At 63.0% G+C, this 44487-nt stretch carries 45 protein-coding genes and 1 tRNA gene; 16 read left to right on the top strand and 30 right to left on the bottom strand.

Annotated features, from left to right (window positions below):
- Positions 1-59 precede the first annotated feature (59 nt).
- From M3P27_07305 to gcvT, 16 genes are all read right to left on the bottom strand, one after another.
- A complete protein-coding gene (locus M3P27_07305; GenBank protein MDP9268120.1) occupies positions 60-1295 on the bottom strand; it encodes a DnaJ domain-containing protein in 1236 nt (411 codons plus the stop codon).
- A 24-nt stretch (positions 1296-1319) separates the two neighbouring features.
- A complete protein-coding gene (locus M3P27_07300; protein MDP9268119.1) occupies positions 1320-1799 on the bottom strand; it encodes a nuclear transport factor 2 family protein in 480 nt (159 codons plus the stop codon).
- Positions 1800-1902: 103 nt separating this feature from the next.
- Positions 1903-2073, bottom strand: coding sequence for a hypothetical protein (locus M3P27_07295; GenBank protein MDP9268118.1), 171 nt, complete (start codon positions 2071-2073; stop codon positions 1903-1905).
- A gap of 144 nt (positions 2074-2217) precedes the next feature.
- On the bottom strand, positions 2218-4161 hold the full coding sequence (dnaK, locus tag M3P27_07290) for a molecular chaperone DnaK (protein ID MDP9268117.1): 1944 nt from the start codon (positions 4159-4161) through the stop codon (positions 2218-2220).
- 348 nt (positions 4162-4509) lie between these two features.
- Positions 4510-5253 (bottom strand): FAD-dependent oxidoreductase, encoded by a 744-nt coding sequence (locus M3P27_07285; GenBank protein ID MDP9268116.1) that lies wholly within the window; start codon positions 5251-5253, stop codon positions 4510-4512.
- Positions 5254-5288: 35 nt separating this feature from the next.
- A complete protein-coding gene (locus tag M3P27_07280; protein ID MDP9268115.1) occupies positions 5289-5741 on the bottom strand; it encodes a hypothetical protein in 453 nt (150 codons plus the stop codon).
- 72 nt (positions 5742-5813) lie between these two features.
- Positions 5814-7688, bottom strand: coding sequence for a glutamine--fructose-6-phosphate transaminase (isomerizing) (glmS, locus tag M3P27_07275; protein ID MDP9268114.1), 1875 nt, complete (start codon positions 7686-7688; stop codon positions 5814-5816).
- An 85-nt stretch (positions 7689-7773) separates the two neighbouring features.
- Positions 7774-8019 carry a phosphoribosylformylglycinamidine synthase subunit PurS gene (purS, locus tag M3P27_07270; protein ID MDP9268113.1) on the bottom strand — a complete coding sequence of 82 codons (246 nt, stop codon included), beginning with the start codon at positions 8017-8019 and terminating at the stop codon, positions 7774-7776.
- A gap of 99 nt (positions 8020-8118) precedes the next feature.
- Positions 8119-8391, bottom strand: a complete 273-nt coding sequence (locus tag M3P27_07265) for a hypothetical protein (GenBank protein MDP9268112.1) — start codon at positions 8389-8391, stop codon at positions 8119-8121.
- Positions 8392-8484: 93 nt separating this feature from the next.
- Entirely contained in the window at positions 8485-9411 is a 927-nt protein-coding gene (locus tag M3P27_07260; protein MDP9268111.1) for a VCBS repeat-containing protein, read from the bottom strand.
- The gene (locus M3P27_07255; GenBank protein ID MDP9268110.1) at positions 9408-10202 is read right to left on the bottom strand and encodes a LytTR family DNA-binding domain-containing protein; all 795 of its coding nucleotides are present in this window, start codon (positions 10200-10202) and stop codon (positions 9408-9410) included. Before M3P27_07255 ends, M3P27_07260 begins: the two co-directional genes overlap by 4 nt.
- Before the next feature lie 177 nt (positions 10203-10379).
- Positions 10380-12065 carry a hypothetical protein gene (locus tag M3P27_07250; GenBank protein ID MDP9268109.1) on the bottom strand — a complete coding sequence of 562 codons (1686 nt, stop codon included), beginning with the start codon at positions 12063-12065 and terminating at the stop codon, positions 10380-10382.
- Positions 12066-12234: 169 nt separating this feature from the next.
- Entirely contained in the window at positions 12235-13764 is a 1530-nt protein-coding gene (gcvPB, locus tag M3P27_07245; protein MDP9268108.1) for an aminomethyl-transferring glycine dehydrogenase subunit GcvPB, read from the bottom strand.
- A complete protein-coding gene (gene gcvPA, locus M3P27_07240; protein ID MDP9268107.1) occupies positions 13761-15086 on the bottom strand; it encodes an aminomethyl-transferring glycine dehydrogenase subunit GcvPA in 1326 nt (441 codons plus the stop codon). The genes gcvPB and gcvPA overlap by 4 nt, the downstream gene beginning before the upstream one ends.
- A gap of 2 nt (positions 15087-15088) precedes the next feature.
- On the bottom strand, positions 15089-15484 hold the full coding sequence (gene gcvH / locus M3P27_07235) for a glycine cleavage system protein GcvH (protein ID MDP9268106.1): 396 nt from the start codon (positions 15482-15484) through the stop codon (positions 15089-15091).
- A gap of 36 nt (positions 15485-15520) precedes the next feature.
- The gene (gene gcvT / locus M3P27_07230) at positions 15521-16678 is read right to left on the bottom strand and encodes a glycine cleavage system aminomethyltransferase GcvT (protein MDP9268105.1); all 1158 of its coding nucleotides are present in this window, start codon (positions 16676-16678) and stop codon (positions 15521-15523) included.
- 289 nt (positions 16679-16967) lie between these two features.
- Here gcvT and M3P27_07225 point away from each other — a divergent pair, with 289 nt between their 5' ends.
- Both M3P27_07225 and trpD read left to right on the top strand, forming a co-directional pair.
- A complete protein-coding gene (locus tag M3P27_07225) occupies positions 16968-17150 on the top strand; it encodes a glypican family protein (GenBank protein MDP9268104.1) in 183 nt (60 codons plus the stop codon).
- A gap of 34 nt (positions 17151-17184) precedes the next feature.
- Complete coding sequence (gene trpD, locus M3P27_07220) at positions 17185-18273, top strand: anthranilate phosphoribosyltransferase (protein MDP9268103.1); 1089 nt, start codon at positions 17185-17187, stop codon at positions 18271-18273.
- A 45-nt stretch (positions 18274-18318) separates the two neighbouring features.
- On the opposite strand, the gene M3P27_07215 is transcribed toward trpD, so the two are convergent.
- The 4 genes from M3P27_07215 to M3P27_07200 all read right to left on the bottom strand — a co-directional run bounded on the left by M3P27_07215 (position 18319) and on the right by M3P27_07200 (position 22784).
- Positions 18319-19731: an MBL fold metallo-hydrolase gene (locus M3P27_07215; protein ID MDP9268102.1), complete on the bottom strand. Its 1413-nt coding sequence runs from the start codon at positions 19729-19731 to the stop codon at positions 18319-18321.
- A 108-nt stretch (positions 19732-19839) separates the two neighbouring features.
- Positions 19840-21537, bottom strand: a complete 1698-nt coding sequence (locus M3P27_07210) for a hypothetical protein (protein MDP9268101.1) — start codon at positions 21535-21537, stop codon at positions 19840-19842.
- A 136-nt stretch (positions 21538-21673) separates the two neighbouring features.
- Positions 21674-22462 (bottom strand): 23S rRNA (guanosine(2251)-2'-O)-methyltransferase RlmB, encoded by a 789-nt coding sequence (gene rlmB, locus M3P27_07205; protein ID MDP9268100.1) that lies wholly within the window; start codon positions 22460-22462, stop codon positions 21674-21676.
- A gap of 70 nt (positions 22463-22532) precedes the next feature.
- Positions 22533-22784: a hypothetical protein gene (locus tag M3P27_07200; protein ID MDP9268099.1), complete on the bottom strand. Its 252-nt coding sequence runs from the start codon at positions 22782-22784 to the stop codon at positions 22533-22535.
- Between the two features lie 14 nt (positions 22785-22798).
- Between M3P27_07200 and M3P27_07195 the strand changes: the two genes are divergently transcribed.
- Positions 22799-23977, top strand: a complete 1179-nt coding sequence (locus tag M3P27_07195) for an acetyl-CoA C-acetyltransferase (protein ID MDP9268098.1) — start codon at positions 22799-22801, stop codon at positions 23975-23977.
- A gap of 26 nt (positions 23978-24003) precedes the next feature.
- Here the strand turns inward: M3P27_07195 and M3P27_07190 are convergent, their stop codons facing one another.
- Positions 24004-24699 (bottom strand): VIT1/CCC1 transporter family protein, encoded by a 696-nt coding sequence (locus M3P27_07190; protein ID MDP9268097.1) that lies wholly within the window; start codon positions 24697-24699, stop codon positions 24004-24006.
- A 13-nt stretch (positions 24700-24712) separates the two neighbouring features.
- Entirely contained in the window at positions 24713-25243 is a 531-nt protein-coding gene (locus tag M3P27_07185) for an NUDIX domain-containing protein (protein MDP9268096.1), read from the bottom strand.
- 288 nt (positions 25244-25531) lie between these two features.
- Between M3P27_07185 and M3P27_07180 the strand changes: the two genes are divergently transcribed.
- Complete coding sequence (locus M3P27_07180; GenBank protein MDP9268095.1) at positions 25532-26470, top strand: patatin-like phospholipase family protein; 939 nt, start codon at positions 25532-25534, stop codon at positions 26468-26470.
- Positions 26471-26594: 124 nt separating this feature from the next.
- A complete protein-coding gene (locus tag M3P27_07175; GenBank protein ID MDP9268094.1) occupies positions 26595-27371 on the top strand; it encodes an SDR family oxidoreductase in 777 nt (258 codons plus the stop codon).
- 5 nt (positions 27372-27376) lie between these two features.
- Here M3P27_07175 and M3P27_07170 read toward each other — a convergent pair whose 3' ends face one another.
- Positions 27377-28117 carry a hypothetical protein gene (locus M3P27_07170; protein MDP9268093.1) on the bottom strand — a complete coding sequence of 247 codons (741 nt, stop codon included), beginning with the start codon at positions 28115-28117 and terminating at the stop codon, positions 27377-27379.
- Positions 28118-28383: 266 nt separating this feature from the next.
- On the opposite strand from M3P27_07170, the gene M3P27_07165 reads away from it, so the two are divergent.
- The 4 genes from M3P27_07165 to M3P27_07150 all read left to right on the top strand — a co-directional run bounded on the left by M3P27_07165 (position 28384) and on the right by M3P27_07150 (position 31193).
- Entirely contained in the window at positions 28384-29061 is a 678-nt protein-coding gene (locus M3P27_07165; protein MDP9268092.1) for a hypothetical protein, read from the top strand.
- Between the two features lie 5 nt (positions 29062-29066).
- A complete protein-coding gene (locus M3P27_07160) occupies positions 29067-29906 on the top strand; it encodes a transketolase (GenBank protein MDP9268091.1) in 840 nt (279 codons plus the stop codon).
- 111 nt (positions 29907-30017) lie between these two features.
- Positions 30018-30983, top strand: coding sequence for a transketolase family protein (locus tag M3P27_07155; protein MDP9268090.1), 966 nt, complete (start codon positions 30018-30020; stop codon positions 30981-30983).
- Positions 30984-31118: 135 nt separating this feature from the next.
- Positions 31119-31193: transfer RNA gene (locus M3P27_07150), tRNA-Glu, on the top strand.
- Positions 31194-31212: 19 nt separating this feature from the next.
- On the opposite strand, the gene M3P27_07145 is transcribed toward M3P27_07150, so the two are convergent.
- The 3 genes from M3P27_07145 to M3P27_07135 all read right to left on the bottom strand — a co-directional run bounded on the left by M3P27_07145 (position 31213) and on the right by M3P27_07135 (position 34296).
- Entirely contained in the window at positions 31213-32772 is a 1560-nt protein-coding gene (locus M3P27_07145) for a serine/threonine-protein kinase (protein MDP9268089.1), read from the bottom strand.
- Positions 32773-32866: 94 nt separating this feature from the next.
- A complete protein-coding gene (locus M3P27_07140) occupies positions 32867-33256 on the bottom strand; it encodes a hypothetical protein (GenBank protein ID MDP9268088.1) in 390 nt (129 codons plus the stop codon).
- Between the two features lie 878 nt (positions 33257-34134).
- On the bottom strand, positions 34135-34296 hold the full coding sequence (locus tag M3P27_07135; GenBank protein ID MDP9268087.1) for a hypothetical protein: 162 nt from the start codon (positions 34294-34296) through the stop codon (positions 34135-34137).
- Between the two features lie 279 nt (positions 34297-34575).
- Here M3P27_07135 and M3P27_07130 point away from each other — a divergent pair, with 279 nt between their 5' ends.
- From M3P27_07130 to M3P27_07120, 3 genes are all read left to right on the top strand, one after another.
- Positions 34576-34896 (top strand): hypothetical protein, encoded by a 321-nt coding sequence (locus M3P27_07130; protein MDP9268086.1) that lies wholly within the window; start codon positions 34576-34578, stop codon positions 34894-34896.
- A gap of 123 nt (positions 34897-35019) precedes the next feature.
- Positions 35020-35391: a PilZ domain-containing protein gene (locus tag M3P27_07125; GenBank protein ID MDP9268085.1), complete on the top strand. Its 372-nt coding sequence runs from the start codon at positions 35020-35022 to the stop codon at positions 35389-35391.
- An 85-nt stretch (positions 35392-35476) separates the two neighbouring features.
- Positions 35477-36208 carry a M15 family metallopeptidase gene (locus M3P27_07120; protein MDP9268084.1) on the top strand — a complete coding sequence of 244 codons (732 nt, stop codon included), beginning with the start codon at positions 35477-35479 and terminating at the stop codon, positions 36206-36208.
- A gap of 108 nt (positions 36209-36316) precedes the next feature.
- Here the strand turns inward: M3P27_07120 and M3P27_07115 are convergent, their stop codons facing one another.
- Entirely contained in the window at positions 36317-38113 is a 1797-nt protein-coding gene (locus M3P27_07115; GenBank protein MDP9268083.1) for a DUF885 domain-containing protein, read from the bottom strand.
- Between the two features lie 240 nt (positions 38114-38353).
- Here M3P27_07115 and M3P27_07110 point away from each other — a divergent pair, with 240 nt between their 5' ends.
- The 3 genes from M3P27_07110 to M3P27_07100 are packed head-to-tail and all read left to right on the top strand — an operon-like array spanning position 38354 to position 41401.
- Positions 38354-39073 carry an ABC transporter ATP-binding protein gene (locus tag M3P27_07110; protein MDP9268082.1) on the top strand — a complete coding sequence of 240 codons (720 nt, stop codon included), beginning with the start codon at positions 38354-38356 and terminating at the stop codon, positions 39071-39073.
- A 22-nt stretch (positions 39074-39095) separates the two neighbouring features.
- Positions 39096-40487 carry an ABC transporter permease gene (locus M3P27_07105; protein MDP9268081.1) on the top strand — a complete coding sequence of 464 codons (1392 nt, stop codon included), beginning with the start codon at positions 39096-39098 and terminating at the stop codon, positions 40485-40487.
- Positions 40484-41401 carry an esterase family protein gene (locus M3P27_07100; GenBank protein ID MDP9268080.1) on the top strand — a complete coding sequence of 306 codons (918 nt, stop codon included), beginning with the start codon at positions 40484-40486 and terminating at the stop codon, positions 41399-41401. Before M3P27_07105 ends, M3P27_07100 begins: the two co-directional genes overlap by 4 nt.
- Positions 41402-41408: 7 nt before the next feature.
- On the opposite strand, the gene M3P27_07095 is transcribed toward M3P27_07100, so the two are convergent.
- A complete protein-coding gene (locus M3P27_07095; GenBank protein MDP9268079.1) occupies positions 41409-41837 on the bottom strand; it encodes a hypothetical protein in 429 nt (142 codons plus the stop codon).
- 278 nt (positions 41838-42115) lie between these two features.
- On the opposite strand from M3P27_07095, the gene M3P27_07090 reads away from it, so the two are divergent.
- The gene (locus M3P27_07090) at positions 42116-43738 is read left to right on the top strand and encodes a CBS domain-containing protein (GenBank protein MDP9268078.1); all 1623 of its coding nucleotides are present in this window, start codon (positions 42116-42118) and stop codon (positions 43736-43738) included.
- A gap of 188 nt (positions 43739-43926) precedes the next feature.
- On the opposite strand, the gene M3P27_07085 is transcribed toward M3P27_07090, so the two are convergent.
- Complete coding sequence (locus M3P27_07085; protein MDP9268077.1) at positions 43927-44073, bottom strand: hypothetical protein; 147 nt, start codon at positions 44071-44073, stop codon at positions 43927-43929.
- Positions 44074-44093: 20 nt separating this feature from the next.
- Positions 44094-44487 (bottom strand): glycosyl transferase family 2 (locus M3P27_07080; protein ID MDP9268076.1); only part of this gene is annotated, 394 nt, incomplete at its 5' end.

The following is a 44487-nucleotide window of genomic DNA, read 5'->3' as shown; positions in this document are numbered from 1 at the left end:
CTCCCGCTCCGCTCACGCCCGCAAATCGGCTCAACATGTACGCGCCGGCTTTCTTCTTCTTAGCTACCGCCGACCTCTCTCCACAATTCCTTCCGCGGATCGTCGGGTTCAACCTTTTGTAATTCTTGCCACAGCTCGCGCGCTTTCAAGTCCCGCGGTGGTGGCACCACGATCCTTACTTCCACGATCTGGTCGCCGCGCTTGCCTTCATTCGCGGCCGAGGGCACGCCCTTCTCGCGCAGGCGAAGTTTTTGCCCCGAGGCGGTGCCGGGCGGGATGCGGAGCTGCGCGCGTCCGTCGATCGTAGGGACCTCGACCTTGGCGCCGAGCGCGGCTTCGGGCGCGGTGATGGGCAGGACGACGCGGATGTCGTCCCCCTCGCGCTGGAATACGGGATGCTCGCCCGTGCGCACGATGATGTAGAGGTCGCCCGCGGGGCCGCCGTGCGTTCCGGCGTTGCCCTTGCCGGCGAGGCGGATGCGCTGGCCATCGCGCGTGCCCGGCTTGATGCGGACTTCGATCGGCTCGACGCGGTTGACGATGCCTTGTCCGCCGCAGGCGGGGCAAACCGTCTGCGCCTTGCCGGTGCCGCCGCAGGCGGGGCACTGCATGTTGAACTTCATGCGTCCGCCCATCTGCTGCACCTGGCCGGTGCCTTTACACTGCGGGCACGGGCCGGAGCCTTCGAGGCGTCCGGCCCCGTGGCAGTTGGCGCAACTCTCGTTGCGCGTGACGTTGAGCTTGATGACGCCGCCGCGGATGGCCGTCCAGAACGGCACGGTGACCTGGTACTCGAGATCCGAGCCCGGCTCAGGACCGGAGCGTTGCGTGCCCCCGCCGCGTCCGCCGAATATCCCGGAGAAGACGTCGCGGAATCCACCCGATCCTCCTCCGCGCGCGCCGCCCTCGGCGAAGTCGGAAAAATCGAAGCCGGAGAAATCGAAGGGGACTTCCTGACCGCCGCGCCCGCCCGCGCCGCCTGGGCGGAAGCCGCCGCCACTTCCCGGGAATCCGCCGCCCGGCTGGCCGGCGCGCGCGTAAGCGTCGGCGGTGGCGGGATCGATCTGGTCGGAGTAGTACCCGAGCTGGTCGTAGATCTTGCGCTTCTTCGGGTCAGAGAGGACGTCGTTGGCCTCGGAGATCTCCTTGAATCTCTCCTCAGCCTTCTTGTCGTTGGGATTTACGTCGGGATGGTACTTGCGCGCAAGTTTGCGGAAGGCCTTGCGGATCTCTTCCGCCGACGCAGTCTTCTTTACGCCGAGTAGGCCGTAGTAATCCTTGGACTGGGTTGCCATTTACGTTGCCATTTATGTCGCCATCTATTTCGGCTGGTCCTTCGCCGGGATCTTCGTTGCCTGCCACGCGATCGCCTGCCACTTTCCCTTACGGCGCTGGAACGTTCCAGTGTTGCGGAACTCGTTGCTGGTGCCGTCACTGACCTTCTGCACCAGTCTGAACGCCACGATGGCGATGTTCCCGTATTGATGTACGGTGACGTCTTCCGCGCTGAAGGTGGCGGTGGGGGCTTTGGGATCGGCAGCCTCGTAGAGCGACTTCATGATCTCGGTCTTCGTGGTGGTGGCGCCGGCGGAGCGCGTGTAGAGGACGTCGTCGGCAAAGAAGCGGTCGAACATCTCCCGGTCGGCGCTGGTCGAGGGCGAATGCGAAGCGGCGGCGAGAAAATGGGCGAGCAGCTTCCTGAGCTCGGGCTCCGCGGGGGCGTGCGTCGTTTGCGAGAAGGCTGTCTGCGCGAAGGCCGACGCGAGCAATAGGACGATGATGGTGGTTAGTCGTCGCATATGAGTAAGGGGCGCTTGCGCGCCCCTTTGACTCCGAGGCTAAAGCCCCTCAGTTATATCAGTCCGGTCACGGTGCGACTCAAGTCGCACGCTTACGAAAACGTTATGCGAGGCCGACTTCCTGGATAAGGAAGACGGCTTCGGGTTCGGCTAGTGCCAGGCGGGCGTGCAGCTCCTGTGCCGTCTCGAGCGGCATGAGGCCGCCGAGCGGGACCATGCTCATTGCGGCGCCGAGCACGCCGACGACGACTTTCAACACCATGAATTGCTTCACCTGATTTCCTCTGTCTGTCATCCTTCGCGCGCGTCCGCGTGCGGAGGATCTGGCGAGCCAGCTGACGCAACCAGTCTCGTTGCGCCGGCCATCTGCCCAGATCCTCCCGGCCCTTGCGGGCCGGAAGGATGACCGCTCAAAAAGTTACTTCTTGTCTTCGACGTCAACGTACTCGGCGTCGATCACGCCTTCGTCTTTCTTCTTCTCGCCGCCCGATGCTGACCCAGACGCCGCGCCATTGGCGCCCGGGTGTGGGCCGCCGGACTGGCTATCGCCACCCGCCGGCTGCGCGGCCTTGTACATGGCTTCGGCCAACTTGTGCGACGCTGCGGTCAGCTTCTCGCGGGCGGAGTTCATCGCCGCAGGGTCAGTGCCATCGAGCGACTTCTTCGCGTCTGCAAGAGCGTTCTCCACATCGCCGCGTTCAGCCTGCGAGATCTTGTCGCCCTGTTCGCGCAGCATCTTCTCGACCGAGTAGACCAATGCGTCGAGCTGGTTGCGGGCTTCGATCTCTTCACGCCGCTTCTTGTCTTCGTCGGCGTGCGCCTCTGCGTCCTTCGCCATGCGCTCCACTTCTTCCTTGGAAAGGCCGGAAGAAGAGGTGATGGTGATCTTCTGGTCCTTGCCCGTCGCGGTGTCCTTCGCCGTGACGTTGAGGATGCCGTTGGCGTCGATGTCGAAAGTCACCTGGATCTGCGGCACGCCACGCGGAGCCGGCGGGAGGCCGGTGAGGTGGAACTTGCCGAGAGTGCGGTTATCGCGCGCCAGCGGCCGTTCCCCCTGCAACACGTGGACCTCGACCGACGTCTGATTGTCGGCCGCGGTGGAGAAGGTCTCCGTCTTGCGCGTGGGGATGGTCGTGTTGCGCGGGATCATCGCCGTAGCCACGCCGCCCAGCGTCTCGATGGAGAGCGTGAGCGGAGTGACGTCGAGCAAGAGCAGGTCTTTCACGTCGCCCTGGAGCACGCCACCCTGGATGGCCGCGCCGATGGCGACGACCTCGTCGGGATTCACGCCCTTGTGCGGCTCTTTGCCAAAGAGTTCCTTGACCAGCTGCTGGATGCGCGGCATGCGGGTCTGTCCGCCGACGAGCACGACTTCGTCGATCTTGCTGGCTTCGACGCCGGCATCCTTCATCGCCTGCTTGCACGGCGGGATGCTGCGGTCGATGATGTCGCGCACCATCTCTTCGAGCTTGCCGCGGGTGAGTTTCTTCACCAGGTGCTTCGGCCCGGAGGCGTCCGCGGTGATGAAGGGAAGATTGATCTCGGTCTCCATGGTGGTGGAGAGCTCGATCTTGGCGCGCTCGGCCGCGTCACGCAGCCGCTGCAGCGCCATCTCGTTGCCCTTGGCGCGCAGGTCAAGGCCTTCGTTCTTGCGGAACTCGTCGATGAGCCAGTCCACGATGCGCTGGTCGATGTTGTCGCCGCCGAGGTGGGTGTCGCCGTTGGTGGACTTCACCTCGATGATGCCTTCGCCGACTTCGAGGATGGAGATATCGAAAGTGCCGCCGCCGAAGTCGTAGACCGCGATGGTCTCGTTCTTTTTCTTGTCGAGGCCGTAGGCGAGCGCCGCCGCCGTAGGCTCGTTGATGATGCGCTTCACCTCGAGACCGGCGATCTTGCCGGCGTCTTTCGTTGCCTGGCGCTGCGCGTCGTTGAAGTATGCCGGCACGGTGATCACGGCTTCGGTGACCTTCTCGCCGAGATAGTCTTCGGCCGCCTTCTTCAGTTTCATCAGGATGTACGCGGAGATCTCCGGCGGGGTGTACTTCTTGCCCGCGGCTTCGACCGCGACGTGGTCGCCATCCTGCACGACCTTGTAGGGCACCATCTTCAGCTCTTCACTGACTTCGTCGTAACGACGTCCCATGAAGCGCTTGATCGAGTAGATCGTGTTCTCCGGGTTGGTGATGGCCTGGCGCTTTGCCACTTGGCCCACCAAACGCTCGCCGGATTTAGTGAATGCCACGATGGAAGGCGTGGTGCGTCCGCCTTCTTCGTTGGGAATCACCTTCGGTTCGCCGCCTTCCATGACGGCGACGCACGAATTCGTTGTGCCCAAATCAATACCAATGATCTTTGCCATTACAATCTCTCCTGCCGATAAGGGGCGGCCATCCTGGCCCTGACAGCCGGACCAGAATAGAAGTTGAGTGCGTTACTGTCAAGTCATTGGATGTGGCATGGAATCAGTAGGATGCAAGGAGTTTGTTTTGGCTTTAGTCGGGCTAAGTGATTGAGGGAAAAGGGGAAAACGGCCAGCATGTTAGGAATTGCAGATTTATGATTGCGGATTGCAGAATGGAGGTCAAGGGCGGGAAGTTGTCGTCCTTCGCGCCAGGGTTCTGCAGCGGAGGATCTATGAAGAATGCCACTCCTGCCTAAGCCCCGGCCGACTCAGATCGGCGATCGCCAATCACCGATTGGCACTCGTTCAGTCGTAACGCTCAAAGATGATCTGCTGCTTTTCAAAGCCCGCTTCGGTGAGCAGCAAGCGGACATCGGCGACCATGTTGTTCAGCCCGCAGATGTATGCATCGGTCGCGTTGCGTTGGTCGGGAGACATCGTGCCGACGATCTCTTTCAATATCCCCTGCACGTAGCCGACGCGTCCCTTCCAAGCTTCCGTTGGCCGCGAGACAGTGACCTCGTAGCGAAACTCGGGATAGGCGGCGGCGTAGGCCTCGAACTCCTCGTGGTAATAGGTGTCCTTGTCGTAGCGGGTGCCGAAGACGAGCCAGAAACGCTGGCCTTGGCGACGCGCCGCGCCGGCCGCGGCATTGCCGAAAAGGTGCTGCACAAAGCCGCGCATGGGTGCGATGCCGGTGCCGGTGGCGACGAAGATGGCGTCGCGCAGCGGCTCGCGCAAGGTGAAGTGTCCGTGGGGACCATGGAACTTGACCTCGCTGCCATCTTTCAGGTCGCAGAGAAAATTCGAGAAGTACCCGTGCGGCACGCGGTTGAGGCAGAGATCGAACTCGCGTCCGCGGGCGGCGGAGGCGATGGAGTAAGCGCGCGTGATGTGCTTGCCATCCTCTTTGGTCTCGAGCATGGAGACGAACTGCCCGGCTTTGAACTCGAAGCGGTCGAGCTCCTCGACCTGCCACTCGAAGTGCCGTGTCTGATCGCTGAGCCAACGGCTGCGCGCGAGTTTGGCGGTGTAAATGGGGCGAGCCAATTACCGGTCTCGTCAGGGAGATGAGAGCGAACCGGTCATTGTAAATGCAATCGGCTGTTCGAGGCGGGGGTTGATCCGGGTTCTGGTTCGATGCCGCCATAACGGGGCAGCACTTCTCGCAGCGTCCACTCGATGCGCTCGATGGACTCGCGCATGAGCGTGACCGCCTCACGGTCCTGCTGTTGCGCGCCGAAATGGCTGAGTACCTGGAGCGCGTTGCGCACGTGATGGTTCATGTCAGCGATCGTCTGGATGCGGTCGCGCACCGCGTCCCGCTCGGCCTGGCGATTGCGCGCGTACTGATAGAACAACGCCGCGGCGATCATGCCGGTCAGCGCATTCGTGAGCACGAGAGCCGCTGCGCGGCTGGTGCCCTCGAACACCAGGAAACGATCGAAGACGAAACCCAGCAGAGTGACAACTACAAAGAAAGCCAGGGCGAGCAGACGCGGATCGCGATCGCTCCTGGAAGCAGGATAAGAGTGCATGGAGGAGACCTCACACGTTAGACGCGGGTGCCAGCCAGGAAGAACCAAGGGCAGAGAAAAAAGTTGCGAGGCTTATTCCACGGTGACGGATTTTGCCAGGTTGCGCGGCTGATCCACATCGCAGCCGCGGCGAACGGCGATGTGATACGCGAGCAGTTGCAGCGGCACGATCTCCAGGATGGGCGCGAGCAGTTCGGGCGCGGGCGGCACGTAGATGACGTGATCGGCGGCCTCCTTGATCTCCTCGTCCCCTTCGGTGGCGACGGCGATCACGGTGCCGGAGCGGGCTTTTACCTCGCGGACGTTTGACATCGTCTTCTCGTAGCGCTGTACCGAAGCGGGGTCGTTACGGTCGCAGGTGGCGATGATGACGACGGGAAGGTTCTCGTCGATGAGCGCGTTGGGACCGTGCTTCATCTCGCCAGCGGGATATCCCTCGGCGTGGATGTAGGAGATCTCCTTCAACTTGAGCGCGCCTTCGAGCGCGATGGGATAGTGGATGCCGCGGCCGAGGAAGAGGAAATCCTGCGAGCGCTGGAAGATCTTCGCGAGGTCTTCGATCTCTTCGTCGCGCGCGAAGATGGATTCCAGTTTGCCGGGCAGGCGGTTCAGTTCCGCGATGAGCACCTTCGCCTGCTCCGGCGTGATGGCGCCGCGGATCTCGCCGAGATAGAGCGCAAACAGAAAGAGCGCGGTGAGCTGCGCGGTGAAGGCTTTCGTCGACGCCACGCCGATCTCCGGACCGGCGTGGGTGTAGATGGTCCCGGCCGCTTCGCGCGTGATCATCGAGCCCACGACGTTGCAGATGGCCAGCGTCTTCGTGCCTTTGGCTTTCGATTCACGCTGTGCGGCGATGGTGTCCGCCGTCTCGCCCGACTGCGAGATTAGCAGCGTGACCGACTTTTCTTCGACGATGGGGTCGCGATAGCGGTATTCGCTGGCGTAATCCACTTCCACTGGGATACGCGCGAGGCGCTCGATCATGAATTTTCCGGCCAGGGCGGCATGCCAGCTGGTGCCGCAGGCGGCGATCACGACCTTCCGCAGTTCCTTGAATTCCTTTTCGGTGATCTCCATCTCGTCGAGGAAGACCTTGCCGCTATCGAGCGAGACGCGGCCCAGGGTGGTATCGCGGACGGCGCGCGGCTGCTCATAGATCTCCTTGAGCATGAAGTGCTTGAAGCCGCCCTTTTCCGCCATGATCGGATCCCAGGTGATGTGCTGCACCTGGCGCTGGATGGGTTTGCCGTCGAAGTCGGTGAGCTGCACGCCGGTGGGCGTGATGACGGCGAGGTCGCCATCGGCCAAAAAGAACAGGTCGCGTGTGTGATAGAGGATGGCGGGAACGTCGCTCGCGACAAAGTATTCGTCCTTGCCCAGGCCGATGACGGCAGGCGGACCGTTGCGCGCGACGACGATCTTGTTGGGCTCATCCTCCGAGATGACGGCGATAGCGAAGACGCCGGTGAGCTCTTTCACCGTCTTGCGGACGGCTTCTTCGAGCGACGGACGCGAGCCGTTGGCCTTGGCGAAAAGGTACTTCTCCACCAGGTGCGCGATGACCTCCGTATCGGTCTCGGTCGAAAATTTGTGGCCGCTCTCGACCAGCTTCTTCTTGAGCGCGATGTAGTTCTCGATGATGCCGTTGTGGACGACGACGATCTTCCCGGTGCAGTCGCGGTGCGGGTGAGCGTTTTCTTCGGTCGGGCGCCCGTGCGTGGCCCAGCGGGTGTGGCCGATGCCGTAGGTGCCGTCCATCGGCTTGAGACGGATGACCTCTTCGAGGTTGCGGAGCTTGCCCTCGGCGCGCCGGACCTGGAGGCCTTCGCCGTTACCGGCGACGGCGATGCCCGCCGAATCGTAGCCACGATACTCGAGGCGCTTGAGGCCATCGAGGATCACCGGCACGACGCGTTTCTTACCGACGTATCCAACGATTCCACACATAAATCAGTTCCGAGTCCAGGTACCGAATCGCGAGTATTTGATTCCCGCGGCCGGGCGAACGACTCAGGTCCGCGGCCGCTCGTCTTCAGTCTTCGAGCTTGTACGAAAATTCTTCGATGACCGGGTTGGTGAGCACCTCGCGGGCGATGCGTTCGACCTCCTGCTGCGCGGCCGCCTTATCGAGGCCACCATTGAGCGTGAGCTCGAAGTACTTGCCCTGGCGGACGTCTGCAATGGCGGCGTGTCCCATTTTCTTGAGCGCGCCATGGATGGTCTTGCCCTGGGGATCGAGCACGGTCTTTTTCAATGCGACGTAGACATAAGCTTTCATGGGAATGCCACGATTATACAGGCGCGGTGGCCACCGCCTCGACCCGGAAGGGATAAGGAAAACGGGCGGAGCGAGATGCCCCGCCCGGAACGGGAACGTTTAGTCGTCGCGGCCGAGGAGGAAGAACAGGGCCGCGCCGATGGCAAGCCCGGCGCCAAAAGCGATGCCGATGCTTTCCATCGGATACCTGCGGATCTTGCGCTCGGCGTCGTCACGGAGCTCTTCCGCGGCTTCCGCACCGCGGCGCGCGACCTGGCGCGCCGTCTGCCGAGCTTGTTTGCCGGCGCGGTCGACGGCGTCGTTGAACACACCTTTCAGGTCTTCGAGTGGTTCAGCCAGGCGTTCTTTGGCGTCTGAGATCACGTCACGCATTGTTGCCTCCTAGGGAAGAAGAAAGCGTACTCCAAAGCGCGGGGAAAGGGTGTTCGAATCCGCTCACGTGGCGGAGAGCTGCGGCAGCGGCGGTCAGCAGCCGCCACCACCGCCGGTGTAGACCATGCCCCAGCCATTCGGACCCTTCTTGTACATGGCGTAGGTCCAGCCCTGGTAGAGAGAGGTGCGGGTGAAAACCTCATCCATGCCATCGCCGTCGAGATCGATCTGGTCCACGAACATTTCCTCTCTGGAGTTCGTCATGTCAGCGTCGGTGGCGATGTTGTACTGGGAGACGAGCGGCTGATAGGTGCCGTCGCCGCTGTTGTAGAGGATGAGGAAGAGGCGATGCACCGCGCCCGGACCGGCGAGCTTGTAGCTGGCGACCATTTCGTACTGTCCATCGCGATCGAGGTCGGTGACGACGACGGATATCGCCTGCGCCTTGCCGAGAAGATGGCGGCGCACGCCGTTCGCGGCGAAGGCGCGCTGTGCGTATGTCATCGCGACCTGAAGTTCGGCGGGTTTGGCGAAGCGACGCTCGTTGGCGTGCGACGCCGGCGGACCGCCGAAGACGGCAAGCGCGAAGTTGCCAGTTTGGAGTGGTCGCAGGCCAGTCATGGTAACGAGCGCGGCCAGCGACCGGCAGCTCACCTTGCCGCCACGTTGGACGGACACTTCGCCCGCGCGCTTGCCCCCGAAGTAGAGCGGATACCTCGTGCCCGGCGCGTAATAGTTTCTCCGGAATTCCGACCAAGGCTTTCCCCGACCGTCTTCTCCCGGCCGCGGCCCTTCCGGCGGCTTCACGTAGTGCGAACCTGCGATCATGACTACGGGATCGATGAGCGTGCCCGGCTCCGAACCGGAGATCGAACTCGAACCAAACACCGCGAAGATGATGCGGTTCGCCGCAACGCCGTCGGAAATGGGGGCCTGGCGCTGTTTCTGTGGCGTGTTCTGCGCGCTCGCGGCCAACAGCAGGGAAGCAAGCAGGATTCCGAAGGCGGCGCGGCGGGTCACAGTCCGAACAACTCCCGCAGCCTTTTCGTCTGCGCGCGCGAGACCGGGACCTCAGTCTGCTTCTTGTCGTCCATGCGCAGCTGGTAGCTGGACTTGAACCAGGGGACGACCTCCTTGATCCGGTTGATGTTCACCAGATACGAGCGGTGGGCGCGCCAGAAAGCCTTCGGGTCGAGCGAGTCGAGCAGCTCTTCGAGCGTGCGGCAGTTCGACTGGCCTTCCATCTGCGAAGTGACCACCGTGATGACGCCGTCTTCGATGCTGGCGTAGCAGATCTCTTTCTGGTCGACGAGGAACATGCGTCCCGCGGTGCGCAGCAGCAGCTTGTTGGGCTGCGGCGCCTGCTGCTGCTCGAGCATCTTGACCAACGTGTCGAGCTGGCTGGCTGCGGGCGCGCCTTCCACCTTGGCTTCCTTCTTCTTATCGAGATTCTTGCGCGCCTTGGCGACCGATTGCGCCACGCGCTTCTTGTCGAAGGGCTTGAGCAGGTAGTCCACCGCGTTCACTTCGAAGGCCTTCACCGCGTACTGGTCGTAAGCGGTCGCGAAGACGATCTGCGGCAGTGGCACTTTCCTGTCGATGAGTTTCTTGATGACGCCAAAGCCGTCGAGCCCGGGCATCTGGACGTCGAGAAAGACCAGGTCGGGCGCGTGCTCCTTGATGAGGTTCACCGCCTCCAGTCCGTTGCTGCCCTGCGCGACGACTTCTACATCGCCGGCGGACTTGAGCAGGTAGACGAGCTCGTCGCGCGCGAGCTGTTCGTCGTCGACGATGACGGCGGAAAGGGGCATATCAACTCACAAGTATAGTCAAAACTGTTTAACCACGAAGGACACGAAGGTCCACGAAGGCAGAACGAAGGAAAGAAAGAACGAAAGACAGAAGGGTCCAAGCGAAAGGCGCGCGGATTCGGCGCACGTTTTTTCCCGATCCTACTTCGTGTTACTTCGTGACCTTCGTGGTTAACGTTATCTTGCGGCCTTGGCGAGAAACGCCCGCGCGTGGCGAAGCTCGGGCCGCTCGCGGTCCGCGTGCTTCCACAACTCGACGAACTCAGCGTAGCGCGTAGCGGCGGTGGCGTGGTCGCCTAGTATCTCGGAGGCGCGCGCTATCCCGAAGACGGCGAGGGGACGTGCCGGCGTACGCCGCAAGGTGAGGGCGAACTGGTCGCGTGCTTCCGCGGCGCGGGCGCTGCCCGGCGCCCGTGCCATCGCGAGCAATGCGTTGCCGAGTAGCTCGTGCGCGGGTATGGCGGGGTAGGGTGGCTGCGAGAGTGACTCGATGCTGTCTTCGATCGCGGCCGCTGCCTTTAATCTTGCGATCGTCAACTCGTGGTCGCCGGCGGCGCGGGCGGCGAAGGCTTCGGCTTGCGCGGCCTGGATGGCCATCATCTTTTCGACGAACGGATGTGGACCGTGAGCCGCGGCCTGCTCGGTGAGCTTCGCCGCGGCAGCGCGGGCGGCGGAGACATCGTTCCGCGCAGCTGCTGCCATGGTCTCGAGTTGCAACTGCATGGCGACGAAATCGCGCGACGGCGCGACCAGCGGTAATTCGCCGAGGCGCTCCCACGCGCCCGTCTCCATGATCTCGCGCGCGAGCATGTCGAAGTACCCGTAGGCCACGCGGTCGGGCAGAGCGTAGATGGTGCGTCCGCGGACGTGGCGAGCCTGGAGCGCCGGCGTGTCGGGTGCGGTGCGCTTGTCGGGTAGTGCGGCGTATTGCTTCGCGATGATGCGCGTAAGGCGGCGCGCGTCGCGATGGCGGCCGAGTTGCAAGTAGGCGTAATGCAGGTAGTTCAACGAGTGGAAGTCGCGCAGGCTGGTGGACTCGTTTGCCCGCTTCACGTCCAGTTCAGAGGTGTGCCACGCATTCTCGTTGGTGCGTGCAGCTTCTTCCCAAAAACCCAATCGGGTGAAGATGTGCGAGGGCATGTGCAGCGCGTGCGGCACGCCGGGAGCGGCGGCGGCATATTTGCGCGCGACCTCGAGGCCGCGCGGGGCGTGCACGGGATCGTCGTCGGCGTGGATGAGGTAGTGCAGCGCCCCGGGATGGTGCGGATCTTTTGCGTACACCTCTGCGAATAAGTCAGCTGCCCGCTCTTGCGCGGCGAAACCGCTTACGCCCTCCGGCAGCGAGCCCAAGATGGAGAGTCCGTAGAAGAGGCGGGTCTCGTCGTCGGGATATTGGGCGAAGGCAGCGGACATGGCCTCGCGGTAGCGGATGTCGCGCTGCGGCTTGGGAACGGTCGCGGCGTCCCGATAGAGCGCGCGCACGGAGGCGACGTAGGCCGCTTCGCGCGGCGATTGGTGCTTGGCCGCGAGCGCTTTCTCCACGCCTGCCCAGGCGGCGGCCTCTTCCGTGGGCGAAGGCGCGTCCCAGAAGGGATGGTTGTACGCCATCGCGTCGCCCCAATAAGCCATCGCGCATTCGGGGTCGAGCTTTGCGGTCGCGACGAAACTTTCGTGCGCGCGGGAGTACCAGAAGTTGTGGAGCAGCGCGAGGGCGCGGTCGAACTCCGCTGCCGCCGCCGGCGAGCAGGAGATTTCCATGTGGACTTTGCCGATCTTACTTAGGTCCACGGGACCGGAGTGGTCGTGCTGCGCGCAGGCGAGCGCGGGCACGAGGAGCGCGAGGAGCAGGAATCTTGGGCGCATGGATGCGGAAGTATAGACGAACACTCGCGTAGACAAGGAAAGGCAAAACACTATAACCACGAAGGACACTAAGGTGCACGAAGGATAGAAAACAGAGAGAAAAGAAGACTAGAAAGCTTTTTCCGTTCCTAACCTTCGTGATACTTCGTGTCCTTCGTGGTTTAAAGGCCTACTCCTTCGCCGGCGGCTTCCAGCGCAGGATAGGTTTCCTGGCGGCCTGGACTTCGTCGAGGCGCGAGAGCCGCGTGCTGTGCGGTGCACTCAGGATGAGGTCGGGATCCTGCTCGCACTCGCGCGCGATATCGCGCATCGCGTCGATGAAAAGGTCGAGCTCTTCCTTGGACTCGCTCTCGGTCGGCTCGATCATGAGCGCCCCGGCCACGATGAGCGGGAACGAGACTGTATAAGGATGGAATCCGTAGTCGATAAGCCGCTTGGCGATGTCGCCGGTCTTGATGCCGCGCTGCGTCTGCTTGCGATCGCTGAACACGACCTCGTGCATGCTGGGGGTGGAGTACGGCAGGTCGTAAACGCCTTCGAGTTGCTTGCGGATGTAGTTGGCGTTGAGCACGGCGTCTTCGGTGGTCATGCGCAAGCCATCGGGCCCGTTGGCGAGGATGTAGGCGAGCGCGCGCACGTGCATGCCGAAGTTGCCATACCACGCGCGCACGCGTCCGATGGACTGCGGGCGGTTGTAGTCGAAGCCGAGCGTGCCGTCTTTCTTCTCGACCACCACGGGCGTGGGCAGGAACGGCTCGAGATGTTTCTTGCATGCGACTGGTCCGGAGCCGGGGCCGCCGCCTCCGTGAGGCGTGGAAAACGTCTTGTGCAGGTTCAGGTGCATCACGTCCACGTTGAAGTCGCCCGGACGCGTCTTGCCGACGAGCGCGTTCATGTTGGCGCCGTCCATGTAGAGCAGGCCGCCCTTGGCGTGCAGGATGTCCGCGATCTTGTGGATCTCCTGCTCGAAGATGCCAAGCGTGTTCGGATTGGTGAGCATCAGTCCGGCAACGTCTTCGTTCATCTGCGCGACGAGGGAAGGAACGTCGACCATGCCGGCATCGTTCGACTTCAGATTCTCGACGGCGTAACCGCAGATGGCCGCGGTCGCAGGATTGGTTCCGTGCGCGGAGTCGGGAATGAGGATCTTCTTGCGCGCGTCGCCCTTACTCTGCAGATAAGCGCGGATGAGCAGGATGCCGGTCATCTCGCCGTGCGCGCCGGCGGCGGGCTGCAGCGTGATGGCGTCTTGTCCGGTGATATCGAGCAGGCAGTCGGCGAGCGTCTTCATCACGCGCAACGCGCCCTGCGAAAGTTTCTCTGGCTGGTAGGGATGCGCGTTGGCGAGTCCTTCGATGCGCGCCGCGGCTTCGTTCACGCGCGCGTTGTATTTCATGGTGCAGGAGCCGAGCGGGTACATCCCGGTGTCCACACCGTAGTTCCACGTCGAGATGCGGGTGAAGTGCCGGATGATCTCGATCTCGGAGACCTCAGGCATGTTGCCCAGGTCGGCGCGTGCGGCCGTGCCGAGGGCTTCGGCGGCGCTCACGGCGGGAACATCGAGCGGCGGCAGCTTGTAGCCGCGCTTGCCGGGCGACGACTTCTCGAAGATCAGTCCTTCGTTCGGATTGATATGGGGAGTGGCTTTCTTCGGACCGTTCTGGGGTCCGTTCTGGGGTCCGTTCTGTGACGCGCTCATTGCCCCACCGCCTTCACGGCTGCGTCGATGTTCGCCTTGGTCGTCAACTCGGTGCAGCACCACAGCGAGGCGTTGCCCAGCTCGGGATAGAACTTCTTGAGCGGGAAGCCGCCGATGATCTTTTGTTCCAGCAGACGGTCATTCATCTGGTGCGGGTCCGCCGTGGTCTGGACGACGAACTCGTTGAAGCGCGGCGCCCCCGAGAAGAGCACTTTAGCTTTTCTGCCAAACTCGCCGGCCGCGTAGGCGGCCTTGGCGAGGTTGTACTCGGCGAGTTCCTTCAGACCCTCGCGTCCATAGATGGTCATGAAGATGGTCGCCATGGTCGCGACGAGCGCCTGGTTGGTACAGATGTTCGAGGTCGCCTTTTCGCGGCGGATGTGCTGCTCGCGCGTGGAGAGCGTGAGGACGAAGCCGCGGCGGCCGTGCTTGTCGACGGTCTGGCCGACGAGGCGGCCGGGCATCTGGCGGACGAACTTGTCTTTGGTCGCGATCACACCGGCATACGGACCGCCGAAGCCCAGCGGCACGCCGAAAGATTGCGCTTCCATGGCAACGATGTCCGCTTCGACCGGCGGCTTGACCGCGCCGAGCGAGACGGCTTCCGCGATGGAGACGACGAGCAGCGCGCCTTTTTTGTGCGCGAAGTCGGCGAGCGCGGCAACGTCTTCGATGGTGCCGAAAAAATTCGGCGATTGGATCATGATGCACGCCGTCTGGTCGGTGACCGCTTGCTCGAGCGCAGCCATGTCGAGGCGTCCGTTCGCGGCGAAGCCGGCCTCCGCGATGGGCAAGCCCTGGTGCTGCGCGTAGGTGCGCAGCACCTCGCGATATTCGGGATGGACGCTGCGCGCGATCACCACCTGGCTGCGTCCGGTGAGCCGCACGGACATCATCGCCGCTTCGGGCACGGCGGTGGAACCGTCATACATGGAAGCGTTCGCGACTTCCATGCCGGTGAGTTCGCAGATCATGGTTTGGAATTCGAAGATGGCCTGCAGCGTCCCCTGCGCGATCTCGGCTTGGTACGGCGTGTAGGCGGTGAAGAACTCGCCGCGCGAGACGAGCGAATCGATCACCACCGGACGATAGTGGCTGTACGCGCCGGCGCCGAGGAAGGTCGCGTATCCAGCGGCGTTGTCGCGGGACGACCGGCGAAAGAAGTCGAGGATCTCACTCTCGGCCATCTGCGGCGGGACTTTGAGGTCACGCTTCAGCCGGTACTCGCCGGGGATGGGCGCGAAGAGGTCGTCGATGGACTTGCAGCCGATATCGCTCAGCATCTGTTCGCGGTCGGCGGGAGATTTCGGAAGATAGCGCACTCTTAGTGGCTCTCTTCCGCGACGAACTTCTCGTAATCATCGGCGCTGAGCAGTGAGTTCAACTCGTTCTTGTCTTTGATCTTGACCTTGATCATCCAGGCGGAGTGGGGTTCGCTGTTGATCTTCTCGGGCGCGGTGTTGAGTTCCTCATTCACCGCCGTCACGCTGCCGGAGACGGGCGCATAGAGCTCGCTCACCGCTTTGACCGACTCCACGGTGCCGAAGCTCTTGCCCGCCGATATGTCGGCGCCGGGTTTGGGCAGTTCGACGAAGACGATGTCGCCGAGCGCTTGCTGCGCGTGGTCGGTGATGCCGATGGTACCGATGTCGCCGGTGTCACCTTCGACTCTTATCCACTCGTGCTCTTTGGTGTACTTCAGATCCTTTGGGTAGGCCATGGGTATCTCAAACTTTCTCTCTCGAACTTTCTTGGTTTACGTTTTTTTGGCACGTTTATAAAACGGTGTCGCGACGACCTTGGCTTTCAGCTTCTGCGCGCGGACTTCGACCAGCACCGTGGTATCGAGCGAAGAAAAATTCGGTGGGACGTAAGCCAGCGCGATGTTCTTCTTCAGGAAAGGTGAGGGCGAGCCGCTGGTCACGTAGCCGATCTCCTCGTGTCCACCTTCGTCGAAGAGTTTGTAGCCATCGCGCGCGATGCCGCGGTCGACCATCTCCAGGCCGACGAGCGTGCGGCGGATGCCGGTGGCGCGCTGTTTCTCTAACGCCGCGCGTCCGATGAAGTCCGGCTTCTCCATTTTTATGAAGCGGTCGAGCCCGGCTTCCCACACGGTGGTCTCGTCGGATATCTCGTGGCCGTAGAGCGCCATCTTGCCTTCGAGGCGCAGCGTGTTGCGCGCACCCAGGCCGCAGGGAAGGATGTCGAACGCCTTTCCCGCTTGCAGCACTTCGTTCCACACGCGCTTGCTGGTGGCTTCGTCGGACGGAACATAGATCTCGAAGCCATCTTCGGCGGTGTAGCCCGTACGCGCGATGAGCGTGTTGGGTAAGCCGCAGACGGTGCCGTGCGTGAACCAGTAATTCTTGATCTTCGATAAGTCCACGTCGGTGAGTCTTTGCAGCAGCTCGGCAGCGCGCGGTCCCTGGATAGCGAGCTGCGTGTACTTGTCGCCCACGTCCTCGACCTTGGCGTCGAACGCGCGCGTGTTGTCACGCACCCAATCGACATCCTTCTCGCGCGTGCCGGCGTTGATGACGAGCAGGTAGTCGCTCTCGCCCAGGCGATGGACGATCACGTCATCGACAAAAGTCCCTTGCGGATAGAGCAGGGCAGAATACTGCGCCTGACCGATGGCGAGCTTCGACGCATCGTTCATCGAGATGTGCTGCACGGCGTCGAGCGCTTGCGGACCAGAGACGCGGATATCGCCCATGTGCGAGACGTCGAACAATCCCACGCCGGTGCGCACCGCCAAGTGTTCCTGGATCAGTCCGCCGGTTTTGCAATTGAAGCCGCCGGGATATTCGACCGGCATGTCCCAGCCGCCGAAGTCCACCATCTTCGCGCCCAGCGAGCGATGGACGGGATTGAGCGCCGTCTTGCGGAGCACGGTGGCGATGGAGGAGGACAAACTGAAGGATCCCTTCGGACGCTCAGGCGTCGTGTCGTATACGCCCCTGGAGAAGCAAGCTCGAACCAGCTACGTTAACACGCGATTTTTTCAGCGGTCAAACTGCGGCAGGGGCGCCGGGTTTGCCGGAAACGCCGAACGACGACGGCTTCGAGGACTAGCCGGCCGATCGCGGGCGGATTCCCAAGTGTCGCAGTCCAGTGACGGCGAGGACCGCCCCGTCGCTCCGGCACAGGTTCCCGTACAGACCCCTTTCCAAGCAGCGGCCTCTCGCGCTAGAGTTGCGCCTATGGCAGACCGATTCCGCTGCGGGGTATGCGAACTGACGGAAGACCAGTGCAAGTGCGAGCGCTATTGCGGGCTGTGCCAGGGCCTGCACAACGTCCGCTTGTGCAACGACGGGCTGTACTACTGCCTGGATTGCCGCGAGGCCTGCGACTTGCAGGCGCAGGAAGCGGAATCGCATAACTAAAGCCGCCAGCGCCGCCGCTCCCGAGCAGCCCAGCATGATCACCGAAGCCCTGCACCTCGTCGCGAGCCACCAGCGCTCGCTCTCGCGCGCCGACGCGCGCGCCGTGATGGCTGAGATCCTCAGCGGCCAGGCCACCGACGCGCAGATCGCCGGCCTAGTGGTCGCGCTGCACATCAAGGGCGAGACGGTGGACGAGATCGTCGGATTTGCGGAGGCCATCCGCGAAGTCGCCACGCCCATCCGTACGGCGGATTTACGTCCCACTGATTCACGTCCCAAAGATCCGGCGCTCGACGTCAGTGACACCGAGCGCGACGCGCTGGTCGATACCTGCGGCACCGGCGGCGATACCAGTGGCACATTCAACATCTCGACCGCGACCGCGCTGGTGATCGCGGGCGCCGGCGTGCGCGTGGCCAAGCACGGCAATCGTAGTGTGACCTCGCAGTGCGGCTCCGCCGACGTGGTGGAAGCACTCGGGGTGGACATCATGCTGTCGCCCGAGCGCCTGGCCGCGTGTCTGAAAGAGATCGGCATCGCTTTCCTGTTCGCGCCCAACATCCATGCCACGCTGAAGCACGTGCAAGCGGCGCGGCGCGAGCTGAAGTTGCGCACCATCTTCAACCTGCTAGGTCCGCTCACCAATCCGGCGCGCGCGTCGGCGCAGGTGGTGGGCGTCTACGCGGAGGCGCTGGTAGAAAAACTGGGCGAGGCGCTCCGCCGGCTGGGATTGCAGCGTGCGCTCGTCGTCCACGGCATGGATGGGCTCGACGAGATCACCATCTCGCGCGAGACCAAAGTGGCGGAGCTGCGCGATGGACGGCTGAAGACTTACTACGTGCAGCCGGAAGAGTTGGGCGTGCCGCGCCGGCCGCTGGAAGAGATTGCCGGCGGCGACGCGAAGCAGAACGCGAAGATCATCCGCGAGGTGCTGGCGGGGAAGAAGTCGGCGCGCCGCGACGTCGTGCTGATGAACGCGGCCGCGGCGCTGGTCGTCGCGGGCAAGGTGGATAAGATCGCCGCCGGCATGCCGCTGGCGCAGGAGTCCATCGATTCGGGCAAGGCAAAGCAGAAGCTCGACGCGCTGGTGAAGTTCACGACCAGCGCTAAGAAAGTTTCTTAAGAGAGATTGTCATCCTGAGGCCGTCTCGGCCGAGGGTCTCGCGCCCTACTTCACTTCCACCTTCTGCAGCCACTGCGCGATCTCGACCTTCCAGCGCAGCGCCGACGTCATTGCCAGGCGTAACTGGGACGACGCCGCCGGCTCGCCGTGGACGAGATACGTCACGCTCGGCGCTTTCTTGAAGGTGCGCAGCCAATCCAACAACTCGGGCGTATCGGCGTGGTCGCTGAACTGCTCGATAGCGGCGACCTGCGCGCGCACTGGGATCTCCTGCCCGAATATCTTGACCGTGCGCGCGCCGGCCTTGATGAACGCGCCGCGCGTGCCCGGCGCCTGAAATCCGATGAAGATCACCTGGTTCTTCGGATCGGGCAGGCGTTGCGCAAGGTGATGCAGGATGCGTCCACCAGCGGCCATGCCGCTCGAAGACACGATGATGGTCGGATACTGCGAGTTGTTGATCTTCTTCGAGTCTTCCACCTTCTGATCGAAAAAGAAATTCTCCCAGGTCACCGGCGAACCGAAGCGGTCGACCAGGCGCTTGGTCTGCTCGTTGAACTCGTCTTTGTATTTCAGGAAGATCTCGACTGCCTTGATGGCCATGGGGCTATCCACGTGCACCGGCACGCGCGGTATCTCGCCGGCTTCCATCATGTCCTTGACCAGGAAAATGAATTTCTCGGTGCGCTCCACTGCGAATGCGGGCACCACGACGGTGCCGCCGCGGTTTACCGTATCTTTGATCAACTTCGCCAGCTCCGGCCGCGGATCGGTGGTGGGATGCATGCGATTGCCGTAGGTGGATTCCATCACCATCAGGTCGGCGGACTCGCCCTCCTGCGGACCGGAGTGGACGATCTTGCCGGCCGCGTCCTTGGTGTCGCGGACGCGTCCGATATCGCCGGTGAAGAGCAGGCGGCGCTGGCCATTGCCGGCGCGCACCGTGATCTCCGCCATGGCGGAGCCGACGATGTGCGCGGCGTTCACAAAACTGAAAGTGAAGTCCGGATTCAAGCGCTGGACCGCGCCAATCTCCAGCGGACGAAAATACTTCAGGCAGTCCAACGCCTCCTGCATGGTGTAGAGCGGCAGCGCGGGGTCGTGGCGCGACGTCTTGTGCTTGTTGGCGAAGGCCGCGTCTTCTTCCTGCAGGTGTCCGGAATCGGGCAGCACCACGCCACACAGGTCGATGGTCGGAGACGTGGCGTAGATGGGCCCGGTGAATCCCGACTTCACCAGCCGCGGGATCCAGCCACAGTGGTCGAGGTGCGCGTGCGTCAGGATGACCGCGTCGATCTCCTGCGCCGGAATAGGCAGCGGCTGCCAGTTGCGCTCGCGCCATTCTTTCGGACCCTGGAAAAGGCCGCAGTCCACCAGCACCTGGAATCCGCCGGTGTTGATGAGGTGCTTGGAGCCGGTCACGGTGCCGGCTGCGCCGAGGAACTGGATGTAGGTCATAGGAAGTAGTTAGTAGTTAGTAGTTCGGAGTTAGCAGCCGGTCATCAGCATAAGCGACGAAACTCCTAACTACAAACTAGACGCTAACTCCTAACTACAAACTCCTAGCTACTTCTTTTCGACCACGGACGTGTTGTTGCGGCGATCCGCTTCCGGAACGCTGCCATCGTTCACCGTCACGCTCACCGGCGGCGCCGGAACAGTCACGCGCACCGTGGCTTTCTGCCCGGCCGGGACGAGCAGCCGCTCGGTTCTTTCGACGATCTTTTCTCCCGCGCCCATGCTGACGACGACGGGGACTTCCGCGCCCGCGCCGCCCGTGTTCTCGACCGTCACCACCACGGTGAAGGTGTCCCGCAATGTGGGACGGACGAGCACGTCCACGATCTTGAACTCGGGAAGTCCGCGATCGCGGTAGATCCAGTCATCGAAAAACCATTCCAGATCTTTCTTTGGCCCACCCGATTGTGCTTCGCGCTCCAGCAGGCGCTGCATGTAGGAAGGTTCCTTGTCGTCTTCGGCGCGATAAGCGGCGAGCGCGCGCTGTAGGGCAGCGTCGCCGAGCATGTCGCGCAGCATCGCCCAGACGAACATCGCTTTCAGGCGGATGAGCACGTCGTTGTGGCTGGTGACGAGCGGGTCGCCGCGGATCTCGTCGTCGGTCTGGAGCAGGGAGTCTTCCACCTGCGCGAGCAAGGCAGTGCGCGTATTCATGAACTCGATGGCGGCCTTGCGCCCGCCGGCGCGCTCACGGACGATCGTCTGCGCAAACTGCGCGATGCCTTCATCGATCCACAGGCGAGGCGCGGAGAAGGACGCGTGCGCGATCTGGCGCGCGGCATTGGTCTCCAGCAGCAGCTTGTCGCGCGTGTCGAAGGGCGTAGCGAGGAACGGTCCGCTCTCGAAAGCGGCGATGTGCGCGCCCGGCAACTGCACCATCGCGCTCTTCGCGTGTGGCGTGAACACGATCGCGGACCATGTCGCGAGATCCTTCTCCGCCTGCTCGAAGGCCGCGAGCACGTCGAGCGCGGCGGGGCGCGAGCCGAGGTAATACGCGACAGCATGTTCGCGGTCGGCAACTCCAAAGCCCGCGGCGGCGAGCACCGGTACGCGGTCGCTCGAAAGATCGAAGTCGAAGCCCACACACTTGTTGCGTCCCGAGCTGCTCGCCGCCGGCGGGCGCGACTTGCCACTGGCCACGACGGTGAATCCGGCGGGCATCAGCGCACGCACGCAGACGTCCGTCGAGAGCTGGCTGGCGCGATGGCGTTCGCGCCACGCGCCAAGGTGATCGAAGAAGCGCTGCGGGTAAGCGAGCGAATCGGGCTCGAGCGCCACGGGATACCACGCCACGTAGCCGGCGCCGCGCAGGATGGAGTACTCGTTCGAGATGCGGTCCCAATCGCTGGCTTCGGCGACTTCGAGTGGGATGCGTCCGCCGCTGGACTCGGTCAATCGGCGCGCGTCGAGTGGGATGGTGCCCGAGTAATTCACGTCGAGCTCGATGGTGGCCCGGGGCGCAACCGGATGCGGCAGCGCGATGATGGCTTCCGACATCGCGCCGGTGTGGTCGAAGTCCGTTTTCAAATCACGCCGCGAGAACTCGGCCGGCTTGCCCGCGAGCTCGATGGATTGCCAGGCGAGCGTCGAAGAAACCTGCAGTACAGCCTCCGCCTGCGGGATGAGCGAGTCGTTGCGCAGCGTCAGCTTGCCGCTCGCGGAAAGCGTGCCGTCCGCGGGAACGATCTGCAGGTCGAGCTGCCAGCGAGTGATGGTGAAGGCTTCGCGATCGGGTTGCGTCGGCAACTGTGCGAAAACCGGGGCCGCAATAAAGACAGGGAGGAGGACGCAGAGGACGCGGAGGACGCGGAGGATAGGGGCGGGAAATCGCAAACTCTCTTTATTCTTTCTGTTTGAACTTGCTTGCTGCTTATTCCTGGTTTTAGTTTTCTTTTTCTTCTTCTTCTCTTTTTCGCTTTTCTCTGTGCCTCTGTGTCTCTGTGGTGGATTTCCTCTGCCGGACGAGTTCGTACATCACGATGCCGGCGGCCACGCTCACGTTCAGCGACTTGACCGCGCCCGCCATGGGCAGTTTGACGAGGAAGTCGCAGTGCTTGCGGACGTGCTCGTGCAGTCCTTTGCCTTCGGCGCCGAAGACGAGGGCGCAATCCATCTTGTAGTCGATCTGGTCGTAGGTCTCGGTGCCGCGCTCGTCAAGCCCGACGATCCATACACCAGAGTCTTTCAGGTCTTCGAGTGTGCGCGAGACATTTGTCACCTTGGCGATGGCCATGTGCTCGCTCGCGCCGGCCGAGGTCTTCGCCACCGTGCCGGTGACGTGCGCGGCGCGGCGGTCAGGGATGATGATGCCGTCGGCGCCGGCGCCATTGGCGGCGCGCAGCACGGCGCCGAGGTTGTGTGGATCCTCCACGCCATCGAGCACGACGAGAAAACTCCACTGCCCGCGCTTGGCTGCCTTGAGGTCATCGACCTGCGAGTATTGTTTCGAGCTGGTGACGGCCACCACGCCCTGATGGTTCGCGGTCTTCGCCAGGCGGTCGAGTGTCTCGCGCGGGACGAAGCGTACCGCGATGCCCGAAGTGCGGCAGTCATCGATGATGCGCTGGATCTTCGGATCGTGCCGGTCCTTCGCGATCTCGACGTGGTCGAAATTGCGCGCGCGCGCCTTCAGCGCCTCCGCGACGGAATGGATGCCGTAGACAACGTCCATGAGGAGTACCGTGTTGCGAGTAGCCGGTTTGCGAGTACCGATGCCGGCGAAACATCCATTATGCAGGAGATCAAATGAAAACAGGAGGAGGGGAGGAGGGGAGGGAACATCTTCTTTTTTTATTTTCCTCGCTTACTCGCTCCTTCTTGTTCTTGTTTTTCTTTCCTTCTTTCTTGTTTTGCTTTCCCTCTTCCTTGTTTTGCATTCCTTCTTTGTCTTTGCTCTTCCTCCTGTCCTCCCCTCCTCCTGTTGTTATTTGATCTTCCTCTGCGTCCTCTGCGGTTTTAATTTGGTGCGTTACACTGAAAAGTCCATCCGACATCCCGGGAGGAACCAGTGGCAGAGGTTTTCATCGTGAGCGCGGTGCGCACGCCGATCGGGAGATTCGGCGGCTCGCTGGCCACGCAGACGGCAGCGGACATGGGCGTGGTCGCCGCCCAGGCGGCGATGGAAAGAGCTGGCATCGCGCCGGGCCAGGTGGAAGAGACCATCTTCGGCAACGCGCGCCAGGCGGGCGGCGGTCCGAATGTCGCCCGGCAGATATCCGTGCGTGCCGGAGTGCCGAAGGAAGTCACCGCGTACACCGTGAACATGGCGTGCGCGTCGGGGATGAAATCCATCGCGCTCGGCTTCGATGCCATCGCCGCCGGCAATGCGCAGGCGATACTCGCGGGTGGCACGGAATCGATGTCGCGGCTGCCCTTCTACCTCGAGGGCGTGCGCTGGGGATATCGCCTCGGCAATCAGGAACTTGTCGATGGCATGTACCGCGACGGCTTCTTTGATCCCCTAGCGAAGCTGGTGATGGGCGAGACGGCCGAAGTCCTCGCCGAGCAGTACAAGATCACGCGTCAGGAGCAGGACGAGTACGCGCTCGTCTCCCAGCAGCGCGGCGAGCAGGCCATCCATGGCGGACGCTTCGCCGATGAGATCGTCCCCATCACACTCGAGTCGAAAAAGGGAAGCGTGACGTTCGCGCAGGATGAGCACCCTTTCCTGGGCTCTTCGATGGAAAAGCTGGCGAAGCTTGCGCCCGTCTTCTCGAAGACGGGGACGATCACCGCAGGAAACTCTTCCGGCATCACCGATGGCGCCGCGGCGGTGGTGCTTGCGTCCGCCGACTTCGTGAAGCGCAATGACTTGAAGCCTCTAGCACGCCTGGTTGGATGGACCCAAGCAGGTGTCGAGCCGCGGACGATGGGCATCGGTCCGGTGCCGGCGATCGCGAAACTCGAAAAGAAGACCGGGCTCAAGCTCGCTGACTTCGACCTGGTCGAACTCAACGAAGCGTTCGCGGCGCAGGTGCTCGCTTGCGACCGCGAGTTGCACTTCGATCGCGAGCGGTTGAACGTGAACGGCGGCGCGATCTCGCTCGGACATCCCATCGGCGCGACCGGCACGCGCATCACGGTGACGCTGGTGCACGAGATGCTGAAGCGGAACTCAAAGCGCGGCCTGGCAACGCTGTGCGTCTCCGGCGGCCTGGGAATGACGCTGGCGCTAGAGCGCGCTTAGGTCCGCCGCAGATCAAGTCAACGACATCACGTCAACAGCTTGGCAAGTCCGAACGCGGCGGCGGCGGCGATACTGCCGATGGCGAGCGTTTGCACGGCGGAACGCAGCGGCTTGGCGCCGGTGAAGTGTCCTTTGACGTAGCCGAAGACGGCAAGCGCCACGGCGGTGACGCTGGCCGAGACCATGAGCGCCGCGTGCGCGCTGTGGATGAAGAGATAGGGCGCGAGTGGGATGAATCCGCCGGCAATGTATGACGCCGCGATGGTGCCCGCGCTCTTGTAGGCGCGGCCTTCCTCCGGCTTTTCGAGTCCGAGCTCGAAGCGCATCATGAAATCGACCCAGTTCTCGTGATGGTTCTTGAACGCCGCGATGATGGGCTCGATCTCGGCGTCGGTGAGGCCGTACTGGCGGAAGACGTCCTGCACTTCTCGAACCTCGTCCTTGGGACGGTGGATGACCTCGCTCTGTTCGCGGCGGCGCTCGCTGGCATAGTGCTCGGCGTCGGAACGCGCGGCGAGGTAGCCGCCCAGTCCCATGGCGATGGAGCCGGCGGCGATCTCGGCGATCCCGGCGACCACCACGATCTTGCTGGCGTCGACCGCGCCGGAGAGGCCGGCGGCAAGCGCGAAGGGCACGGTCAATCCGTCTGCCATCCCGATGACGACGTCGCGGACGGTGGCGCCGGCGGTGAAGTGGCGCTCGATGTGTGGGGTCGGCGGCACTAGATGCACTCTATCAGGCGGACTCCGGATTTGCCGCCAGGGAGTCGGCGGCTTTCTTCACCATGTCGCGCTCGCCCTTGTAGGCGAGCAGGCGCGGGGCGTCGGCGAGCGGGATCCAGCGCGCGCCGCGGACCTCGTGCTTCATCTCATCGGATATCTCGCCGATGGTGCCGCCGGTATAGCGCAGCAGGTAGAAGCTGACGATCTTGAAGACGCGGGCGCCGTCTGACCACTTGCGCACGTAGACGTACTTGATGTCGCCGAGCTTGCTGATGATCTCGGCGTCGAGGCCGGCCTCTTCCTTCACCTCGCGGCAGGCCGCCTGCTCGGGCTTCTCCCCAGGGTCTACCCATCCCTTGGGCAGGGCGAGGACGGTCTTGCCGGGATCACCATCAACCTCGCGGCGCGGCTCGATGACGGCGATCTCCCAGGGCCCGGGCGTTGAATCCGAAACCCTGGGATCCTGGCCCACTCTCCGGACCACAACGCCCCCGGCGGAGAACTCGCGCTGCATTGTTCCCGGTTTTGCGTTAGGACCGCCCATGCTCCCCAGCTCAGCCGTGGTCTCGGGGGCTTTGGAGGGTGGACGGCGAAAGGACTCGGGCTTTGGGAGGTGCACCATATCAAGCCAAACCTAACATAAGGGCTGCGGGACCCGCTTGTTTAGAGGGTATGCATAAAAATATGCGGCAGCATGTGGACCAGCGGGCAGCATCATAGCGTCTAAGTAAGCAGGAGCTTCAGCGGGCCCGGCAGCCGCGAAGCGAGGGGACGCACCCTGAGCAAGCTGAGTAAAAAGATCGCGCGCTCGGTGAAGGCCTTCACCGACGAAATGAAACGGCCGCAGCCGGGAACGAAAGCGGGGCCTGTACCGGTTACCAACACACCCAAACTTGGGGTGGCCCTGGGCGGCGGTTTCGCTCGCGGGCTGGTCCACGTTGGCATCCTCAAGGTGCTGGAAGAAGAACACATCCCCATCTCCTTCATCGGCGGCACCAGTGTGGGCGCGGTGATCGCGGCGGCATATAGCTCGGGCGTATCCGCAAAAGAGCTGGAGGAGATCGCGCACCTGGTGCGCTTCAACAGCTTCGCGCGCTGGACGCTCTCGCGTTATGGACTTGCCTCCAACGACCGCATGGTCCCCTTCCTGGAAAAACTGGTGAAGGTGAAAACCTTCGAAGAGTGCAGGATCCCACTCGCCATCTCGGCTACGGACTTCGTGACCGGTGATCCGGTGGTGTTCACCAGCGGCTCGCTGATCGATCCCATCCGCGCGAGCTGCGCGTATCCCGGGATGTTCCTCCCCGTCAATGCCAACGGACGCCTCATGGTCGACGGCCTGCTCGCGCACAGCGTGCCTGCCGAACCGCTGAAGCAGATGGGCGCCGACAAAGTGCTGTCCGTCTACCTGAGCGCGCACTGGGTCAATGTGAAAGGACCGCGGCACATCTTTGACGTCATCGGACAATGCTTCTCCATCGCGCAAGCCAAGATGTGCCACCTCTGGAAGGTGCACTCCGACCTGGTGCTCGAGCCCAACGTCGATGGCTTCAGCTACGACGGCTTCGAGCGCGCCAAGGAACTGATCAAGGTTGGGGAAGACGCGGCGCGCGAGGCTGCCCCGCAGATGCATGCCTGGTTCGAGAACGCAGAAAAGTCTGAGAAGGCTCAGGAGTCAGGGGCGACCCAGATCGTCACGACCGCGGCTCCAGTATCGAGTTCGAAGGGCGGCGCGCCCGCGCGCAGCCCCGCGCCCTTATTGGCGAAATAAGCTGGCGAAGTAGTTTCCTCCGACTTTTCGTTGCCCGTCTCTCCTGCAAACGATCCGCGCACGCGCTGCGCTTGACTGGCCCGCAGCCGGGACCTAGTCTTCGTGCGGAGAAACTCCTTCGATCATGACGAAAGAACTGCAAGGCAAGATCGCGATTGTGACCGGCGGAACCTCAGGCATCGGACGTGACGCCGCCATACTGTTTGCGAAGGCCGGGGCCAAGGTGGTGGTCGCAGGCCGGCGCGAGGCAGAAGGGAAGGAAACGATCGAGATGGTGCGAGCTGCCGGCGGCGATGGTCTGTTCGTGAAGACCGACGTGGCGAAGGCCGCCGACGTCCATGCCTTGGTGCAACGGACGGTAGAGAAGTTCGGACGCCTGGATATCGCGTTCAACAACGCTGGGATCGAAGGGACCTGGGTCCCCATCGTTGAACAATCGGAAGAAGACTGGGACCGCAGCATCGACATCAATCTGAAAGGCATGTGGTTGTGCCTGAAGTACGAGATCCAGCAGATGCTCAAGCAGGGCAGCGGCGGGGCCATCGTCAACATGGCGTCGGTGGCGGGCTTGGTCGGCGCTGCGGGAGCGGCAACGTACTGCGCGAGCAAGCACGGCGTGATGGGGCTGACGAAATCAGCTGCGCTCGAGACCGCGCGCAGTGGCATCCGGGTGAACGTGGTGTGTCCGGCGGTGATCGAGACGCCGATGGGTGAGCGTATCTGGGGAGCGCCGGAGATGAAGAAGTTCGCACTCGGCCTGCATCCCATCGGCCGGCTTGGAAAGCCGATGGAGGTCGCGGAAGCGGTGGTCTGGATGTGTTCGGACCGGGCCTCGTTCATGACGGGCCAGTCCCTGGTGCTCGATGGCGGCTTCATGGCGGGACCGAATCCTCCCGGCTAGCCGCGTTACGGCTGCCGGCGCGTGATCCAGCCCGTGATCTTCTTGTCGATCTCGAACTCGTGCAGGAAGCTGGTGATGGCCACGCCGCCGAGCGCGGTACCGCTGCGCTGCCACGCGTCGCTCACGCTGTGCTTGCTCGGCGGATACCACGCCCTTCCCACAAATCCACTGGCCACGCTGCCTAGGATATAGCTCGGCGAGAAGCGCCGGTGATTTCCGGGATCATTCGCCGGCGTGGCGGTGAAGATGTTGAGCACCGAGTGCCCGGTGCGCTTCCAGAAACCGTGTTGGTGCGAGCGGAACATCCGCGGATCTTCGCGGAAGATGGCTTGCGAAATGAAGGTGCCGGTCTTCCTGGTGGCGCCTTGCGCCAGGCTGGAGCCGAAGCGCATGCCGTATCCTTCGGCGCCTTGTGGCCATTCCTCGGGATCGTCCTGGGCCTGCTGGATGCCCGCCATGAAGGCCGAAGTCATGATGCCGGTGGGCGAGATGAGGCGGCGGCCGTAATAACACCACCGCTGCGTGGCGGTGAAGGGCTTCGGAGCATCTTCGGGATCGTGATTGCACGCGGGGCTACTTGACGCTGTGCTGCTTGGCGCCGCGGGCGGATCGGCCGCCATCGTGGTTGACGTTGCTGTCGACGCCTGGCCGAAGGCGAGCGCGCTCGCGAGCCAGCAGGCGGAGATTGCCAGGCGGAAGGCCTGGGAGGAGCGACGGTTGAATAGAGGGCGATGCGTGGCGCCCATATCGGTTCGCTCCTGAGTGTCTGGTAGCGAACAGTATAGCGTGCTGGTCGCGTTTTGGAGAGCGGCGAGACGCCGGCACGGCCCGATCAAGGTCAAAGGCCCGGGGTTCCAGCCGGTTTTTGCACCATGGCGCGGGGATACACACAAAATACTGCACAGAAAATGCTGCACTCGCGGCGCGTCTGCGCGATTGCCCGCGGTGGAAAACCCCGCTAAACTACAGGGTTGGCAAAGCAAATCTTTAAGTTACCGAAGGATTCCTCCGCATGAAACGCTACCAGTCCGCGCGCGAGGTATTAGCGGCGATCGAGCAGACGCTCAAGGCGTCCAAGGCGTCGAAGACGGGCGCGAAGTCGCGGCCGCTCGATGAAGTGCTCGACATCATTTACGAAGGCCGCCACTACTTCTGGATCGGGATCTACCTCGTGGTGGGCCGCGAGGTGCGCCGCCAGGCGTTTCGCGGGCCGGTGCCGCCGTGTCACACCTTCGCCTTCGGCAAGGGCAATGTGGGGACGACGGGCGAGCAGGGCGTGATGAAAGTGATTCCCGACGTGACCGCAGACCCGACCTACTCGATGTGTTTTCGCGAGGTGAAGTCGGAGATCGTGGTGCCCATCAAGCTGGTCACGCGGACCATCGGCGTGATCGATGTGGAGAGTGACCAGGCGAATGCCTTCGGTCCGGAAGACCGCGTGCTGCTGAAGCGCGTGGCGCTGGTGCTGGCGAGGTTCCTGACCTCGAAAGGGAAGTACATCGTGCGCAAGGCGCGCGAGGCGGACGCACGGGCCGGGAAGACGCCGACGTTGAGCGCGACATCGAGCGCGACAACGAGCGCGACAGTGACTGCAAGCAAGGAGAAACACCAGCCCGCAAGCGAGAAGGTGGGCGCCAGCCGTAAAGAGTCGGTTCGCAAAGCAGTAGCCGGGGAGACGCCCCGCGGATAATCCGCATGATGAATAAAGTCGAATCCATAGACGAACTAAAACGCATCGCGCGCTCGCTGCGCATCGACATCATCAAGATGATCGGCGCCGCGGGCAGCGGGCATCCGGGCGGGTCGTTGAGTGAGGTCGAGCTGCTCACCGCGCTCTACTGGCGCGTGCTGCGGCACGATCCGAAAGATCCGCAGTGGCGCGACCGCGACCGCTTCATCCTCTCCAAGGGCCATGGCGTGCCCGCCCTCTACGCCGCGCTCGCGCACGCCGGCTACATCGATCCCGCGCTCTTGATGACGCTGCGCAAGCTCGGGTCGCCGCTGCAAGGACATCCCGATAAGCGCATGTTGCCCATCCTCGAAGCCTCGACCGGCTCGCTCGGCCAGGGCATCTCGATCGGCATCGGCACAGCGCTCGCCGCCAAGCTCGACCAGCTCGATTACCACACCTTCGTGATGATCGGTGATGGCGAGTCGCAGGAAGGCCAGATCTGGGAGGCGGCCATGTTCGCGCCCTTCCACAAGCTCAACAACCTCACCGTGATCGTGGACAACAACAAGCAGCAGCTCGACGATTTCACCGACAAGATCCTCTCGCTCAAGCCGCTGGCGGAGAAGTGGAAGTCGTTCGGCTGGAACGTGGAAGAGATCGATGGCCACGACTTTGCGCAGGTCATCCCCGCACTCGAGAAGGCGCGCGCGAACCCGAGCGAGAAGCCGACGTGCGTGATCGCCAACACGGTGAAGGGCAAGGGCGTCTCGTTCATGGAACACCAGGTCAAGTGGCACGGCGTCGCTCCGAAACCGGAAGAGGTCGAGGCGGCGGTGAAGGAATTGGAAGCGCAAGCGGTGTAGTCCTTAAGAGTTGTCATTCCGAGGATCTGCTCTTGTGCGGATCGAAATGAAATCGGAATCACAAGTCGGACAGTCTGACTGAATAGGAGCCCCTTGAATCCGACGGTACCCATGAAAGCGACGACGGCAAAATTCGAATTGAAGCTGGGCAAAGCGACGCGCGAGGCCTACGGCGAGGCGCTCGCCGAGATCGGGCGCAAGAACCCGAACGTGATCGCGCTCGACGCTGACCTGGCGAAGTCCACCTTCTCCGCCACCTTCGGCAAAGAGTTCCCCGACCGCTTCTTCACCGTGGGCATCGCGGAGGCGAACATGGTGGGGATCGCCGGCGGACTGGCGCTGAGCGGCAAGCTGCCGTTCGCGCATTCGTTCGCCGTCTTCCTGATGGACAAGGGCTTCGACCAGTTGCGGATGTGCGTGGCGTATCCGCACGTGAACGCGAAGTTCGTCGGGTCGCATGGCGGCATCTCGATCGGTGAGGACGGGCCGTCGCAGCAATCCGTTGAAGACCTGGCGCTGGCGTGCGCGCTGCCCGGGTTCGTCGTCATCCATCCCGCGGACGAGCACTCGGCGCGCGCGCTGGCGCATCGCATGGCTGAGCATGAAGGGCCGTGCTACATGCGTACCGGGCGGGCGAAGGCGGCCGTCATTTATTCGCCGAACGATACGTTCGAGCTCGGCAAAGCCAAAGTCCATGGCGATGGTACCGACTGCGCCATCATCGCGTGCGGCTTCGAGGTGGGATACGCGCTGCAGGCGCAGGCGCAGCTCGAGGACGAAGGCGTGAGCGTCCGCGTGATCGACATGCACACACTCAAGCCGCTGGACGACGATGCGGTGGCTCTGGCCGCGCGCGAGTGCGGCGCCATCGTCACGGCGGAAGAGCACCTGCTCGATGGCGGACTGGGCGCGCGCGTGGCGCAGGCGGTGGCGAAGTCGCGTCCGGTGCCGATGGAGATGGTCGGCGTGCGCGATACCTACGCCGAGTCGGCAACGCCCGAACAGCTGATGGAGAAATACGGATTGACCGCGCCGTACATCGTCAAGGCGGTGCGCGACGTGCTGAAGCGGAAGTGACCGCGCTTGGCGGGCGTCCGAGCCCGCCGCGGTCATGCTGAGCGGAGGTCGCCGGCTTTTTGGCGACCGCAGTCGAAGCATCCCTATCCCGCCAAAAATATCCGCTTTGTTATAATTTTCAAGTCCCACCAGCGTGGCGCTATCGTCTAGGGGTTAGGACGGAAGGTTCTCAACCTTCAAACCCGGGTTCGATTCCCGGTAGCGCTACCAAATCCCGCCAACGACATTGCTACGGCGGCGATTGAGCTTTCCTCCGGACTGTCTCTTCACGCACCTTCACATAGTCGGAGACCTCTGGCGCTAGCCGTATTGCCTGATCCAAGTCTTGGATGGCTCGGTCGTACTCGCCCTTCTCAGAGTATGACATGCCACGGAAACAGAAGGCGATGGCGGCGTCGGGCCGAAGTCTTATTGCCGCATCGTAGTCTTGGATCGCCCGGTCGTACTCGCGCTTGCTGTAGTACGCGCCGCCACGGTCGTAAAATGCCTCGGCGTAATCGGGCTTGATCCTGATGGCCTCGTTCAGTTCAGTGATCGCCCGGTCCAAGTCGCCGGTTTTCGCATGCTCTGCGGCGCGCTGATAGAAGACTTCGGCGGTTTCGGGTTTCACATCGGGAGTGACCTTTAAAGCGTTCCCGCCCCCCGGACTGCGGTTAAGCGCCACGATGCCGCAGACCGCGGCGATGATGACCACTACGAGAAAAACGTATCGCACCCATAGCCGTTTGTGGAGTGGCACCGGGGACGACGCAGGAGTGGGAGGCGAGGGCATCCGCTCGGGCGCAGTTTCTGCTATCGGCACGCCGACGATGGGCGTCAGCGGAGTCGGCGTCGGCGGCGAAACAGCCGGTGGAGTCCGCAGCGGATTCGACGGATGGACCACCGTGGGCGCGAGCGCCGGAGCGACTTCCGGAGCGATTTCCGGAGCTGAATACGCGGAGACGGCGGCGGCCGTCGCGCGGTGCGGCTTTTCCTCACAGATCTTCTTTGCCGCATCCAGCGCCTTCGCGAAGTTCGCAGCGGAGACAAAACGTTCTTCGGGCTTCTTCGCGAGCGCGGTGTGGAGCAGGTCGTCCAGCACACCCGGCGATACTGGCACGCGGCCGGACAGGGGCGGCACCGCTGCGGTGAGGATTTTCATCATGGTGGCGCCGGTGCTGTCGGCCTCGAAGGGGACAGCTCCGGTGAGCAGCTCATAGAGCACGATACCGGCGGAGAAGATGTCGCTGCGGCCGTCGAGCTGCTGTCCGTTGATCTGCTCGGGCGACATGTAGAAGACCGTGCCCATCACCTGGAGCGTCTTGGTTATGCGCTGGTCGCCGGCAGCGCGCGCGATGCCGAAGTCCAGGATCTTGGCGATCCCCTCGCGCGTGACCAGGATGTTGGCGGGCTTGATGTCGCGATGCACCACGCCACGCTCGTGCGCGTAGTGCAGACCGCGGGCGACTTGCGCCATGATGTCGACCGTTGCGGAGACGTCTGGAGGTCCGATCTGGGTCGCGATGCGGTCGGCCAGCGTCTGGCCTTCGAGGAACTCCATGGCGATGTACAGGCTGCCATCCTGCTCGCCGATGTCGTAGATCACGACGATGTTCGGGTGCTGGAGGCGTCCCGCAGCGCGCGCCTCGCGCTGGAAACGCGCGCGCAACTCGGCGCTCCCGTTGTCGCCGGCAGGGAGCACCTTCAAGGCTACGGTGCGGTCGATACTGGGGTCCGCGGCCTTGTACACCACGCCCATGCCGCCGCTGCCCACCTTCTCGACAACTTCGTAGCGCCCAAATCTCTGCATCAGTGCGCGGAGTGTACTACGGAGATCGGCGGTTCGCGGCGAGAACCAACGCTATGAATGATGACCTATGCAAAGCTTCCGAACAGAGGTTCGCTCAGGGTGTCTTGATGAATTGAACGTACAGGAGGTAGACCAAGGTGAGCACCGCAACGACAGCAATGCCGGTAAGGAAGGTGATGAAGACCTGGTGTGTATGAAAAGCGCATTTCCGGGCCCAAAAACGCGGTTTTGCTGAGAGCCACGCGTCGAACCCTTTCTTGATCTTGCCCTCGGCGGACTTGTAGCGATAAGAACCCATGGGATAAAGGGGGACATCGGCGAACGTGACCCAGAGGGTACGGATCACGGAGCCGCATTTCGGGCACTCTTCGGCGGCTCCGTAGAACTGCCGTCCAACTCCGTTGACGGTGGAGATATTTCCGGGGCTGCGGTCCGTCGATGCGGCCGTGCAGTCGGCACAGAAGATGCTTTCCGTCATTTCCATTCCGCATTCCTCCTCGAGACGAGCAGAGCAGAGTGAATATCATTCCCGCATGAAAAACATGTGCGGCGCCACGGGATGCGGCCATCACTATAGCCTCAATTGGGTCGAGGACGTCTCACGGAAATGCCGAGCCCCAGAGTTTTGCGTTAGGGATAAGTTGGTTGGCAGGCTAAAGCCCTGTTCCTGCCCTCTTTCCCGCTAACTTGAGCCGGTTTGCGTGCGTGAGGTCGCCTGGACCGTGAGCCCGCAGGCGAAATCCTGAGCGAGCGCAGCGAGTCGAAGGACCCTTATAAAAAAAACTTGTCAAGTGCAAATTTCTGTCATTTTCCCGCTAACCAGCTGAATCGCCTCACGATATGGTTGCAAGATAAATGTCCGGTTTACCCCTCCCAATAGCGCATACTGGATATAGGTGGGGTGTACCTAAGAACAGCCGCTCGCTACTAGCCGCTGGCGAGATTCAGTCCTGCTCTTTGAAAACATCAGTCATCAACCATCGGTGATCGAGGAAAATCGCCCATTGGGTAACCCAATCCCCCATTGGGTTACCCAATCCGCAAAGTGATGTTTCCAAACGGAAATGGGCAAAAGCACCCGGGGGGAGGGGGTAACCCGATCCGCCCGCCGCCGCTGTGGAAATCGCCCAGCGGGATACCCGATCGCTCATCGGGTATCACGATCCGTAACTTGATGAGGACAAACGGAAATCCCCCGGGGGAGGGGGGTAGGGGTGTATCACGATGGCGGTGCTGGGAAAACAACGTTTTCGGCCCCAGTTTCAATGCGGCGATTAGCAATCGTCGATCGGTGATCGGTGATCGTCAATCGCCGACCGACCCTGCCCAGAAAGCCAAGAGCCAACAGCCAAAGGCCGAGGCTCAGCCGTTGGCGAGGTGTCCGCCGTTAGCGACCGTGTCGGCGTCTTTCAGGGTGGATTCGGCGCGGCGCGGCTGGTCCATCTCCCGCTTCACGCGGGCGAGGGTCTGCTTGGCGGAGGTCTTCTTTACGGAGATATCCTGCACTTCAGGTGGCGTCTTCATCGGAGTCCTTGCGGCCGGGCGGGGGGAGAGGGTCGCCCTGGCGGGGAGGTGAAATGATTCGCATACCAGCAGCCTATCCGCGCCGCGCCCCAATGTCTGTGCTAATCCGACCACGGGGTCGGCGAAAGTTTTAGCAGGGGCTTCGAGAGATCACCCCTGAAATCAGGCGACAGAAACGCCGTTCCATATCGGGACGGCGTTTTCATGTGCGGGGCGAAAAACGTGGCAACAGTCGCTGCCGGCTGTTCCCATTGCAGCAGCAGGAAAATGAGGTTCCAGATGCTGCTTCCCCAGCCCCCGCGCCGTCTGCTCGCCGATAAGCTCGACTTCGCCTGTTTTATTGCCATCCTGGTGCTGTGCGGCGCGCTGGCAGTGTTGATCGGTACGGCGCAGCGCACCACGACGGCGGACTCGGTGTGGCCGCTGATCCCGATCCTGCCACTCGGGTTCTGGCTGAGCGCGATGACCCGGCTGCGGCAGCACTTAGAAGTGAGCGAGAACGAAGCGCGCCGCCAGCGGCACCTGCGGACCTTGACTCTACAGAAGCGAGCCTTTGCGCGCTCCATCCGCTCCCTCCGTTCCATTCGCGTAGCGGCCTAGGGCAACGTTACCGCGCGATTACCAACGTCATCTTGCGTTATCTAGCGAAACGGCGCATCCTGCCGCCACTGTTTCCCAAGGTTCCCCAGCGAGACCGAAGATCACAAAGATCAGTCACGGCAAATGGATGCCATGGAGAAGATGGACAAGCTCGTTCACCAGCACAAGACCGAGTCTCATTCGAAGACGCGACGCTGGTCGCGCTTCAAGGTCGAGGTGCGGGTGAAGGTGGTGCTGCCCAATCGCGGCGCCATCTACGGGCAGGGCAGCGACATCAGCGAGGGCGGCATGGCGCTGTTCGTGCCGACCGAACTCGAGACCGGCCAGACGGTGCAAGCGGAGATCCTGCTGCCCTACTGCCGCGAGAAAGTGATGCTGCGCGGGGTGGTGCGGAATCGCGACGGTTTTCGCTACGGGGTGGAGTTCTCCGCGCTGAGCGACCACGAGAAGCTGCTCATCGAACGGGTTTGCCGCGCGCTCGCCATGGTGCAATAAGGCGAAGCCGGCATCAACGCGAAGGATGACATTCTTGCTCTGCGTGTCACTGTCACTATCAAGGGCATGAGGTTACATTATTCAGATGCGGAAGATCTTTTGCACGGTCGCGTTGAAACTCATTCTCGGAGCCGCATGGCTCGCGGCGCAGCAGCCGCAGCAGCAGACGTTCCGCATCACGCCGGTGCGTCCGCTGGAGGAGCTGCGCGCGGAGGCGTTGCGAGCGCAGCCTCCGGTGGAGCAGGGCGAGTTCCGCAGGCCGGAACTGGTGGAGTTGAGCAAACTCGATCCCACCATCAAGCTCGACATCCGCTACGCCAGCGTCAACAATTTTCTGAGCACGCCGATGTACTCTCAGGCGCGCGCTTTCTTGCAGAAGCCCGCGGCCGAGGCGCTGGTGCGGGCGCATCGCAGACTCAAACCACGAGGCTACGGCCTGCTCATCCACGATGGTTACCGGCCTTGGTATGTGACGAAAATGTTCTGGGAGGCTACGCCGGCGGACAAGCACGTGTTCGTCGCCGATCCCAGCGAAGGCTCGCGGCACAATCGCGGCTGTGCGGTCGATCTCTCCCTCTACGACCGCAAGACCGGGCGCGAGGTCGAGATGCCGAGTGGATACGATGAGATGAGCGAGCGCTCGTATGCCGATTATCCCGGCGGGACGGACGAGCAGCGCCGGCTGCGCGGCCTGCTGCGCGCGGCGATGGAGAGTGAAGGGTTCAAGGTGTATCCGCAGGAGTGGTGGCACTTCGACTATCAGGATTGGAAGCTGTATCCGATATTGAATGTGCCGTTCGAGAAGCTGGGGAAGTAAAACCAAAACCCACCACAGAGACACAGAGGCACAGAGGAAGCGGATAGGAAACAATGCGGCGGCAAGATGCCGCCGCACCAGCCGGCGAGACGCCGGCGCTACCCTGGATCAGTTGCCGGTGTGTGCGGTCGGAGACTTCTTCTGCTGCGCGATCCAGGCGTTGATGCGCTCCTCGAGCACGTTCATGGGCAGCGCGCCCGCACCCAACACTTCATCGTGATACGCGCGGATATCGAACTTGTCACCCAGTTCTTTCTTCGCGCGCTCGCGCAGTTCGGTGATCTTCAACTGTCCGATCTTGTAGGCCAGCGCCTGCGCCGGCCAGGCGATGTAGCGATCGGTCTCCGATTGGATGTCGGGCTCATCCTGCGCCGAGTGGGCGTGGAAGTAGTCGACCACCTGCTGCCGCGTCCAGTGCTTGTAGTGCACGCCGCTGTCGACGACCAGGCGGATGGCGCGCAGCATCTCGTCCTGCAAGCGTCCGTAATCGGAGTACGGATCCTGATAGAAGCCGACCTCTTTGCCGAGACGCTCGGAGTACAGCGCCCATCCCTCGACGTACGCGGTGTAACCCGCCTGCTGGCGGAAGGGCGGCAGGGTGGGCAGCTCTTGCGCGATCGAGATCTGCATGTGATGGCCGGGAACACCCTCGTGATACGCGGTGGATTCGAAGCTGATGATCTTGCGGTCTTTGAAATCTCCGGTGTTCACCATGATGTGTCCGGGACGCGAACCATCCGGTGTGCCCTGGTTGTACTGCGCGCCGGAAGCTTCCTTCTCGCGGAACTCCTCGACCGGCATCACCACGACCTTAGCTTTCGGCAGCCGGCCAAAGAGTTGCGGCAGCTTGGCGTACATCTGCTCGGTGTACTTGCGGTAGTAATCAAGGATGTCTTCGCGCGACTTCGGCCGCAGGTTGGGATCCTTCTCGATGGCCGCGTTGAAGCTCTTCAGGTCCTGGAAGCCGAGCTGGTTGGCGATCTTCAGCATCTCGCCTTCGATGCGCGCCACCTCGTTCAACCCCAGCTGGTGCACATCCGCGGGCGCCATCTCGGTGGTGGTGAGGTTCTTGATGGCAGCGCGATAACGCGCTTCGCCGTCGGGCAGCGACCACAAGCCTTCATGCTCGCGGCCGTGCGGCGCGTAGTCGTTGCGCACGAACGCCCCGAACTTCACGTAAGCGGGCAACACCGAGTCTTTGATGGCGCCGAGCACGCCGGCGGAGAGCCGTTGCTTGTCGGCCGCGGAGAAGGTAGCGGGGAACTTCTTGAGCGGCATGGCGAAGGGTGATTGTTCCGGCGTCTGCTTGGCGATGCGGTCGGACTGGTCGGCGACCTTGAGCAGCAGGAACTTCGGCGGCATGAGCTGGTCGCGCATGCCGTTGCGCATCTGGATCCCGGTCTCGTCGAACGCGCGGGGGATCTGCTTGAGGCGCGCGATGTAGTCTTCGAAGTCTTTCACCGTGTCGAAGGGGAGGAGCTGCACCAGCTGGGGCGCGTCCAGATGGATGCCGAAGAACTGATTCACCGGCATCTCCCAATTCTTGAAGTGCGCATTGTCGAGCGCGCGCGAGAGGTCGCGGACCATCAAGCGCTGATTGAGCTGCTCCTGCTCGGGGAAGCCGGAGGTGTCCACGGCGCTGAACTTGTCGAAGAAGATCTTGGTCTGGCGCAGGTCTTCGTCGATGGCCGGCTGCGAGAAGTCGCTGAGCTTATCGTTGTAGCGCTTGTCGCCCAGGATGGAAGCGAACTCGGGATTGGTCCGCAAGGTGTACTCCCACTGTTCTTTCAACAAGGAGTCAAGCTGCTTGCGGTTGGCGTCCACGGATTCTTTGGTGTGCGGTTGCGCCAGCAGCAGCGGCGCGGCGATGGTGAGGGCGAGAAAAAAGACAACCAGATTTCGCATGCAGTCCTCGGGCACTTAGACGGCGCTCCTCGGAAATGGTAACAGGGGGAATGGGACCAGGAGCGCCGGAGCGCCTTAGCGCCTTAGGACTGGATACGCAAAGCCAGGCCGGAGGGTTCAGGTCCCGGAGAGCTCACTGGCGTGAGTGGCGGGGCGTGAGTGGCGGGGCGCCAGAGCGAGGAACTTTGCGTCCACGGGGCGCGTAGTAACATCTGTAAGGATCGTCTATTAAAAATCCCCATGGCAGCGGTCCCGAACCAGCCGGCAGTCCACGCAGCGAACGTCTCCCGCCACTACACCATGGGCGAGGCAGTGGTGCGCGCGCTCGATGGCGTGAGCCTGGACGTGGCCGCCGGTGAGTTCGTCGCGTTGCTGGGCAGCTCGGGCTCGGGGAAATCCACGTTGCTGAACCTGATCGGGGGACTCGACCGGCCGACCGCAGGCTCGGTGACCGTGATGGGGCGCGACCTCGCGCAGCTGGCTTCAGCCGAGCTCGCCGCCTACCGGCGCAACACCGTTGGCATGATCTTCCAGGCCTTCAACCTTGTTCCCACCATGACGCTGGCGGAGAACGTGGAACTGCCCATGCGCTTTGCCGAGGTCGCGCGCGAGCGCAGGCCGGAACTGGTGCGCGCGGCACTGGAACGTGTGGGGCTGGGCGCGCGGGCAAAACACCGTCCCAGCGAACTTTCAGGGGGCGAGCAGCAGCGCGGTTCCATCGCGCGCGCGCTCGTCAATAGACCGGCATTGTTGCTGGCCGACGAGCCCACCGGGAACCTCGACAGCCATACCGGCGCCGAGATCTTGAACTTGATCCAGGAACTGAACCGCGAAGGCATGACGGTGGTGCTGGTGACGCATGAGCGCGCACTCGCCGAGCGCTACGCCACGCGACTGGTGTTCCTCTCCGACGGCAAGATCGTCGCGAGCGAGCCGGCGGAAGTGACGGCACTTAGGTGAGTACAGCATCGGTGAGCAGACCATGAAGAGCTACGACCTGATCGAGCTGGCCGGGCGCAACCTGCGCGAATCCGTGCTGCGCAATGGGCTCACGACGGCGGGGATCGCGGTGGGCGTGGCGTCGCTGGTGGCGATGCTCTCGCTCGGCATCGGATTGCAAGCGCTCGCCGACCGCAACCTGAACCGCTCCGGCATCTTCGACACGGTGGCAGTGTTTTCGAAGCGCGATTTCCTGAGCTTTGATTCGAGCGAGCGGCAGCAGCAGAAGACCATGTCCAACGAGAACGCGCGCGCGCTCGACGAAACCACGCGGGCCGAGATGGCGAGACTGCCGGGCGTGACCGAGGTCTATCCCGAGATGCGCTTCCAGACGGAGGTCGTCTACGAAGGGCATTCGCAGTTCTCGACCGTTGCCGGCCTGCCGATGTCGGCCAAGCAGAGCGACGCGTTCGACGACGTGCAAGGCAAGTTCTTTTCCGGTCCGGAGGCGGAAGAGGCGGTCATCCATGAGGATTTCGCGAAACGCATCTCGCCGAATGCCTCGCCGCTGGGCAAGCAGATCGTGCTGCGCTATGCCGAGCGCGCGCCATTGAACGCAGACAAGGGGAGGGCAGATAAGGGGAACGCAGACAAGGAGGCCACGGGCGCCGCCTCCGGCGAAAACTCCGCAGACGACGGCGGCTTCTCCGTGATCCGCAAAGAGCGGACGCTGACCATCGTGGGCATCGTGAAGCAGGAGCCCTACGGGGGCTGGCGGAATTTCGCGCGCGGACGGGTGTTCATCCCTAACGCGGTGGCGGAAAAGCTGAATGTGCTGCAGCCTTCGGCGCTGCGCGATGCGGTAGCCGCGAGCGGCAAGCCGAGCTACAGCAGCCTGCTGGTGCGCGTGGCCAAGCCGGGCGAGGCGCAGGGCGTACAGGAAGCGATCAAGAAAATGGGCTTCACCACGTGGTCGGCGCTCGACGCCACCAAGGGATTGCGGCGCTTCTTCGTGGTGCTCGACCTCTTCCTCGGCATCTTCGGATCGCTGGCGGTAGCGGTGGCGTCGCTGGGGATCATCAACACGCTGGTGATGGCGATCCTGGAGCGGCGGCGCGAGATCGGGATCATGAAGGCCATCGGCGCGAGCGATGCCGACGTGAAGACGCTGTTCTTTGCCGAAGCAGGCGTGATGGGATTTGCCGGCGGCGCGCTCGGCGTGGCCCTGGGCTGGGTGATCGGCCGCGTCATCAACTTCGGCACCAACTACTACCTCGCGCGCCAGGACTTGCCGGCGGAAAATCTCTGGCTGGTGCCGTGGTGGCTGGTCGCGGCGGCCATCGGATTCGCGGTCCTGGTGAGCCTGGTCTCAGGCCTCTACCCCGCGGCGCGCGCGGCCAAGCTCGATCCGGTACAGGCGCTGCGCTACGAATGAGCGTCAGTCGGAACAGTTGCCGTCTGAAACATTTCCTTCCGCTGGTGCTGGTGTGCGCGGCGCTTTGCGCGTGGACGCCGCCGGCGTTTGCGGCGGCACGGGCCGAGTGTGCCAGCGTGCAGAGCGCCATCCTCGGGCGCAGCGTGAAGTATTGCGCATTGCTGCCGGCGAGTTACGACACCGCGAAGCAGCGACGCTATCCCATCCTCTATCACCTGCACGGGCTCGGCGACAACGAGCAGTCGTTCATCCAGACAGGCGGGTGGAACGTGATCGAGAACATGCAGGCGCGCGGTGAAATGACGGAGTTCATCACCGTGACGCCGGCGGGCGGCATGAGCTTCTACATCGATTCGCGGGATGGACGCGTGAAGTACGAGCAATTCTTCCTGCGCGAGTTCCTGCCCGCGATGGAGAAGAAATATCGCGTGCAAGCGGGACGCGCGGCGCGCGGCATCAGCGGCATCTCGATGGGCGGCTACGGCGCGCTGCACCTGGCGTTCAAGTACCCGCAACTGTTCGGCTCGGCGAGCGCACACAGCGCGGCGATATTCGTGAATCCGTCAGGAGACTCGCGCCTCATCACCGGCGGCCGCTTCGACGTGATGGGCATGGTCTATGGTTCAACCGGCAATGGCTCGCCCATCGACAGGGCGTTCTACGCGAAGAATAGTCCGCTGACGCTGGCGCGCGAACACGCGGCGGGTTTGCGTGGCATGAAGATCTATTTCGATTGTGGGACGGAAGACGGCTACGGTTTTGACGCTGGGACGCGCGCGCTCGATGCCGAGCTGACCAAGCTGAAGGTGCCGCACGAGGCGCATCTGTATCCCGGCCGGCACGATTGGGTGTACTTCGCCGAGCACCTGCCGGCGTCGCTGAAGTTCCACGCGCAGGTCTTCTCCGGGAAATAGTTCCTTCCTACTTTTTCTTCAGCCAGATATCGCGCAGATAGAGCGAGGCCTTGATCCAGCTCTCGTTCACGCTCTCGATGGGGAGCTGCAGGATGCCGGCGGCGTCAACGGCGGAGAAGTCCAGCGTGGAGCGCAGGATGAAGACGGCGCGGTCACTGGGCGGAAGCAGCGGCAGGATGTCCTCGAGCTCTTCGGTGTCGGGAAAGCGGGGCTCCGTGCGGTCGAGCTTGATGGATTCCGCGATGGCGTTGCGCATGAGCTTGCGCGGCATCTTCGAGACGATGAGCGGCTCCTGCTCACGCACGTATTGGACGAAGGCTTCCTGCGTGGCCAGCTCGGCGCTCTCGTCTTCACCGAGGAACATCCGGCAGAAGCCGTAGATGGAGCGGTTCCAGCGCTGGTAGAACTCGTGAAAGTCTTGTTCGTCGATGGACATGCAGAGTCGCCGATTATTGCAGAAACCAGAGTAGTCGTGGGAAGCGAGGGCGTTGTCCCGCGTCAGAGATTCGCGTCCCGCAGATCCCGCCCGCGAACTCCTAGCTACTAACTACTAACTCCTCTCCGTTTTTCTTTATGCCAGCGATAAAAAGTTTGGATTGGTAATCCGCAGGCCATCCGGGCCAGGATGCCTGGATAAGGGATACGCGGATAAGTGTTGCGCGGATAAGTTCGTTCCAGCCGTGAGCGTCCGGAAGCCTGCTCGGAGGTGAGTTGGTGGAGACGAACGTATATTGGCTGTGGCTGCTCTCCATGGGCAGTTTGATCTTTCTCATGCAAGCCGGGTTCTTCCTGCTCGAAGGCGGGCAGGTGCGCTCGCGCGACGTGGCCAACGTGATGATGAAGATGACCGGCCACATGGGCGTGGGCATCATCGTCTTCCTGCTCTTCGGCTTCGCCATCAAGCAGTACGGATGGCCACTGGCCGCGCTCCCCAATGGCTGGCACGCGCCGTGGCAGTTCATCTCCGATGGCGGCCACTCCATCGCCTTCTACGTCTCGCTGATGTTCGCGCTGGTCTCGTGCGCCATCCCCAGCGGATGTTTCTCCGGCCGCATGAAGTTCTCCGCCTACCTGCTGTTCGCCGCGCTCTACGTCGGCGTGATCTATCCCGTCTTCGCCTACATCCTGTGGAATGGCCCGCTGGCGCGCCTGGGCGTGCAGGACTACGCCGGCTCGCTGGGCGTTCACGCCGTCGGCGGCATCGTCGGCCTCGTCGGCGCAAAGTTCCTCGGGCGGCGCAAGACGCCGGCGACGGCGCACGATGTCCCGATGATGGGACTGGGCGCGATGATGCTGATGTTCTGCTGGTTCGGGTTCAACCTGGGCTCGGTCCCGAGCTACGGGAACATGGCCGCGGACCTGCCGTTGGTGGCCATCAACACGCTGGCGGCGATGGCCGGCGGCATCATGGGCTCGATGGCCGGCACGTGGGCGCAGAATGGCAAGGCGGACCCGATCATCACGCCCAACGGCGGACTCGCAGGCGCGGTGGCCATCTGCTCGGGCGTGCACCTTGTGCATCCCATCTACGCCATCCTGCTGGGCGTGGTGGCGGGCGCGCAGATTCCGTGGACAGCAAGATTCATCGCCAAGAAACTCGACATCGACGATCCCTGCGGCGTGGGCCCGGTCCACATGACGCCCGGACTGCTCGGCGGCCTCGCCGCCGGATTGTGGGCGCCGATGATCCCCAACGGTTTTCATGGCTACACCGTCCACTTCCTGCCGCAGCTGATCGGCACGGTGACGGCGATCGCGTACGGGCTGGTCGCTTCCGTCGCGCTTTTCTGGCTGCTGCAGAAACTCTTTGGATTGCGCGTCAGCGCGGACGAAGAACTCAGCGGGCTCGACGTGGCCGAGCATGGCATGGCGGCGTATCCGGAATTCTTTCCCGAAGCGGGCCCGCGCACGACGCCGCTGCACGTGCTTTCCGCCGTCCGCGTGGACCAAGTGATGACCGCGCCGGCGACGGTGCGCGTGGGCGACACGCTAGAGACGGTGCAGGAGCTCATGTTCAGCCGCGAGGTCTTTGCCGTGCCGGTGCTGAACCCTTACGACGAGCTTTGCGGCATCATCACCATGGCCGACGTGACCAAGATCGCGCGCGAGGAGCGTAGCCGCGTGGCGGTGGCGGCGGTCTACACGCGTGAGGTGGAGTCGGCGTTTCCCGACCAGACCATCCACGAGATCGTGGAACGGATGCGCGAGCGCCACCTGGCGAATTTCCCGGTGGTCTCGCGGCGCGAGGAGCATCGGCTGCTCGGCATGGTGAGCAAGACGGACATCGTGCTGGCCTACCGAAGGATCGCGATCGGAGACGCCACGTCGGGAGATTGACTTGGCGGTGGAGGCCCTGCTTTGCGGCCCCCTTCTTTTCGGCCCGTTGTCTCGGACCAAGCGGACTGCCATGGACGGGCGGGACGATCATGTCTCGCCCATTTTTGTGTGGGCTGCAACGCGGGTGGACTACGACTGCATTGGCGGACGCGTAGCCCGCCCCCGCGGCCTCAGCGACGACAGCGACCTTAGCGCGACGAGATGGCGTAGCGCACGAGCACGCCTTCCACGTAGGTGACGTCGACGAGATTGTCCGGCGTCGCGTAGCGGTATTCGCTGGAGCGCAGGCCGTCGCCACTGGTGTTCTGGGTGAGCAGCTGGCCTTTGCCGAGCATCGCAGCTCCACCTTGCGTGCTTACGCGTCCTGGTGGCGGCCCTTCCACTCGCCGCCCCGTCCCGACCAGTAGCGCAGCGCGGAGTGAATGGTCGCGCCCAGGTAAAACAACGCGGCGAGAGGTAGAGTGAGCGCCCAGAGCGGGTTGCGGCGATAGGTGCGGAGGGCAGGGAAATAGCTGACCAGCATGAGTGCGGCCGCGGCGGCGCCGAGGGCGATGGCGAGCGGCGGGTGCGAGAAAAGCAGGGCGATGGGCGCCACGTAGAGCACCAACATGCCGAGGACAGCGGCGAGTAGCAGAACGGACGAATGACGCAGCTGGTTGAAGGCCGTCCGCGAGATCATGCGTCCGACGGCGGCGAGTGTCCCATAACCGCGCAGGCTGCGGGACTCTGAGGTGGGGCCGAGCCAGAGC

The organism is Acidobacteriota bacterium (assembly GCA_030774055.1).
In the GTDB taxonomy this organism is placed as follows: Bacteria; Acidobacteriota; Terriglobia; order Terriglobales; family Acidobacteriaceae; genus JACPNR01.
The sequence above is the reverse complement of the archived record's forward strand: the minus strand, read 5'-3'. Positions and strand labels throughout refer to the sequence as shown.

Coding starts and splice junctions, on each gene's coding strand:
- M3P27_07175 (MDP9268094.1), top strand. CDS start 26,595: ATGACGAAAGAACTGCAAGGCAAGATCGCGATTGTGACCGGCGGAACC.
- gcvPB (MDP9268108.1), bottom strand. CDS start 13,764: ATGAGCGCGTCACAGAACGGACCCCAGAACGGACCCCAGAACGGTCCG.
- M3P27_07120 (MDP9268084.1), top strand. CDS start 35,477: ATGCGGAAGATCTTTTGCACGGTCGCGTTGAAACTCATTCTCGGAGCC.
- M3P27_07305 (MDP9268120.1), bottom strand. CDS start 1,295: ATGGCAACCCAGTCCAAGGATTACTACGGCCTACTCGGCGTAAAGAAG.
- M3P27_07300 (MDP9268119.1), bottom strand. CDS start 1,799: ATGCGACGACTAACCACCATCATCGTCCTATTGCTCGCGTCGGCCTTC.
- M3P27_07280 (MDP9268115.1), bottom strand. CDS start 5,741: ATGCACTCTTATCCTGCTTCCAGGAGCGATCGCGATCCGCGTCTGCTC.
- M3P27_07125 (MDP9268085.1), top strand. CDS start 35,020: ATGGATGCCATGGAGAAGATGGACAAGCTCGTTCACCAGCACAAGACC.
- M3P27_07115 (MDP9268083.1), bottom strand. CDS start 38,113: ATGCGAAATCTGGTTGTCTTTTTTCTCGCCCTCACCATCGCCGCGCCG.
- glmS (MDP9268114.1), bottom strand. CDS start 7,688: ATGTGTGGAATCGTTGGATACGTCGGTAAGAAACGCGTCGTGCCGGTG.
- M3P27_07140 (MDP9268088.1), bottom strand. CDS start 33,256: ATGGAAATGACGGAAAGCATCTTCTGTGCCGACTGCACGGCCGCATCG.
- M3P27_07145 (MDP9268089.1), bottom strand. CDS start 32,772: ATGCAGAGATTTGGGCGCTACGAAGTTGTCGAGAAGGTGGGCAGCGGC.
- M3P27_07085 (MDP9268077.1), bottom strand. CDS start 44,073: ATGCTCGGCAAAGGCCAGCTGCTCACCCAGAACACCAGTGGCGACGGC.
- rlmB (MDP9268100.1), bottom strand. CDS start 22,462: ATGGACGTTGTCTACGGCATCCATTCCGTCGCGGAGGCGCTGAAGGCG.
- gcvH (MDP9268106.1), bottom strand. CDS start 15,484: ATGGCCTACCCAAAGGATCTGAAGTACACCAAAGAGCACGAGTGGATA.
- dnaK (MDP9268117.1), bottom strand. CDS start 4,161: ATGGCAAAGATCATTGGTATTGATTTGGGCACAACGAATTCGTGCGTC.
- M3P27_07135 (MDP9268087.1), bottom strand. CDS start 34,296: ATGAAGACGCCACCTGAAGTGCAGGATATCTCCGTAAAGAAGACCTCC.
- M3P27_07160 (MDP9268091.1), top strand. CDS start 29,067: ATGATGAATAAAGTCGAATCCATAGACGAACTAAAACGCATCGCGCGC.
- M3P27_07095 (MDP9268079.1), bottom strand. CDS start 41,837: ATGTCCATCGACGAACAAGACTTTCACGAGTTCTACCAGCGCTGGAAC.
- M3P27_07185 (MDP9268096.1), bottom strand. CDS start 25,243: ATGGGCGGTCCTAACGCAAAACCGGGAACAATGCAGCGCGAGTTCTCC.
- M3P27_07165 (MDP9268092.1), top strand. CDS start 28,384: ATGAAACGCTACCAGTCCGCGCGCGAGGTATTAGCGGCGATCGAGCAG.
- M3P27_07225 (MDP9268104.1), top strand. CDS start 16,968: ATGGCAGACCGATTCCGCTGCGGGGTATGCGAACTGACGGAAGACCAG.
- M3P27_07255 (MDP9268110.1), bottom strand. CDS start 10,202: ATGCCCCTTTCCGCCGTCATCGTCGACGACGAACAGCTCGCGCGCGAC.
- M3P27_07100 (MDP9268080.1), top strand. CDS start 40,484: ATGAGCGTCAGTCGGAACAGTTGCCGTCTGAAACATTTCCTTCCGCTG.
- purS (MDP9268113.1), bottom strand. CDS start 8,019: ATGAAAGCTTATGTCTACGTCGCATTGAAAAAGACCGTGCTCGATCCC.
- M3P27_07110 (MDP9268082.1), top strand. CDS start 38,354: ATGGCAGCGGTCCCGAACCAGCCGGCAGTCCACGCAGCGAACGTCTCC.
- M3P27_07215 (MDP9268102.1), bottom strand. CDS start 19,731: ATGACCTACATCCAGTTCCTCGGCGCAGCCGGCACCGTGACCGGCTCC.
- M3P27_07105 (MDP9268081.1), top strand. CDS start 39,096: ATGAAGAGCTACGACCTGATCGAGCTGGCCGGGCGCAACCTGCGCGAA.
- M3P27_07130 (MDP9268086.1), top strand. CDS start 34,576: ATGCTGCTTCCCCAGCCCCCGCGCCGTCTGCTCGCCGATAAGCTCGAC.
- M3P27_07265 (MDP9268112.1), bottom strand. CDS start 8,391: ATGCGTGACGTGATCTCAGACGCCAAAGAACGCCTGGCTGAACCACTC.
- M3P27_07200 (MDP9268099.1), bottom strand. CDS start 22,784: ATGTCGGATGGACTTTTCAGTGTAACGCACCAAATTAAAACCGCAGAG.
- trpD (MDP9268103.1), top strand. CDS start 17,185: ATGATCACCGAAGCCCTGCACCTCGTCGCGAGCCACCAGCGCTCGCTC.
- M3P27_07170 (MDP9268093.1), bottom strand. CDS start 28,117: ATGGGCGCCACGCATCGCCCTCTATTCAACCGTCGCTCCTCCCAGGCC.
- M3P27_07155 (MDP9268090.1), top strand. CDS start 30,018: ATGAAAGCGACGACGGCAAAATTCGAATTGAAGCTGGGCAAAGCGACG.
- M3P27_07250 (MDP9268109.1), bottom strand. CDS start 12,065: ATGCGCCCAAGATTCCTGCTCCTCGCGCTCCTCGTGCCCGCGCTCGCC.
- M3P27_07180 (MDP9268095.1), top strand. CDS start 25,532: ATGAAACGGCCGCAGCCGGGAACGAAAGCGGGGCCTGTACCGGTTACC.